The 57,671-nt window shown below is 44.1% G+C and carries 50 protein-coding genes and 1 pseudogene; 20 read left to right on the top strand and 31 right to left on the bottom strand.

Translation table 11 applies throughout. The annotated features are described in order from the left end of the window. Positions 1-91: 91 nt before the first annotated feature. The 17 genes from der to FTU42_RS02075 form a co-directional block, all read right to left on the bottom strand. Positions 92-1,501 (bottom strand): ribosome biogenesis GTPase Der, encoded by a 1,410-nt coding sequence (gene der / locus FTU42_RS02155; RefSeq protein WP_005095683.1) that lies wholly within the window; start codon positions 1,499-1,501, stop codon positions 92-94. Between the two features lie 171 nt (positions 1,502-1,672). After that, on the bottom strand, positions 1,673-2,821 hold the full coding sequence (gene bamB / locus FTU42_RS02150; protein WP_005095682.1) for an outer membrane protein assembly factor BamB: 1,149 nt from the start codon (positions 2,819-2,821) through the stop codon (positions 1,673-1,675). Further along, positions 2,818-3,513 carry a tetratricopeptide repeat protein gene (locus FTU42_RS02145; protein ID WP_005095680.1) on the bottom strand — a complete coding sequence of 232 codons (696 nt, stop codon included), beginning with the start codon at positions 3,511-3,513 and terminating at the stop codon, positions 2,818-2,820. Before FTU42_RS02145 ends, bamB begins: the two co-directional genes overlap by 4 nt. A 30-nt stretch (positions 3,514-3,543) precedes the next feature. Further along, positions 3,544-4,839, bottom strand: coding sequence for a histidine--tRNA ligase (hisS, locus tag FTU42_RS02140; RefSeq protein ID WP_005095678.1), 1,296 nt, complete (start codon positions 4,837-4,839; stop codon positions 3,544-3,546). A 3-nt stretch (positions 4,840-4,842) separates the two neighbouring features. Further along, positions 4,843-5,964 (bottom strand): flavodoxin-dependent (E)-4-hydroxy-3-methylbut-2-enyl-diphosphate synthase, encoded by a 1,122-nt coding sequence (ispG, locus tag FTU42_RS02135; RefSeq protein WP_005172685.1) that lies wholly within the window; start codon positions 5,962-5,964, stop codon positions 4,843-4,845. 23 nt (positions 5,965-5,987) lie between these two features. After that, positions 5,988-6,779: a DUF4115 domain-containing protein gene (locus tag FTU42_RS02130; protein WP_005172687.1), complete on the bottom strand. Its 792-nt coding sequence runs from the start codon at positions 6,777-6,779 to the stop codon at positions 5,988-5,990. Beyond that, positions 6,770-7,570 (bottom strand): type IV pilus biogenesis/stability protein PilW, encoded by an 801-nt coding sequence (pilW, locus tag FTU42_RS02125; RefSeq protein WP_005172689.1) that lies wholly within the window; start codon positions 7,568-7,570, stop codon positions 6,770-6,772. Before pilW ends, FTU42_RS02130 begins: the two co-directional genes overlap by 10 nt. A gap of 14 nt (positions 7,571-7,584) precedes the next feature. Continuing rightward, positions 7,585-8,820, bottom strand: a complete 1,236-nt coding sequence (rlmN, locus tag FTU42_RS02120) for a 23S rRNA (adenine(2503)-C(2))-methyltransferase RlmN (protein WP_005095669.1) — start codon at positions 8,818-8,820, stop codon at positions 7,585-7,587. A 122-nt stretch (positions 8,821-8,942) separates the two neighbouring features. After that, complete coding sequence (gene ndk, locus FTU42_RS02115) at positions 8,943-9,374, bottom strand: nucleoside-diphosphate kinase (protein WP_004647460.1); 432 nt, start codon at positions 9,372-9,374, stop codon at positions 8,943-8,945. A 110-nt stretch (positions 9,375-9,484) separates the two neighbouring features. Next, complete coding sequence (gene iscX, locus FTU42_RS02110) at positions 9,485-9,685, bottom strand: Fe-S cluster assembly protein IscX (RefSeq protein WP_005172695.1); 201 nt, start codon at positions 9,683-9,685, stop codon at positions 9,485-9,487. An 88-nt stretch (positions 9,686-9,773) separates the two neighbouring features. Beyond that, positions 9,774-10,325 (bottom strand): phosphatase PAP2 family protein, encoded by a 552-nt coding sequence (locus tag FTU42_RS02105; RefSeq protein ID WP_180082980.1) that lies wholly within the window; start codon positions 10,323-10,325, stop codon positions 9,774-9,776. Between the two features lie 30 nt (positions 10,326-10,355). After that, a complete protein-coding gene (locus FTU42_RS02100) occupies positions 10,356-11,627 on the bottom strand; it encodes a glycosyltransferase family 1 protein (protein WP_100357514.1) in 1,272 nt (423 codons plus the stop codon). 271 nt (positions 11,628-11,898) lie between these two features. Continuing rightward, positions 11,899-12,444, bottom strand: coding sequence for a hypothetical protein (locus tag FTU42_RS02095; RefSeq protein ID WP_180082964.1), 546 nt, complete (start codon positions 12,442-12,444; stop codon positions 11,899-11,901). Positions 12,445-12,466: 22 nt separating this feature from the next. After that, positions 12,467-13,369, bottom strand: a complete 903-nt coding sequence (locus FTU42_RS02090) for a hypothetical protein (protein WP_180082963.1) — start codon at positions 13,367-13,369, stop codon at positions 12,467-12,469. A gap of 130 nt (positions 13,370-13,499) precedes the next feature. Further along, positions 13,500-14,516, bottom strand: coding sequence for a ketol-acid reductoisomerase (gene ilvC / locus FTU42_RS02085; protein WP_004278368.1), 1,017 nt, complete (start codon positions 14,514-14,516; stop codon positions 13,500-13,502). A 106-nt stretch (positions 14,517-14,622) separates the two neighbouring features. Continuing rightward, positions 14,623-15,114, bottom strand: coding sequence for an acetolactate synthase small subunit (gene ilvN, locus FTU42_RS02080; RefSeq protein WP_064094785.1), 492 nt, complete (start codon positions 15,112-15,114; stop codon positions 14,623-14,625). After that, positions 15,111-16,838, bottom strand: a complete 1,728-nt coding sequence (locus FTU42_RS02075; RefSeq protein WP_005107884.1) for an acetolactate synthase 3 large subunit — start codon at positions 16,836-16,838, stop codon at positions 15,111-15,113. The genes ilvN and FTU42_RS02075 overlap by 4 nt, the downstream gene beginning before the upstream one ends. Positions 16,839-17,524: 686 nt before the next feature. Here FTU42_RS02075 and FTU42_RS02070 point away from each other — a divergent pair. The 4 genes from FTU42_RS02070 (at position 17,525) to holA (ending at position 22,355) form a co-directional block, all read left to right on the top strand. After that, the gene (locus tag FTU42_RS02070; RefSeq protein WP_180082962.1) at positions 17,525-17,875 is read left to right on the top strand and encodes a DUF4124 domain-containing protein; all 351 of its coding nucleotides are present in this window, start codon (positions 17,525-17,527) and stop codon (positions 17,873-17,875) included. 123 nt (positions 17,876-17,998) lie between these two features. After that, positions 17,999-20,620 carry a leucine--tRNA ligase gene (gene leuS, locus FTU42_RS02065; RefSeq protein WP_180082961.1) on the top strand — a complete coding sequence of 874 codons (2,622 nt, stop codon included), beginning with the start codon at positions 17,999-18,001 and terminating at the stop codon, positions 20,618-20,620. A gap of 193 nt (positions 20,621-20,813) precedes the next feature. Beyond that, a complete protein-coding gene (locus FTU42_RS02060; protein ID WP_005095647.1) occupies positions 20,814-21,347 on the top strand; it encodes a hypothetical protein in 534 nt (177 codons plus the stop codon). 9 nt (positions 21,348-21,356) lie between these two features. Next, positions 21,357-22,355 carry a DNA polymerase III subunit delta gene (holA, locus tag FTU42_RS02055; RefSeq protein ID WP_180050981.1) on the top strand — a complete coding sequence of 333 codons (999 nt, stop codon included), beginning with the start codon at positions 21,357-21,359 and terminating at the stop codon, positions 22,353-22,355. Here holA and FTU42_RS02050 read toward each other — a convergent pair. Further along, positions 22,352-22,801 (bottom strand): bacteriohemerythrin, encoded by a 450-nt coding sequence (locus FTU42_RS02050; RefSeq protein WP_005172715.1) that lies wholly within the window; start codon positions 22,799-22,801, stop codon positions 22,352-22,354. The genes holA and FTU42_RS02050 overlap by 4 nt on opposite strands. A gap of 590 nt (positions 22,802-23,391) precedes the next feature. Here FTU42_RS02050 and FTU42_RS02045 point away from each other — a divergent pair. The 3 genes from FTU42_RS02045 to FTU42_RS02035 are packed head-to-tail and all read left to right on the top strand — an operon-like array spanning position 23,392 to position 28,164. Beyond that, positions 23,392-24,756: a MacA family efflux pump subunit gene (locus FTU42_RS02045; protein ID WP_159138490.1), complete on the top strand. Its 1,365-nt coding sequence runs from the start codon at positions 23,392-23,394 to the stop codon at positions 24,754-24,756. Positions 24,757-24,758: 2 nt separating this feature from the next. Continuing rightward, positions 24,759-26,735: a MacB family efflux pump subunit gene (locus FTU42_RS02040; RefSeq protein ID WP_180082960.1), complete on the top strand. Its 1,977-nt coding sequence runs from the start codon at positions 24,759-24,761 to the stop codon at positions 26,733-26,735. A gap of 10 nt (positions 26,736-26,745) precedes the next feature. Next, positions 26,746-28,164, top strand: a complete 1,419-nt coding sequence (locus FTU42_RS02035) for an efflux transporter outer membrane subunit (RefSeq protein ID WP_180082959.1) — start codon at positions 26,746-26,748, stop codon at positions 28,162-28,164. A gap of 69 nt (positions 28,165-28,233) precedes the next feature. On the opposite strand, the gene FTU42_RS02030 is transcribed toward FTU42_RS02035, so the two are convergent. From FTU42_RS02030 to orn, 3 genes are all read right to left on the bottom strand, one after another. Then, positions 28,234-30,069, bottom strand: a complete 1,836-nt coding sequence (locus FTU42_RS02030; RefSeq protein WP_180082958.1) for a tetratricopeptide repeat protein — start codon at positions 30,067-30,069, stop codon at positions 28,234-28,236. Between the two features lie 98 nt (positions 30,070-30,167). After that, entirely contained in the window at positions 30,168-30,938 is a 771-nt protein-coding gene (locus FTU42_RS02025) for a ThiF family adenylyltransferase (protein WP_005172727.1), read from the bottom strand. A gap of 457 nt (positions 30,939-31,395) precedes the next feature. After that, positions 31,396-31,953 carry an oligoribonuclease gene (gene orn / locus FTU42_RS02020; RefSeq protein ID WP_004278381.1) on the bottom strand — a complete coding sequence of 186 codons (558 nt, stop codon included), beginning with the start codon at positions 31,951-31,953 and terminating at the stop codon, positions 31,396-31,398. Positions 31,954-32,077: 124 nt separating this feature from the next. Here orn and rsgA point away from each other — a divergent pair, with 124 nt between their 5' ends. From rsgA to secB, 4 genes are all read left to right on the top strand, one after another. After that, complete coding sequence (gene rsgA / locus FTU42_RS02015; protein ID WP_005095621.1) at positions 32,078-33,136, top strand: ribosome small subunit-dependent GTPase A; 1,059 nt, start codon at positions 32,078-32,080, stop codon at positions 33,134-33,136. A gap of 93 nt (positions 33,137-33,229) precedes the next feature. Next, on the top strand, positions 33,230-33,637 hold the full coding sequence (locus tag FTU42_RS02010) for a rhodanese-like domain-containing protein (RefSeq protein ID WP_005095619.1): 408 nt from the start codon (positions 33,230-33,232) through the stop codon (positions 33,635-33,637). 18 nt (positions 33,638-33,655) lie between these two features. Continuing rightward, entirely contained in the window at positions 33,656-33,913 is a 258-nt protein-coding gene (gene grxC, locus FTU42_RS02005) for a glutaredoxin 3 (protein ID WP_100329331.1), read from the top strand. Between the two features lie 38 nt (positions 33,914-33,951). After that, on the top strand, positions 33,952-34,410 hold the full coding sequence (gene secB / locus FTU42_RS02000; protein WP_004278389.1) for a protein-export chaperone SecB: 459 nt from the start codon (positions 33,952-33,954) through the stop codon (positions 34,408-34,410). 210 nt (positions 34,411-34,620) lie between these two features. Here secB and FTU42_RS01995 read toward each other — a convergent pair whose 3' ends face one another. From FTU42_RS01995 to FTU42_RS01970, 6 genes and pseudogenes are all read right to left on the bottom strand, one after another. After that, positions 34,621-35,427: an enoyl-ACP reductase gene (locus FTU42_RS01995; RefSeq protein WP_005095616.1), complete on the bottom strand. Its 807-nt coding sequence runs from the start codon at positions 35,425-35,427 to the stop codon at positions 34,621-34,623. 127 nt (positions 35,428-35,554) lie between these two features. Continuing rightward, entirely contained in the window at positions 35,555-36,379 is an 825-nt protein-coding gene (locus FTU42_RS01990; RefSeq protein ID WP_180082957.1) for a TatD family hydrolase, read from the bottom strand. Continuing rightward, positions 36,376-37,338: an RsiV family protein gene (locus FTU42_RS01985; protein WP_005172733.1), complete on the bottom strand. Its 963-nt coding sequence runs from the start codon at positions 37,336-37,338 to the stop codon at positions 36,376-36,378. Before FTU42_RS01985 ends, FTU42_RS01990 begins: the two co-directional genes overlap by 4 nt. A 49-nt stretch (positions 37,339-37,387) precedes the next feature. Next, positions 37,388-38,212 carry a hypothetical protein gene (locus FTU42_RS01980; RefSeq protein ID WP_180082956.1) on the bottom strand — a complete coding sequence of 275 codons (825 nt, stop codon included), beginning with the start codon at positions 38,210-38,212 and terminating at the stop codon, positions 37,388-37,390. Positions 38,213-38,319: 107 nt separating this feature from the next. Further along, positions 38,320-39,912, bottom strand: a complete 1,593-nt coding sequence (locus FTU42_RS01975) for a peptide chain release factor 3 (RefSeq protein ID WP_005095608.1) — start codon at positions 39,910-39,912, stop codon at positions 38,320-38,322. A gap of 299 nt (positions 39,913-40,211) precedes the next feature. Next, a pseudogene (locus tag FTU42_RS01970) lies at positions 40,212-41,600 on the bottom strand (putative bifunctional diguanylate cyclase/phosphodiesterase); the annotation flags it as partial. Positions 41,601-41,896: 296 nt separating this feature from the next. On the opposite strand from FTU42_RS01970, the gene FTU42_RS01965 reads away from it, so the two are divergent. From FTU42_RS01965 to FTU42_RS01955, 3 genes are read left to right on the top strand one after another with little or no spacing between them, the layout of a single operon-like run. After that, complete coding sequence (locus FTU42_RS01965) at positions 41,897-42,538, top strand: hypothetical protein (RefSeq protein ID WP_160242677.1); 642 nt, start codon at positions 41,897-41,899, stop codon at positions 42,536-42,538. Next, entirely contained in the window at positions 42,538-43,137 is a 600-nt protein-coding gene (locus FTU42_RS01960; protein ID WP_004280831.1) for an IS607 family transposase, read from the top strand. Before FTU42_RS01965 ends, FTU42_RS01960 begins: the two co-directional genes overlap by 1 nt. Positions 43,138-43,141: 4 nt before the next feature. Then, positions 43,142-44,524, top strand: a complete 1,383-nt coding sequence (locus FTU42_RS01955; protein ID WP_039902357.1) for an IS200/IS605 family element transposase accessory protein TnpB — start codon at positions 43,142-43,144, stop codon at positions 44,522-44,524. Here the strand turns inward: FTU42_RS01955 and FTU42_RS01950 are convergent. Together FTU42_RS01950 and FTU42_RS01945 are read right to left on the bottom strand one after the other, a co-directional pair. Continuing rightward, positions 44,515-44,787 (bottom strand): MHYT domain-containing protein, encoded by a 273-nt coding sequence (locus FTU42_RS01950; protein WP_257225541.1) that lies wholly within the window; start codon positions 44,785-44,787, stop codon positions 44,515-44,517. The genes FTU42_RS01955 and FTU42_RS01950 overlap by 10 nt on opposite strands. Positions 44,788-45,234: 447 nt before the next feature. After that, positions 45,235-47,421 carry a carboxy terminal-processing peptidase gene (locus FTU42_RS01945; RefSeq protein ID WP_180082955.1) on the bottom strand — a complete coding sequence of 729 codons (2,187 nt, stop codon included), beginning with the start codon at positions 47,419-47,421 and terminating at the stop codon, positions 45,235-45,237. 199 nt (positions 47,422-47,620) lie between these two features. Between FTU42_RS01945 and nagZ the strand changes: the two genes are divergently transcribed. Beyond that, on the top strand, positions 47,621-48,643 hold the full coding sequence (gene nagZ / locus FTU42_RS01940; RefSeq protein WP_180082954.1) for a beta-N-acetylhexosaminidase: 1,023 nt from the start codon (positions 47,621-47,623) through the stop codon (positions 48,641-48,643). A gap of 121 nt (positions 48,644-48,764) precedes the next feature. After that, positions 48,765-49,631, top strand: a complete 867-nt coding sequence (locus tag FTU42_RS01935) for a class I SAM-dependent methyltransferase (protein ID WP_005172745.1) — start codon at positions 48,765-48,767, stop codon at positions 49,629-49,631. Between the two features lie 24 nt (positions 49,632-49,655). Here FTU42_RS01935 and FTU42_RS01930 read toward each other — a convergent pair whose 3' ends face one another. Continuing rightward, positions 49,656-50,993, bottom strand: coding sequence for an alpha/beta fold hydrolase (locus FTU42_RS01930; RefSeq protein ID WP_005172747.1), 1,338 nt, complete (start codon positions 50,991-50,993; stop codon positions 49,656-49,658). 322 nt (positions 50,994-51,315) lie between these two features. Between FTU42_RS01930 and FTU42_RS01925 the strand changes: the two genes are divergently transcribed. The 4 genes from FTU42_RS01925 to FTU42_RS01910 all read left to right on the top strand — a co-directional run bounded on the left by FTU42_RS01925 (position 51,316) and on the right by FTU42_RS01910 (position 56,812). Beyond that, complete coding sequence (locus FTU42_RS01925; protein WP_180082953.1) at positions 51,316-52,581, top strand: glutamate-5-semialdehyde dehydrogenase; 1,266 nt, start codon at positions 51,316-51,318, stop codon at positions 52,579-52,581. Positions 52,582-53,030: 449 nt separating this feature from the next. Next, entirely contained in the window at positions 53,031-54,251 is a 1,221-nt protein-coding gene (locus FTU42_RS01920) for an acetate kinase (RefSeq protein ID WP_180082952.1), read from the top strand. A 54-nt stretch (positions 54,252-54,305) separates the two neighbouring features. Next, positions 54,306-56,444, top strand: a complete 2,139-nt coding sequence (gene pta / locus FTU42_RS01915; protein WP_100357532.1) for a phosphate acetyltransferase — start codon at positions 54,306-54,308, stop codon at positions 56,442-56,444. Positions 56,445-56,671: 227 nt separating this feature from the next. Next, complete coding sequence (locus FTU42_RS01910; protein ID WP_159138498.1) at positions 56,672-56,812, top strand: hypothetical protein; 141 nt, start codon at positions 56,672-56,674, stop codon at positions 56,810-56,812. Positions 56,813-57,238: 426 nt separating this feature from the next. On the opposite strand, the gene FTU42_RS01905 is transcribed toward FTU42_RS01910, so the two are convergent. Further along, positions 57,239-57,478 (bottom strand): DUF2171 domain-containing protein, encoded by a 240-nt coding sequence (locus FTU42_RS01905; protein WP_180082951.1) that lies wholly within the window; start codon positions 57,476-57,478, stop codon positions 57,239-57,241. Positions 57,479-57,671 lie beyond the last annotated feature (193 nt).

Below are 57,671 nucleotides of genomic sequence, written 5' to 3'. Positions count from 1 at the left end.
TAAGCTTTATCACAAATACATTTTTATATTTTTCACAAAAAACGAAAAAGCCTGCATCAGCAGGCTTTTTATCGAAAACTAAAAAAAGAAATTAACGTTTAAATTTCTTCTCGGCTTTCTTGAACTTCTGTACATAACGACGTTTACGCGCTGCAATACGCTCATCCATCACCGTCTTACGCCCTTCAAACGGGTTTTCAGAGGTTTTAAACTCGATTTTAATCGGCGTACCTTCAAGCTTGTATACTTTACGGAATACGTTTTCAAGATAACGACGGTAATCCGCAGGGGTTTTATCGACCTTGTTACCATGGATCACGATGGTTGGTGGATTCTGTCCGCCCATATGCGCATAACGCATTTTAATACGACGACCCTGAACCATAGGCGGTTGGTGGGCATCTGTTGCATCATTTAAAATCTGGGTGATTTTTGCCGGTGATACTTTCAAACGAGATGAATCATAGGCACGGTGAATCGAAGGATAAAGCTCACCTACACCCGTTCCATGCAATGCAGAAATCAAATGCACTTTTGCCCATGGAATGAAATCGAAGCGACGCTCTACATCGAGCTTACATTGCTTGCGATCATATTCAGTCATGTTATCCCATTTGTTGACAGCAATGACCATGGCACGACCGGCTTCAAGCGCATAGCCAATCAGATGCAAATCTTGCTCTACAATACCATCACGTGCATCGACCACAACCACAATCACGTTGGCATCTTTCATCGCCTGCAAAGTTTTAACAATCGAGAATTTCTCAATCATTTCATCCACTTTACCTTTACGACGCACCCCTGCAGTATCAATCAGGGTATATTGACGGCCATCACGCTCGAATGGAATATAAATCGAGTCACGTGTTGTACCCGGCTGGTCAAATGCCACCACACGCTCTTCGCCGAGCAAACGGTTCACCAGCGTAGATTTACCCACGTTTGGACGACCAATAATCGCTAAACGCAGACCAGTGTTTTTATCATGCTCTTCCGGGTTTTCATCTTCCGGTACATCGGCAAGCACGTCTTCCAGCATTTGCTGAACACCACGACCATGGCTGGCAGCAACTTGTAGCGGCTCGCCCATGCCCAGTTTGTAGAATTCAACCAAGGCAGCTTCAGCATGTACGCCATCGACTTTATTGGCCGCCAGAAAGACCTTTTTACCTAAAGTACGCAGTTCACGCGCAATCTGCTCATCGGAAGCCAGCAGTCCGGCACGCGCGTCGACCACAAAAATGATAATATCGGCTTCATGAATGGCAGTTTTAGATTGCTCTGCCATGTACGAGTCAATACCGCCTTCATTTTCACCAATACCACCGGTATCAACCACAATGAAAGATTTATTTTGATAGGTTGCATCGCCATATTTACGGTCGCGTGTCAGACCAGCAAAGTCTGCCACCAATGCGTCACGGCTCTTGGTAATCTGATTGAACAGAGTTGATTTTCCGACGTTCGGACGACCAATGAGCGCAATTACGGGTTTCATAGAGTAACCTTTATTCAATAATCAGGCAGTCAAAGTGGCCTGAACATCAGAAAGTATAGGAAGATATAAGGGGAAAAATACCCTAAATAAAAACACGGGGCATTGATTTTTCAATCACCCCGCGTTCACAAAAATACGGTTGCGGCTAGTTTAACATAAGGCTCGTTAAAATTAACGGTTCTGCCAAATGCTTAATGCGCCCTTGCGTGTAGAAACATAAAGCTGGTTGTCGATCACGCGTAAGTTACGCACTTCACCAGAGGTTTTCGAACGACCAGTAATTTGTCCGGTACGCGGATCAATCAGGTGCAACACACCATCCAGATCACCGACCACCAAATCCGTGCCTAACATCACTGGATTACTGAGCTGACGATTCAACAATTGATCATTTTCCCAAAGCGGTTGACCCGAGCTAATCTCAAAAGCTTTAATTTTGCCATCAGTTTGCGCCACGAATACGCCATTGCCGACAACTTCTGGACGCTGGATGCTGCTGGCATCTTCACTCCAGATGACTTGCTGTGAAGCCAAGTCCAGTACAGTCACCTGACCTTGATAACTGGTCGTCACCACAAACTGGCCTGCAACGACCGGCTCACCGTCAATATCGACCAGACGCTGAATATCAGAACGGCCATCCGACACGGCGACACGACGCTGTAACTTTGGTACGCCACTTAAGGCATCCAGTGCATAAATATACGCATTTGAAGATGCAATCAGCACATTACGCGCATCTAATGGCACAGGAGCCGCCATACCACGCAGGCTGAATTGTACATTAGGCAGGTTATAAGTCCAAACTTGTGCACCGCTTGCCACTTCATGCGCATAGACCATACCGTCATTGCTCACACTAATCACACGACCTGCATGAATCAGTGAAGGCGCCAGTAAAGCACCCGTCAATTGTGCAGTCCATTTTTGCTCACCGGTTTGCTGATCGAGTGCAAACAGTTGGCCCTTCTGGCTACCGACAACAACCAGACCCTCGGCCGCTTCAACACCAGAACTTAGATTATCTTTGCTGACTTTTTTCTGCCAGAGACGCTGTTTGCCCTTAAATGCAGACACCTCGCCTTTTGGATCAATCGCAAAAACCACACCATTGTCTGCATCCAGACGTAAACGCAATGGATCGGCAGCATCTGTCGCAGATACACTGGTGGAAAATACAGGAACCAGTGTTTTGGCTTGGGTCAGTTTTGGAAGTGGGTTCGGTTTTACTTCTGGAACTTTATTTGTTTTACCTGCACAGCCAGCCAGTGCAAGCGTTAAAACAGTCAAGGCACAGGTAATTTTGTATTTTCTATTCATGCAGCTTCTTCCGCTTGTGTTTCTATAATTGGGCGTTCGATTTCCGGATCATCGACCAACACGCCTACGCTTTCGAGCTTAATTTGTAAAATCTGACGTTCTTCTTTACGTTCAATCAAGGCATCCCATGCACTTTGATATACTTTTTTCGCATTTTCAATATCATTTTTGGCAACATAGATATCGCCACGTGCTTCATCGGCCGTTGCTTTAAACGCAGGTTCAGTCACTGCTTCTAAAGTTTTCAATGCAGCATCATATTTTTTCTGTGCCAGTTGCGCATAAGCCAGACGAAGTTTGACCACCTGAACCAGACCTTTATCGTCTAGTGTCGAGTTTTCAACTTTTTGTAGCGCTTTCTCAGCCGCAGCATAATCTTCTTTGTCATAGGCCAGTTTCGCCATGACCAGCTGAGTCTGAATGGCCTGAGCTGAATCTGGTGCTTCTTTGACAATTTTGTCCGCAGTTTCAGACAGCTTGGCAAAGGCATCGCCCTGCGTCGCCTGTGCATCATCCATCAACTGCTGAACCTTGGCAGTGTGCATTTGCGACTCTGCCAGGTTTTTCTTCTGCCAATATTCCCATCCAAAAAAGGCAATCAGCGCAATCAAAATCCCTGTAATGATCGAAGAACCATACTTCTTCGTAAAGGATTTTAAGCTTTCAAACTGTTCATCACCCACTGCGCTCATGAGACTACCCTTTTCCTGATGTTTTATCGATTATTTTAAAGAAATTTTAGCACTAAAAAATGCAACGAAGTCCGTAAATGGCACATTCGATTGCTCTGCGGTTGCCAGTTCTTTCACTGTAAAAGTCTGCGCTTCAAGTTCACGCTCACCTAAAATCGCAGCAAATAAAGCACCGGCCTGATCAGCCTTTTTCATTTGCGACTTCATTGAACCTTGAGAGCCCACTTTCAAACGCACCTGACTCCCCGCTGCTTCAAGCTGATCACGGATCTGTTCAGCAATGACCAAGGCTTGACCTTGAGAAGCCGGTTCAGCCACCAGGAATACTTCACAATCACGCGTTGGTGTATTGTCTTCAACCTGTTCAAGCAGAAGCAATAAACGTTCGATACCCATGGCAAAACCAACCGCAGGTACAGACTGATCAGGCTTGCCCTTCAATTGACCAACAAGACCGTCATAACGGCCACCGGCACACACGGTTCCTTGTGAACCTAAATGTGTTGTGGTCCATTCAAAGACAGTTTTGTTGTAGTAGTCTAAGCCACGTACCAGTTTTTGGTTGATCACAAAACTCACGCCGGCATCAGTCAGGTACTGTTGTAACTGGGCAAAATGCGCCAGAGTTTCTTCACCCATAAAGTCATGCAGTTTCGGTGCATTTTCTAGGATGCTTTGGGTTTTGGCATCTTTAGAATCCAGAATACGCAGTGGATTTGTGGTCAGACGGCGCTGAGAATCTTCGTCCAGATCGGCTTTATGTGACTCTAAAAATTCAACCAAGGCTGCACGATAGGCTGCACGTTCATCCGATTCGCCTAAAGTATTTAATTCAAGTTGAACCTTGTCCGCAACGCCCATACGTTTCCACAGACGTGCAGTCATCAAAATCAGCTCTGCATCCATGTCTGGAGTCGCCACACCAAAGGTTTCTACACCAAACTGGTGGAACTGACGGTAACGGCCTTTCTGTGGTTTTTCATAACGGAACATTGGCCCGATATACCAGACGCGAGGAGTCGCACCACGAAGCAGATTATGCTCCAGCATGGCACGTACACAGCCTGCAGTTCCTTCAGGGCGTAGTGTCAAAGACTCAGGCGGATTACCTTTGTCCAGAAAGGTATACATTTCTTTTTCAACGATATCGGTGGCATCACCGATCGAACGTTTGAACAGATTGGTCTGTTCAACGATAGGCAAACGGATTTGTTGATAGCCATAAGCATCCATCAAACCCGACAGATGCTGTTCAAGACGTCTCCAAGCTGGGCTTTGCGTTGGGAGAATGTCATTAAAACCTTTGATTGCGACGATTGAACTCATGATCTACTCAGAAAAACTTGTACGAATAATTTCTTTAGATTTAGCTTCTTCAAGCTCGGTAACGCGTTGACGAACCATATTTTCGATTTCATCAACCAGTTGATTGGTATCAATTAGATGGCTTTTTTCACCATTACGATACACCAGTGAACGTGGCGCTGCACCTACGACACCGATATCGGCTTCTTTAGCCTCGCCCGGCCCATTTACTTTACAGCCAATCACCGAGACATCCATCGGGGTACGGATATCTTCCAGACGCTCTTCCAGTTGTTGCATCACTGAAATCACATTAAATTCCTGACGTGAACAGCTTGGGCAGGCAATGAAGTTAATGCCGTTGGAACGCAGACCCAGCGATTTTAGAATATCAAAACCGATTTTAATTTCTTCTTCAGGCTCGGCAGCAAGCGAAATACGCATGGTATCGCCAATGCCTTCCATCAGCAAACCACCCAAGGCGATTGCAGATTTAACCGAACCTGTACGGTAAATACCGGCTTCGGTTACACCCAAATGTAGCGGATTATCAATTTGCTGAGACAGCAAACGATACGCATCCATGGTCAGGAACACATTGGATGCTTTAACTGAAATTTTAAATTCCTGAAAATCCAGACGGTCTAAAATGTCGATATGACGCATCGCAGATTCAAGCAATGCTGCGCCTGTCGGCTCGCCATATTTCTTTTGAATGTCTTTTTCGAGTGAACCGGCATTGACACCAATCCGCATTGAAATATCATTATGACGTGCTGCTGCCACCACTTCACGAATCTTTGCTTCTGAGCCGATATTGCCCGGGTTAATCCGCAAACAGTCTGCACCGAAGTCCGCAACTGCCAAAGCAATTTTATAGTCGAAGTGAATATCCGCCACCAAAGGCACATTCACCTGCTTACGAATTTCACCAAAGGCTGCCGCCGCTTCCATCGTAGGCACAGAAACCCGCATGATGTCTGCACCGGCATCGACACAGCGCTGAATCTGTGCAACCGTGGCTGCCACATCACAGGTTTCAGTATTGGTCATAGACTGGATACTGATTGGTGCATCACCACCCACATAAACTGAACCGACACGAATTTTACGTGTTGGACGACGTTTAATTGGATTTACGATCATGGTTTTGCTCTACTCTTGATCTGTTAAGGTGACAAACGGAATTCTGCTTTTCCGTTTACGGTATAAGGTGACAATGAAATATTTTCATTATTCAGGCTGAGTGATACAGCTGCCGCATCATCAAGACGAATCTGGAATGGCGCTTCACCATTGAGTTGCAAACTCGATGCCTGACGGCCAGTCGCTAAAACCTTACCGGCTGAATCGACGATATGCACAGAGGTCGGACGGTTAAAATCGAGTTTTAGCTGGTCGCCAGACAGTGCGGCGCCTGCATCCAGATTCAGAATCTCGATATTGGAAGCACCGACTCCAGAAACTTCACTGCTATTTTGCGAATTACTGCTCGACCAGTTTTGAATCATGGCAAACAGTGCGCCCAAAATTAGCAGCAAGACCAGCGTAATAAAAATGCGCTTTAACCATTTACGGTTACGGTCACGCTTGGAACCTGGCAATTTCCCCATGATTTTAATGGGAGAATTATTCAGCGCATGATTGGGCAACAAACCCGTATCATTGGTATAAATTTCATCAAAACGCTGAATAATAGTCGACGCATCTACACCCAAAAGTTTGGCATAGATCCGGTAATAGCCTTTGATAAAAGTCGCCTCAGGCAAAGACTTATATTCATCCTGCTCAAGTGCAGTCAGGGTTTTGACCGGAATATTCAGCTCTTTGGCCACATTTTCCAGATCACGTTGCTGATTGAGACGAATCTGACGCAAGTACTCGCCCGGACGTTGAATATTTCCTAACGCATTTGGAGCTACGCTCGAATGATTCGAAGGTGAATTAGGATTTACTTCCATACGGCCTCAGTACTGTACTGTAATTGCAAATAACGTTGGTATTCCTGGCTTTCAGGAAACAATGCACGTAACTGGTTCACCAATACCTGCATCCCCAACTGATCACCACTGGCACGCGCAGTGCGAATGCCAACCCAGAGCGCACGGGCACCCTGATTTTTCTGTCCCACACCACGCGCAAACTGTTGATACAGTTGTGTCGCTGCCGGGAACTGCTGGTTTAAATAAAAAATTTCTGACAACTCTAACATTGATATATATGAATCGCGATTCGCCTGAAGCGCCTGTTTGAATGATTTTTCAGCATTCACCACATCGCCCATTTTCAGGTAAATACGTCCCATATTTTCCAGTGCACGGAAACGCTGATCATAACCTAAAGTTGCACCGGCAATGTTAAACTGCTCGATCGCATCATTATAGCGTTCTAGCTGATATAAATACGTGCCATAGTTGTTGCGTGCCTGTGCATTTTTCGGATCTGCCGAAATCGCACGCTTGAAATAAGCATCTGCTTTCTCAAGATTGAGCTGACTACCTTCCTGTTGCAATAGCACGCCCATCATCATATTCGCTTGCGAATCACGCGGAGTCGTTTCGAGTGCCTGATCCAGCGCACGTTTGGCTGCATCTAGGTCACCTGTTCTTAAATATTCTGCCGCCAATTGGGTACGGACTTTGGTGGCTTTTTCAGGATCTTTCTGACCCAAATCTGGCGTTTGACATGCAACCAAAGCTAAAGACACACATACTGTTGAAATCAAAGCAATTTTAGATGTTAGATTTCTCAACTGGCGACCTCTTATTATCCTTGTGAACGCATAATCTCATTTGACTGCGCAATTTTCTTTTTCCACTGTTCCGCACGACGGGTACGATCAGCCACTTGACCTACAAGCTGTCCACACGCCGCATCAATATCATCACCGCGTGTCTGACGAATCGTACACACAAAACCGGCATCAGACAAAGTTTTTTGGAAAGAAATAATGCGGTTACGGCTTGAACGCCCATAAGGCGCGTGCGGGAAAGGGTTGAATGGAATCAAATTAATCTTGCTCGGCAAGTTCTTCAGCAGCTTAATCATTTGCTGTGCATGTTCAGGATGATCATTCACACCATCCAGCATCACATATTCAATGGTGACGTGTTTACGTGAACTTTCATTACCATCTTTGGCAATATAACGCTGACACGCCGCAATCAGTTGTTCTAAAGGATATTTCTTGTTGATTGGCACCAGTTCATTACGCAGTTCGTCATTTGGTGCGTGCAATGAAATGGCCAGTGCAACATCAATGTCTTTGACCATTTGATCAATTTTCGGCACTACACCTGATGTCGATAAGGTCACGCGACGTTTCGACATGCCATAAGCAAAGTCGTCCAGCATAATGCGCATGGAATTAAGTACGGCATCGTAGTTAAGCAGTGGTTCGCCCATGCCCATCATGACCACATTCGTGACTGAACGTTCACGATCTGCCACAGGCACATCTTCCATATAGGAATAGTTCGCCACCCACAACTGACCAATGATTTCTGACTGATCTAAATCGCGCTGAAAACCCTGTTTACCGGTTGAACAGAATGAACAGTCTAGTGCGCAGCCCACTTGAGACGAAATACACAAGGTACGACGTAGGCCACTACGATGTTCTGCTGGAATCAATACAGTTTCGACAAGAGAGCCGTCACCATCACCGACACGGAAGACCCATTTACGGGTACCGTCTTTAGAATAATTTTTATGCACCACTTCGGGCGCTTTAATTTCACAAATACGTTCCAGTTTTTCACGCAGTTTGCCCGAGATATTCGTCATCTCGGCAAAATCGGTCACGAAAAATTGGTGAATCCATTTCATTACCTGCCCGGCACGAAACTTCTTCTCCCCCATATCCTCAAAGAATTTCTCCATTTGCGGACGAGACATGCCGAGTAGGTTCACTTTTTCCACAGCATTCTGCTGTGTGGGAGTGGACGGAGATGGTTGCTGTGCAGCTGAAACTGCAGATACAGCGACGACTTCAGTACTCATGTGTATTACCTAAACCATGTCTAAAGATCAAAGGAGAAGCTCAATATGTGAGCAAAGAATTATTCAAAGAATAAAAAAACCAGATAAGTATAATAACACTTATCTGGTTTGAATACTGCGAATTAACGAGTACGTGGAGCAATCTCAGTTTGAGCGAAGAAGTAATTAACTTCACGGTCAGCTGATGCTACAGAGTCAGAACCGTGAGCAGCATTTTCGTCGATGCTTACAGCGAAATCTGCACGGATTGTACCAGGAGCAGCTTCTTTAGGATTCGTCGCGCCAAGGATGTCACGGTGAGCAAGAACAGCGTTTTCGCCTTCAAGAACTGAAACAACCACTGGACCAGAAGTCATGAAAGCAACAAGATCAGCAAAGAAACCACGTTCTTTGTGCTCAGCGTAGAAGCCTTCAGCTTCAGCTTGAGTCAAGTGTTTCATTTTAGTTGCAACAATTTGAAGACCAGCTTTCTCGAAACGAGCAAAGATGTCGCCGATGTGGTTTTTAGCAACTGCGTCTGGTTTTACGATAGATAAAGTACGTTCGATAGCCATGATAGGCTCCTTAAGTCAATTGTTGACATGAAAATTTGGCGCATTATACCGAGATAATGCGCACTTTTCTGCTTTTACACTGTAAAAATATGCTTTTTTCAATCGGGCACTTAACGCGCTTCGTCAATCCATGCCATTTGAATCGCTTCCAGCAGGCCTTCTGTGGATTTAGTCGGGTCATCTGCAAACTCAGGCAAGGCACATACCCAGGCGTGTAAATCAGTAAAACGAATCCACTGCGGGTCCACATCTGGATGCGCTTCGTAGAGTTCAATCGCGATATCGAGGGTATCAGTCCAACGTAAACCCATCTCTATTTCTCACCATATTTGCTTTAATGCTGTACTTTAGCAAATTTATAAAAATCTGCGAGCTTTCGCCCCAGTTTTCACTTATTTTTTACAACATAATATTGAGATAAGGTGCGCTCAGCACAATGACCACGGCCATCATGCCTCCGATCATTGCCCCAACCGCGACATCACTTGGATAATGCAATCCCAGAATCATGCGCGATAAAGCCACCAGCAGCGTAAAAGGGAGCATCAACAGCAATAATAGCGGTGCAACATAACCCAAGACCGTGGTTGCCATTACCGCATGCAAGGTATGTCCAGACGGAAAACTAAAATGATCCAGCGGCCGCTCACCCAGTCGAATCACCTGATGCACCTGATAAGGTCTTGGACGTACAGTTTTTGTTTTGAGAATTTTATAAATCAGCGTGCCGAACGTTCCGCCCAAAATGATATAGAGCATCTGTAGCCCATATTCCAAGCCACGAAATCCCCATGCGGCAAAACACATCACATACCAAAACACGCCATCCCCCAAACGGCTAATGATTTTAAAAAAAGCAGCGATTCGATTTGAGTGGGAGAGATGATTGAGGTAGACACAGCCTTTTAAATCTATTTCTAAAAATTTGAGTTTGGCATTGTGGATTTTCATCATGTTGCTCCCGCTCTTGTTTTAATTAGGTCATTTATTTTGCCTTGTGATTGAATACAGAACCTGTTCAAACTGCTCTACAGGATGTTGCCATCCGACCTTCTGTGCACAGTGTGAAGCATACACACCCATTCTTCTAAGTGTGTGATAATCTGGTAACTTTAAGATATTGGCTGTTAAATCTTCTTGCAGACCCAGTGAGCTGAGCCAGCCTGTTCGGTCGTGTTGTACATGTAGATGTGCACAAGCATAATCATAAGCAATAACCGGTAGTCCACTGGCCATCGCCTCCAATACCACATTGCCAAAGGTTTCAACCTGACTCGCAAAGCAAAACACATCGGCACTGGCATAGGCTTCAGCAAGCTGTTGACCACGCAAACTCCCGGTAAACACAATCGAAGCATCATGATTCAACTGCTCTAAGCGCTGTCGGTCTGGACCATCTCCGACCACCACCAGACGCACATCCTGACAATGCATATGACGCAATGTGAAATATGCCTGAATCACCACTGGTATTTCTTTTTCAGGCGATAAACGCCCGACATACAACATGACACGGGTCTCTTTGGAAGCTCCCCAGCTCTGGCGTAGGGAATCAGAACGCCATTTAGGTGAAAAGGCTTGTGTATCTACCCCTCGTCCCACCACAACCAGTGGACACGTCACTCCAAATTTGCGGAGTGCTTCGGCAGTCTCACGACTCGGTACACAGGTAATTGCGGTATGATTATGAAACCATTTGAGATAATGCTGAATAGGTTTAACCAAAAATGCCAAATCAAAGAAACGGCTAAATTCCTGAAATGGTGAATGAAAACCGCTCGATACAGGAATTTCAAGGAATCTTGCAGTTTGCTGCGCGGCAAGCCCTAATGGGCCTTCTGTGACGATATGCACTACATCGGGTGCAAAGGCTTCTACCGCATGGCGAACCTTTAGAAACTGCGGCCAACCGAACTGTAAGCCTGAATATTTGGGAATACGCTGTGCTTTAACCAAACATTCCCGATAGGGTTGAAATTCAGCACAGATGCCTTTTTGCTCGGGTCGAATCAATAAAATTTTATGCCCCTGTTTTTTCAGCCCTTTGCAGAGTTGTAACAATGAATTTGCTACCCCATTAATTTCAGGTGGCCATGTTTCGGTCACTATGGCAATTTTTAAGCGGGGGCGTACCAAATCTGCAAGCGCAGATGATTTTTGAGGACTTTTCAGACGTTGCTGTTTTAAGTCAAATTGAAAGCCATCAAGGAGTGCTTGTTGTTTTGTTAAGGCTTGGCTGTAGGGCTGATTCATGTCGCACCTATCTTACTTATTTATGTTTTAAGCAAAGCATAGGTGTTCTGTGTGACTGTTTGATGAAGTAGCAAAAACTTAATAATGGGTGCTATGCAACCCAAAATAAGCCTTCTGAATTGAATATCATTTTGGCTGTCGTTGAAGTAAAACAGGAAATTTGAGCGCAAGTGCGCCAATAAAACATGAGCGTTTACGCTATGCCTCAGTTTTGGAAGAAGAAAAGTTGAGGCGGATTTTAGCATGAGAATTTAAGTTTATTTCACAATCCTTACTTGTGCTTTTTAAACTCAGATAAACTTAAATATTCAAACCAAGTATCAAGATTTCTTTTTACTAAATATAAACTCTGCACTAAATAAATAGATGCCCACAGTGAAGTAAATATACAGACATAAACCACATAAATGTTAGGTAACAACCCAATCGTAATATTAATAATCGAGGAAATGATAGCAAGCAATACAGTAAGATAAAGTGCTTCATTTAGTTGCCTTAGAGGAAGAAAATAAGCCTTTCTACACTCATTACCTTTATTCAAATCAAGCCACTTTTTTTCATAAAAATCATTATCATAAACATTTTGCTTCATAGTAACCAAAATAAAAGCTTTTAAAGAGAATATAAACCCTCCTAAAGCCAAGAATCCTGTAAAGAGATTTCCTCTTAAATTCTGACCATAGAAAACAATAATTTTTGTATTTATGTCAGAGAAATTTTCATAAGTTATTTGCTTATGTAACTCATAATAAAAATACGTAACTAAAAAAGTCACAATAGTCAAAAGCAAGGCAATTAAAATATATTTTATTTTCACCTTTTCCCCCAATGAAGCATTTTTAAATTTCTTTACTTTTAGAAATCTTTATCATTTCATCTAAAATCTTGCTATCTGTGAAATTTCCAACCTTGATATCATTTAGCTTTTGAACCAGTTCATCAAATTCCTCCTCATGAAATAGATCAGGTGTATCTAATAACTTATAAGGCATTTCTTGATCAAATTCATCAATTACAATAACTGTTCCTTTATCTGGTTCTTGATCAGAAATTAATTGTGAAATTGACTCAGAGATATTTTGTACTAAATTAGGTTGAGAGAAAGTAACTTTTTGCCTCATTTTTTTTGCTAATGCTGCTAGTGGCACACATGCTTCTTCCATACGATCATAAGAGCAAAACTCATACTCAAAGCTTTTTATTTTTTTACATTTCAAAAGTAAATCTTTGAGTGTTTGTGTCTTAACTAACATTTCAAAAATTAACAGATCATGGTACTTTTTATTTGCTATTGACCGACTAGCTTTATCACTTTTACCTGAACTTATATTTATATGAATTTCATCGGTTTTCAGTGAATCCCTATATTCCACGAATTTCCTTTTTAGAATTTCACCAAATTTATTTAAACTGGTGGATTGATAATAGAATTGATAAAGCCCTCTACCTGTAGTTTTATTAATTATAAAAAAATTAAATTCAATTAACTGTTCTGAACCATCTAAATTTTCTACTTTGATTTGGAGATCATCTCTAGAACCTTGCAACTTACAAAATGCCTTTTGATCTTTGACAGTCAAAATTAGCCCTTTATAATATTGCTCATTGGTTTCAGCATCGATTATAAAATCACGCTCTAAAATATCCTCATCAATAAAATCTAAGTTTTTATCTATAAATTCTTTAATTTTTATTTTGTTCTTCTTAGTCCCCAATTCAAAACCTAAATATTTAACTTTCATGAATCCCCCAATTAAAATAACCACTAAGAGAGTTCTTATAGCATATTTTTTAGTCAACTCAATTTATTTCAAATAAAAAACCCACTCAAATAGAGTGGGTTTTCGCATTCAAATCAAATGATTCGAGAAATTAGTTTTTCTCTTTATCAACGATTTTGTTTGCTTGGATCCAAGGCATCATCGCACGTAACTTGTTACCAGTAACTTCGATACCGTGAGCCGCGTTTTGACGACGACGAGCAGTCATAGATGGATAGTTCAACGCACCTTCTTGAATGAACATCTTCGCGTATTCACCAGATTGAATACGTTTAAGTGCATTACGCATTGCTTCACGAGACTGTTCGTTAATTACTTCAGTACCCGTTACATATTCGCCGTATTCAGCGTTGTTTGACACTGAGTAGTTCATGTCCGCGATACCGCCTTCGAACATCAAGTCAACGATCAATTTAAGTTCGTGTAGACATTCGAAGTACGCCATTTCAGGAGCATAGCCCGCTTCAACCAGAGTTTCGAAGCCCATTTTAACCAATTCAACAGCACCACCACAAAGAACTGCTTGCTCACCGAAAAGATCAGTTTCAGTTTCTTCACGGAATGAAGTTTCGATGATACCTGTACGGCCGCCACCTACGCCTGAAGCGTAAGAAAGAGCAACGTTACGCGCATTACCAGAAGCATCTTGGTGAATCGCGATAAGGTCAGGAACACCTGAACCACGTTGGTATTCAGAACGTACTGTGTGACCAGGAGCTTTAGGCGCAACCATGATTACGTCTAAGTCAGCACGTGGAACAACTTGGTTATAAAGAATCGAGAAACCATGAGCAAATGCTAAAGTAGCGCCTTGCTTGATGTTTGGCTCAATTACGTCACGGTAAAGTTGAGATTGGAACTCATCTGGAGTCAAGATCATCACTACGTCAGCTTGTGCTACAGCAGCAGGAACTTCAGCAACTTTAAGACCTGAGTTTTCAGCTTTCTTCCAAGAAGCAGAGTTCGCACGTAAACCTACAGTTACGTCAACGCCAGAATCTTTCAGGTTAAGCGCATGCGCGTGGCCTTGTGAACCGTAACCAATGATCGCTACTTTCTTAGATTGGATGATAGATAAGTCACAGTCTTTATCGTAAAAAATTTGCATTGCTGTCTCCGCTTAAATGCTTGTTTGTCCGTTAAATCAGGCAATGACCCTTAAATTTACATTGCCTGACCCCCTCTTCTTGTTCAGATGAGGAAATACTTAAAATTTAGATGGTGAGTACTTTTTCGCCGCGTGCGATACCTGATACACCTGAACGAACCACTTCTAAAATCGTATGTTCTGCAAGTGCATCAATAAATGCATCCACTTTCTCAGTCGTACCTGCGATTTGAACGGTATAGGTCGTCGGGGTTACATCGACAATCTGACCACGGAAAATATCCGCCGTACGTTTGATTTCGTCACGCGATGAACCCAATGCTTTGACTTTGATCAGCATCAATTCACGCTCAATATGTGCACCTTCAGACAGGTCAACCACTTTTACCACTTCAACCAGCTTGTTAAGCTGTTTGGTAATTTGCTCAATCTTGTGATCATCGCCATAAGTGGTCAATGTCAAACGTGAAAGCGTTGGATCTTCAGTCGGAGCAACATTCAATGTTTCGATGTTGTAGCCACGCTGTGAGAACAAACCCACTAAACGGGAAAGCGCGCCTGATTCGTTTTCTACGAGTACAGAGATAATATGTCTCATTTCGTGCGCTCCCCTTTAGCCAACCACATATCCTGCATCGATTGACCCGCAATCAACATCGGATAAACGTGTTCGGTACGATCTACCATAACGTTAATAAATACGCACTTGTCGTTAATTGCCATCGCTTCTGCAAGCTTCGACTCTAGTTCATCGGCATGATTAATCTGAATACCGACATGACCATAGGCTTCCATCAGTTTGGCAAAATCAGGCAATGAATCTACATAAGAACTTGAATGACGTCCTTCATAGTTCATATCTTGCCACTGCTTCACCATCCCTAAAGACTGGTTATTCAGGCACAGGATTTTGACGTTCAGGCCATATTGCTTACAGGTCGACAGTTCCTGGATACACATCTGAATCGATGCTTCACCGGTGATACACACCACTTGCTGTTCCGGGTATGCAAGCTTCGCAGCCATTGCATATGGCAAGCCTACACCCATAGTGCCTAGACCACCTGAGTTGATCCATTGACGTGGACGTTTGTATTTGTAATACATCGCACCAAACATTTGATGCTGACCGACGTCAGAAGTAATGATCGCTTCGCCATTGGTCACTTTGTCCAATGCCTGAACCACTTGTTGTGGCTTCATTACACCATCAACACCTGCCTCAAAACGACCACCATGAACCTTGCGCCATTCATTGATCTGTTTCCACCATGCCGCAATCGCTTCAGGATTTGGCTTAGAAACATTAAGCTGTTTCAACTGGTTCAACATCTCATTCAGTACAGGCTCTACAGCACCGACAATTGGAATGTGCGCCATAATGGTTTTTGAAATCGTCGCTGGGTCGATATCAATATGAATGACTTTTGCATTCGGACAGAATTTCGCAGGGTTATTAGTAACACGGTCATCGAAACGCGCACCCACACACAGAATTACATCTGCATTGTGCATGGTCATGTTGGCTTCGTAAGTACCGTGCATCCCCAACATACCGATGAACTGTTCATCATTACCCGGGAATGCGCCAAGACCCATCAAGGTGTTGGTCACTGGATAACCCAATAAATGCGCCAATTCTGTTAATTGTGCTGAAGCATTGCCTTGAACCACACCACCGCCTGAGTAAATCACAGGACGTTTAGCATGGATCAGCTCTTCAATCGCTTTACGAATTTGACCTGAGTGACCACGGAACGGTGGTTGATACGAACGCATCTTCACTTTTTCTGGGTATTCGTAAGCAAATTTTTCTGCAGGATTGGTCGCATCCTTTGGAATATCGATCACTACAGGACCTGGACGACCTGAAGACGCAATATAAAAGGCTTTTTTGATAATTGCAGGAATTTCGCTGGCATGACGCACCTGGAAACTATGTTTCACGATTGGACGTGAAATACCGACCATATCGGTTTCCTGGAATGCATCTTCACCAATCAGATGACTCGCAACCTGACCTGACAAAATCACCATCGGGATTGAGTCCATATAGGCCGTTGCAATTGGCGTTACCGTGTTGGTTGCACCCGGACCTGAAGTCACTAGCACAACACCGGTCTTACCTGTGACGCGTGAGTAAGCATCGGCCATGTGACCGGCAGCCTGTTCGTGACGTACGAGATAATGATTGATTCTGTCTTGTTGAAATAGCGCATCATAAATATGAAGAACTGCGCCGCCTGGGTATCCAAAAACATGTTCAACGCCTTCGTCCGCTAATGCGCGAACAAGCATTTCACCACCAGATAGAAGTTCCAACGTGATTCACCCTAATATTATTCACTGCACAAATGGGAGGCATTTGCAGTGTTTCATTTGTTAACTGTCTGCACTGTTATAGCACACAAATTTCATAGTTTTCAAAGCAATAGGAAAAAAATCTGATCTCTTCGCTGTTCGAGCAATACGGGATCTAAAACATGTTGGGATAAACATATTTTGCTTAGCTTTGTTCAATTTCTCGGCTAGAGAAATCGCCCATTGCATGAAATGACACTTAGTCGAAGGGTGATCGATCTAAGGCATATAAAACTATTGCAGCATTCTTGTGTTTTCAGGCTTTAAAGTCAAGTTTAAAAAACAGACAATCTACGCTTATAGCGCCTAGATCTGCTGTTTTTAACAGCAATATCAGCTTATAGCCATGCATTTACTGTCTTTCCTATTCATCTAATCCAATAAAATTCATAGAGTTAATGGCTTAATTTTATAAATTTTTAATATGTCTTATATAAAAAAAATGAATGAATTTTTATTAAATGAAAGGAAATTGTTTATCAATAAATTTTGTATACGAAGATTTATCTCTGATTTCTTACACGCTAGAGTGGGTTTGTTTAAGCGATTAACATCGAATAAAGCAGATAAAAATCCATCACTTTTACTGAAAATATCACTACAATCATTGCAGTATTCCATGCCTAGCAAGCCGAGGCCCAAGAACAATGAAAATATCTTTTTTAACCGCCTTCAGTCTAAGCTGCGCAATATCTCTGGGCATCTATAGCACCAGTGCGTCAGCAATCCAGTATTATAAATGGGTCGATGCCAAAGGTATCACGCATTATACCAAGACCCCACCGCCAAAATCTGCGAAAAAAGCCACCACAGTGGATACTTATGGCTGGAAAAATTCAGCACCGGCATCTCCAAGAACAGCTGAAACTGAAGTTCAAACCGAGAACACACCTCAAGAACAACTGCAACAGCCTCAAATTCCTGCGAATCAGGACCAGCAACAACGTGAAGCCAACGAAGCCTTGCAGCAATCTAAAAATCGTGCAGTTGCTTTATAAGACACCTCTATATAGAACAGCGTGTTTTTTCTTCGGGAAATGCCGGCGCAAAATTCACTTTTAGGTGCATTTTGCGCTATGCTGTGCAACAGACTTTTTTCACCGTAATTCACTGATACGTTTATGACTACTCACATTGATTCCGAATATCAAGCCAGTGCGATCGAGCCTCAAGTCCAACAGGATTGGGAATATCGCAAAGCCTTTAAAGTTGCCGACAAAGTAGAAGGTCCACGTCGTTATATTCTCTCGATGTTCCCTTACCCAAGTGGCAAGCTACATATGGGTCATGTGCGTAACTATACGATTGGTGACGTGATCAGCCGTTTCCATCGCTTAAAAGGTGAAACGGTCCTACAACCAATGGGTTGGGATGCTTTCGGTCTACCTGCTGAAAACGCAGCGATTGCACATCAGGTTGCACCAGCAAAATGGACATTTGAAAATATTGCTTACATGCGCGACCAGTTAAAAAAACTCGGTCTTGCAGTGGATTGGGATCGTGAATTTGCCACCTGTACCCCAGAATACTATCGTTGGGAACAATGGCTATTTGTTCAGCTTTATAAAAAAGGCTTGATCTACCGTAAACTTTCAACTGTAAACTGGGATCCGGTCGATCAGACTGTGCTTGCCAACGAACAGGTTGAAAATGGTCGCGGCTGGCGTTCAGGTGCATTGGTTGAAAAACGTGACATTCCAATGTACTACTTCCGCATTACCGATTATGCGCAAGAATTATTAGATGATCTAGACACATTGAAAGACGGTTGGCCTCAACAAGTTCTGACCATGCAACGTAACTGGATTGGTCGCTCACAAGGGATGGATATTACTTTCCCTTCAGCAAATCCAGAAATCTATGCAGACGGTTTAACGGTATTCACTACTCGTGCCGATACCTTAATGGGTGTAACGTATGTTGCAGTTGCAGCAGAACACCCGATGGCGCTGAAAGCGGCTGAAACAAACCCAGAATTGGCTGCATTCATTGAAGAATGCCGTATGGGTTCTGTGGCAGAAGCGGATCTTGCGACTGCTGAAAAGAAAGGCATGGCAACCGGTCTTTCTGTGAAGCATCCTGTGACTGGCGAGGAAGTTCCGGTTTGGATCGCCAACTATGTATTGATGTCTTATGGTTCTGGTGCGGTGATGGCGGTTCCATCACACGATGAACGTGACTTCGAATTTGCCAACAAATATGGCCTGACCATCAAGCAAGTGATTGATACCAAAGGCGCAGACGATGCGGACTTTAATGCAACTCAATGGCAAGAATGGTACGGCTCTAAAGAAGGTAAACTGATTAATTCAGGCGAATTTGACGGTTTGGATTTCCAGGGTGCATACGATGCATTCCTTGCTAAATTAGAACCAACAGGCCTGGCAAGTTCTAAAGTTCAATTCCGTTTACGTGACTGGGGTGTATCTCGTCAGCGTTATTGGGGCTGTCCAATTCCAATGATCAACTGTAACACCTGTGGTCAGGTACCAGTGCCAGAAGATCAACTTCCTGTGGTTCTTCCGACTGACGTTGTTCCAGATGGTTCAGGTAACCCACTGAACAAAATGCCTGAGTTCTATGAAACGACTTGTCCATGTTGTGGTGGCGACGCACGTCGTGAAACAGATACGCTGGATACCTTCGTGGAATCATCTTGGTACTATGCACGTTATGCATCTCCAGACTTTACCGATGGTATGGTGAAACCTGAAGCGGGTCAAACCTGGTTGCCTGTGAACCAATACATCGGTGGTGTTGAACACGCGATTCTGCACTTACTTTATGCACGCTTCTTCCACAAATTGATGCGTGATGAAGGTGTAGTACAAGGTAATGAACCATTTACCAACCTGTTAACTCAAGGTATGGTTTTGGCAGATACTTATTACCGTGAAGCTGAATCAGGCAAGAAAACCTGGTTTAACCCTGCAGATATCGATCTCGAACGTGATGAAAAAGGGCGTATTCTGTCTGCGAAATACCAAGGTGATGGTCAGGACGTAATTGTTGGTGGTCAGGAAAAAATGTCGAAATCGAAAAATAACGGTATCGACCCGCAATCAATTATTGACCAGTACGGCGCAGATACGGCACGTGTGTTCATGATGTTTGCAGCTCCACCAGATCAATCACTAGAATGGTCTGACGCCGGTGTTGAGGGTGCAAACCGCTTCCTGAAACGTGTATGGCGTTTAGCAACAGGCTTCCTTGAAAAAGGTAACAGTGCATCAAACATCGACAAAGCGGCACTGTCTACGGCTGCACAAGACCTACGTCGTAAAACTCATGAAACCATCCAAAAAGTCGGTGATGACATCGAACGTCGTCATGCATTTAACACTGCAATTGCTGCATTGATGGAACTTCTAAACGCGAACAACAAGTTTGAAGCCCAAGATGACAATGACGTTGCTGTTGCACGTGAATCAATTACCACGCTGTTAACTTTACTTGCACCATTTGCACCGCATTTAAGCCAGACTTTATTGGCTGAATTTGGGATTGAATTGAATTCAACTTTGTTCCCTGCGGTAGATGAGTCTGCGCTGACACGTAATACGCAAACCATCGTGGTTCAAGTCAACGGTAAACTCCGTGGCAAGTTAGAAGTATCTGTAGATGCCTCTAAAGATGACATCTTGGCTCAAGCCAAAGCATTGCCTGAAGTTCAACAATTCTTGACTGGCCCAACCAAGAAAGAAATTGTGGTACCGAATAAATTAGTGAATTTGGTGGTTTAAGAATCCACCTCTCCCTAACCCTCTCCTAGAAGGAGAGGGAAATTTCCTTCTCCCTCTGGGAGAAGGTTAGGATGAGGGAACAAAAGGATTTCACAATTCCCAAACAAAGCCCGTTGCCAGCCAACGGGCTTTGACTTTACAATCCAGTTCAGGATTTCAAATATTCCCCTTCGGGAAGCATAGAGGGCAACACATGCATTTGGGCAAACGTTTAGCAGCAATTGTTTTAACTTGTGGTCTGAGTGCAGGCTTAGTCGGCTGTGGTTTTCATCTGAAAGGAACCAATCCGAGCTCCGCACCTGTTGCTTACTCTGTCATGAGCCTGTCTTTACCGCCCAATACTGAAGAACTGCAAGAAAAACTGGCAGTTTACCTCGGTGCTGCAGGCGTACAGCTAAGTAATGCACCTAATGCTTATGTATTGCGTGTTCTCGATTACACGCCGCGCCGCTTAGAATTAAACGGCAAGCTGGTAGAAACCTTGCTGCGTTTAAATGTAACCTTCCGCATTGAAGATGCGCAAGGCAATCCGGTGACCGAACCACGCACTGTGGTGGCAACGCGTACTTATCAATATGACATTGAAACAGTCAACACTGATGACCAGGAACAAAAGTTTTTGAATCAGGTGATTATTGATGATGTGGCACAGCAGATCGCGCGTCAGATTTCATCGAACCGCCTCCCCTTGGCCAAACAAAATACCCCAGCGCAACCTGCTCAATAAGAACGCCTTATGAAACTTGACTATCTGCAAGCCCTAAAACGTGTCGATGAAGCTCGCGGTGCCTGGGTCTTGCATGGTCAAGAGCCTTTGCTAGAACAAAACCTGATCGATGCCTTTCGCGCACATTGGCAAGCCAAAGATATCGAACGTCAACGTTATGATGTCAGTTCAGTTTCTGAGTGGAAAAATGTCTTTAATGCATTGAACAGTTTGTCATTGTTCTCAACCCAACTGGCAGTTGAAGTGCATGGCAATATCAAACCAGATGCCAGTAGCCTCAAACTGCTGAAAAGCTATTTACAACAAGACAGTGATAATCTGCTATTGGTCGTTATGCCCAAGCAAGATGCGAGCAGCCTCAAATCCAGCTTCTTCCAGACGGTTGAGGCCAATGGTGTCTGCGTTGCGCTTACTGCAAATTATCCACGCGATCGTCAGCAAATTTTGGCAGTTGAAGCAGAGAAACTGGGGATTAAACTGGCCCATGATGCCTGGCAATGGCTGGAACAGCATCATGAGCACAACTTGCTGGCAGCCAAAAACAGCCTGATGCGGGTCAGTGACACCTTTACGGAAGTTGATGTGATTCAGATTGATCATTTATATGCCTGCTTACAGGATCAATCACGCTATAGCACCTATGATTTGAGTGATGCCCTGCTGCAAGGCAATCTCTCGCAATCGATCAAGATTTTCCAGTATCTGGTCGCTTCAGGTGAACCGATGAGCCTGATCTTATGGAGCCTGAGCAAGGAAATGCGTCTGTTGATGCAACTGTTTGAACAGCCGCAAAATGCCTTGCAAATTGGAATCTGGAAAACCAAAGTCGGGCTATATCAGCAAGCTTTACGCCGTCTCAGCCCACAACGCTTTTTGAGCTGGCCCCAGCTGTTAATCCGTATTGATGCAGCCATTAAAGGGATGTCCAAAGAGAACCCTGAACATCTCATCTTACAGGCCATTGCTGAAATGTGCGGTCAACGCTTATTTTTAGCGCCGAGTGCTTAACCAAAGAAACGTGCAAACCAGCCCTTGCCTTTTTTGCTTTCCTGAGCACGTAAATAACTCAACATATTATCGCGCACTGCATCGACATAGTCCTGATCATCATGTTGAATATGATTGATCAGCCATTTGGACAATAAACGATATAAATCATTTTCAATCGATTCTCCCTTCTCGAACTTGAGACGATAATCATTGAGTCGTTTCACAAATAATTCATGTATACCGCGATGCGAAGGTAGGTATTGATAACTGACCTGTTCCAGCAGGTTTTCTTCAAAGCTGAAATGTGACTGGGTATAATCGATTAAATCCTCCAAGACCTCTTTGATTCGATCGCGATCTCCTGTGCTTTTTACCTGCTCCAAAGCATTGATATAATCTAAAATTTGACGGTGCTGATTATCGATTACGTCGATTCCAATATTATAGCTTTCATTCCATTCCATCGTTAAACCCTCATCAATGTTGCGAGCAAAGTTGTATTATTTTTGCACAATAAATGTGCGTTTTCTTGTTAAGTGGTAAAACCATAATTTTTTTATGGAATTAAATCTTACAAGCTTTATTTATTTAAATCCATATATAAAACATGGGTTTTTAATTTTTTTTTCTACTTAATTTTCAACTGGTTTTTGCTCTCTGGACTAGAGGGAGGAAAATTAAGCCAGAAACAGCCTTAAAACAAATATCACACAACAAATCTAGTATGTTTGGTCTTATGTCTTTATTGATTCACACTCGATTTTATTTGTGCAGCGCTTTGATTGAAAAAATACTGTTGGGGACAGTGATCATTTTATTCAAGAGTCACCTGATGATCTTTTAAACAGGATCGATGTTATCTATAGAGGGTCAAATCCTGTTATCAATGTCAGAACAAGCAATTCATGGAGCATTTTAAAATGGTCTGTATGGACGATATTTTCAGAAATCAGCCAATAGAAAATAATTCTCATTATAATTCAAAAAATTCACGATTTATCCCAATTTCGCTTTTATAATCAATCCCTATCTTTGATCCGAATTCGTACTCAATATGCCAAAAATAAAACCGACGAAACTAATTATGGCCGCCGTGATTGCCATTGTGTTAATCGTTGCGGGGTGGTATTTCCTCAAACCTAAAGAACAGCCGCCACAGTATATTACTGCTGAAGTGACGCAGGGTGATATTGAAAGTTCTGTACTGGCGACCGGTATTTTAGAAGCCACCAAAATGGTCAGCGTAGGTGCCCAGGTTTCTGGCCAAGTGAGACAAATGTATGTGGAACTCGGTGATCAGGTTAAACAGGGTCAGCTGATTGCACGAATTGATTCTGTTCGTCAGGAAAATGATTTAAAAACTGCTGAAGCCAGCATTAAAAACCAGATGGCACAGCTTGCGGTGAGACAGGCGAATCTGGCCAAAGTTGAAGCTGAATACAATCGTCAGAAAGCCATGTATGCACAGGATGCGACTTCCCGTTCAGAGCTGGAATCTGCATTTGCCAGTTATAAAACGGCTCAGGCCGATATCACGGCAATCAATGCACAGATCGAACAGTCGCGCCTGACCTTGGCAACTGCCAAAGAAGACTTGGGTTATACCCAGATTGTGGCACCGATGGATGGCACGATTGTGGCGATTGTGACCGAAGAAGGTCAAACCGTGAATGCCAATCAAAGTGCACCGACCATTGTGAAACTGGCCAAGCTCGACACCATGACCATCAAAGCTGAAATTTCTGAAGCAGATGTGATGAAAGTGGAAGAAGGCCAAACCGTTTATTTCACCACGCTGGGCAATAACGAGAAAAAGATTTACGCCAAACTACGTCAGGTTGAACCTGCACCCAATTCGATTAATACCGATTCAAATACATCTGGTTCATCGTCAAGTTCTGCGGTGTATTACAACGCTTTATTTGATGTGCCAAATGAAGACGGCAAACTGCGTATTGATATGACGGCGCAGGTTTATATCGTGCTGGATGAAGCTAAAAATGTGCTGACCATTCCAGCCGCTGCGATTCAGAGCTCAAATCGTCCGGCACGTGCCAATCGGGGTGAAGGTTCTCGCGGAGAAGGTTCCCGTAGCGAAGCTAATCCAGCAGCACGTCCTGAAACTGAATCAACTCAAGGCAATCGTCCTGCCGCTGAACGCCCTGCCCACCTAAATCTGTCTGACGCTGAAATTGCGCTGATTGAACAAGGCAAAGCGCAACGTGCCATGGTTCGTGTCTTGCAAGCCGATGGTACTGCAAAACCAACCCCTGTGCTGATCGGTTTGAATAACCGTGCCACTGCACAAGTGCTGAAAGGTTTAAAACGTGGTGATCAGGTGGTGATTGCCGATGGTTCTGATACTTCCAATGATGCAGCAAAACGCGGTGGTAATAGCCGTGGCCCAATGAGAATGTAAGCATGAATTCACAACAGCAGCCTCTGCTCGAGGTGAAAAATCTGGTACGTGAATTCCCTGCGGGTGAAGGCACAGTCCAGATTTTAAAAGGGGTGAATCTGGAGATTTATCCGGGTGAACTGGTGGCGATTGTCGGCCAGTCCGGTTCGGGTAAATCAACCCTGATGAATATTCTGGGTTGTCTGGACAAACCCACCACGGGTAGCTACAAGGTCAAAGGCCGTGAAACCCGGGAACTGGAAGCAGATGAACTGGCGCAGTTACGTCGTGAATATTTCGGCTTTATTTTTCAGCGTTATCACCTGCTCGGCGATTTAAACGCAGCAGGCAATGTCGAAGTCCCTGCCATTTATGCGGGTGCAGATTCATCGGAACGGCATGCGCGTGCGGTCAAGATTCTGACCGATCTGGGTCTGGGCGAAAAAACCCAGAACCGTCCGAGTCAACTGTCAGGCGGTCAGCAGCAACGTGTGTCGATTGCCCGTGCGCTGATGAATGGCGGTGATGTGATTCTGGCCGATGAGCCGACAGGTGCCTTGGATAAGAACAGCGGTATTGAGGTGATGCGTATTTTGCGCGAACTGAATGCCAAGGGTCATACCATCATTCTGGTTACGCATGATCATAATGTGGCAAAAAACGCGACACGAATCATTGAAATTTCAGACGGTAATATCATTTCCGACCAGCCCAATGTTCCTGAAGTCGAAGAGCATCTGGAAAAACAGCCGCTGATCCGCAGTGAACAAAAGAAGATTTCTTCATGGCGTTCTGCAGTTGACCGTCTGGGTGAAGCCTTCCGGATGGCCTTGCTGGCCATGAATGCACATCGCATGCGGACTTTCTTGACCATGCTCGGAATCATTATCGGTATTGCTTCGGTGGTCTCGGTGGTGGCACTCGGTAATGGCTCACAAAAGCAGATTCTGGAAAATATCAGCAGTCTGGGGACCAATACCATTACCGTATTTCAGGGTCGAGGCTTTGGGGATAATTCCAGATCTTCACAGTCCAAAACCCTGATTCCGGCCGATGCCGATGCGCTAGCTGAACAACCGTATGTCGATGGCGTCAGCCCATCGGTGAATAGCAGTGTCACCGGCCGTTATAAAGAAATCGAAGCTTCAACTACGGTCAACGGCGTCAGTGAAGATTTCTTCTATGTGCGTGGCATGACCTTCCAGTCGGGTCAGCCCTTTGACCGCAGTAGCGTCATGCAACAGGCGCAAGATGTCGTCATTGACACCAATACTAAAAACACCTTCTTTAAGGATGGCACCAATCCGGTGGGTCAGGTGATTTTACTCGGGAGCGTACCGAGCCGGATTATCGGGGTGATCGACGCGCAAAAAGGCATGATGGGCAATAATGACAGCCTGAATGTCTATCTGCCGTATTCCACCGTGATGAGCCGTATGCTGGGGCAATCCAATGTGCGTAGCATCATTGTGCGGATTAAGGATGAATACCCAAGTGCAGCGGCTGAAAATGCAATTTTGAATTTGCTGGTACAACGCCATGGCGCGCAGGATGTGTTTACCCAGAATGCCGACAGTATTCGTGAAACCATTCAGCAAACCACGGCGACCATGACTCTGCTGATTTCAGCAATTGCGGTAATCTCACTGGTGGTCGGCGGGATCGGGGTGATGAATATCATGCTGGTGTCAGTGACTGAACGTACTCAGGAAATTGGGGTGCGTATGGCGGTGGGTGCCCGTCAAAGTGACATTCTGCAGCAATTCCTGATTGAAGCCGTTCTGGTCTGTATCTTGGGTGGTATTTTGGGTGTGCTGCTTTCCCTCGGGATTGGCCAATTAATTACCCATTTTGCCGGCGGTACTTTCCAGATGGCGTATTCAACCACTTCGATTGTAGCTGCCTTTGTCTGCTCAAGCCTGATCGGGATTGTGTTTGGCTTTATCCCGGCACGTAATGCCGCTCGTCTGAATCCAGTCGATGCGCTTTCTCGCGAATAAGGAACCTGATATGCAAATGAATTTAACCAAGCTTGCCAGTGCCCTGTTGCTGGGAAGCTCGCTGACCGGTTGTGCGGCAGTGGTAAAAACACCTTATGAGCAGCCTGCGATTAATATGCCTGGCAATTTTCAAAATAATAAGGTTTTAAGTCAGCAGATCCATGCCGACATTCTGGCAGATCAATGGTGGACCTTATTTAAAGATCCGCAATTGAACAGTCTGGTCGATCAAGTGCTGGCGCAGAATACAGATCTGGCGGTGGCTGGCATCAGTTTGCAACAGGCGCGCATTCAGGCCAGACAGGCACAAAGCCAGCAAGGCGTCCGTGTCGGTGATGCACGAATTTCAACGGGCCAGCGTTTTGATCTGGAGGGTGGCAGCAATGCTTCGACGGGTCTTTCACTGGGCCATCCGGGCTTAAGCTATGAACTGGATCTGTTTGGCAAACTGGCCAATCAGACTGAAGCGGCGCGCTGGGAAGCCTTGGCATCTGCACAGGACTTACAGGCGACGGCCCAGAGCCTGATTGGCATCACGGCACAGCTTTACTGGCAATTGGCTTATTTAAACGAGCGTTATAGCGTGGTACAGCAAAATCTGGCAACGGCGCAAAAAACCTATGATCTGGTGCAGGTACAATATCGTGCCGGTGCGGTGTCCGGTCTGGATTTAACCCAGGCCGAACAGGCGATTCAAAGCCAGCAAGCCACCTTAAGCCAGATTGAGCAGCAACGGGTGGAAACGCGTACCGGCCTCGCAGTATTGCTGCATATGCCAGTACAACAGCTTTCTATTCAGGAGCCAAGCCGTTTACCGAATATTCAATTACCGAGTATTCAGGCCGACTTACCCGCGAGTTTATTGTCCCGTCGTCCCGACCTCCAAGCGACTGAACTACGTTTGCGTAAAGCGCTGGCCAATAAGGATGCCAACAAAGCCAGTTATTATCCTTCAATCAGTCTGACTGGGAATTTGACCACAGGTATTGGCAGCAGTACCTCGCTTTCAAATGCGTTGAAGAATCCGGTGGCGACTTTAGGTGCGGGTCTGACCTTGCCCTTCCTGCAATGGAATGACATGAAACGTGATCTGCAAGTCAATGAGCTGGAATATGAAAAAGCGATTATGCAATATCGCCAGACCATGTATGAAGCCTTCGCCGATGTGGAAAATGCCTTGTCGAACCGGACTGAAATCAGTAAGCAAGTCACTTTGCAGCAACGTAATGTCGAACTGGCTGAACGTACCGAACGTCTGACTGAAGTACGTTATCGTAATGGCGCGGTGGCGTTAAAGAACCTGCTAGATGCGCAGGAAACCACACGGAATGCACGGCTGTCTTTGGTACAAACCCGACAGAACCAGTACAATGCCTATGTGACTTTAATGCAGGCATTAGGTGGTAGTCCAATCCAGCAATTACCTTAAACAAAGCTTGAACCATAAAAAAACCGCTGTCTAACAGCGGTTTTTTATATTGCGTGATGTCAATAAAAATTACTTCATTTGCAAATAGGCATGCACATTTTTCAATAATTCAGTTGATCGCTCATGCCCGAGCAAACTGCCTTTTTCCAGCCAGTCCCGCGCGACTCCAATATCGCGTTCCACCCCAATTCCCTTGGTATATAAACGTCCCAGATGACTATAAGCATCGGCATTGACCTGCGCTGCCGCCTGACGGTAATACTGTACCGCCTGTTCGATATTTGCCTCAGTGCCTATGCCATTTTCAAACGCTTCCCCCAGCGCATTCAGTGCCACACTATTCTGCTGAGCAGCCGCTTTTTGCAGATAGCTCAAACCTAAGGCAATATCCTGCGCAATCTGTTTTCCTTTAAGATACTCCAAGCCCAATTCTGCCTGTGCCTGTGCATGTCCCAGTTGTGCAGCCTGATGCAGATAACGATTGGCCTGCTCTGGATTAAGGATAAAGACCGGATAAAGACCTGACAGAGCCTGATACAGGAACCAGGCTGCTTCCTTGGAGCCTTTCGCAACCGCCTGATTCAGATATTGAATGGCTTTGTCGCGTGTCGGCAATGGATATTCCGCCAGACTATAAAAACGCCCGACCACATAAATTAAATCTGCCTCAGACTGAGCCTCGATCTGCCAGTATTGCTGGGCCACTGCCTGAATCATGCGGGTGGCTTTGGCTGTGTCTTTTACAGTACCGATGCCATTTAAATAACACAGTGCCAGACCCATTTGTGCATAAGCATCATCGGAACTGAGCTGAAATGCTGCCTGATATAATTCAAATGCCTTTTGCGGCTCATAAGCCACTAGATGCTGTTCAAAATACAGCGCGGCAATCATGCATAAAGCGGGCGGATGCTGAGTATTGGCAGCTTCAGACCAGTAACGAAACGCCATGGTTTCATTTTTATCGACATACCAGCCATGAAAATAAGCTAGTCCAATTAAAGTCTTGGAATGCGCATCGGCATGTTCTTTGGACTGCTGCATCAAATGCTGGAACACGCGCTGACGCTGGTCGGTATCGATACGGCCTTGCAGTACGCCAGCATAATAATCATAGAGACCTTTTTGATCACCAAGACTGATACAGCGTTTAATAAATTGCAGGGCTTGAGTCTGGTCTTGGGGCAGCCTCTGTCCACGCGCATAATCATCGGCGATCTGCTGATTGGCAGCCAGATGATCTTGCTGCGCAGCTAAAAACAGATAATGAATTCCCTGAACCAAATCTTGAGCCGCTGAATCTGTTAAATAATACTGCGCCAGTTGATACTGCGAATTGCTATGTCCCTGCCCGGCATTTTGAATGAGTAAGGCCAAGCGCTGCTGTTCAGCGTTCTTCTCTTCTGGATTTGTTTCTGTAGTGGAAGAAAGTTCAGTGATGCGGTACTGGGCATCCAGATTGCCACGGGCTACGGCATGTCGGTACCAGTACAGCGCTTTTTCCGGGTCAGCCATTTGATAGCGTTGCTCCTCATGAATCTGCCCTAGATGATAAGCTGCGTCATCACTGCCCAGATGAAAGGCTTTATCGAGATAACTGATGGCTGTTTCCGTATTTTGCGCATGTCCCAGACCCTGCAAATGCATCAGCCCCATGCCGACATAAGCCTGTGGAATTTCCTGTTGCTGGGCAAGATTCTGGTAAATCTGATAGGCGCGTGCATAATTCGGATGTTCAGGATCTGAACTCAAGCGCGCCGCATGCTTGAGCTGTGCATCAAGCTGCTCAATCCATAGATCATGCTGCACAGCTTTGGCCTGATCACGTTTTACCGGATCCGGACGTTTCCACATCCAAATCCCCAAGGCCCCTATCCCCAAAATCAATACCAGCAAGAACCACATAACTGCTCCAAAACATTATTTTTGTTCTGCAAATGAATCCTTTCATTCTAAACGCCGTCTCAAAAAAAGCACATATCTTGTGCTTTTTATTTTGTAAATCAGGCTTTTGCTCTTTTACTATCCAGCTTCTTCAAGCCTTCTGCCACAGCGACCATGGCAAAGCTTGAAGTCACCACCACGGCAGAGCCATAACCACCACAGCGCAAGCCGGCACTGGCACAGACATCGGCACTCGAGAACGGATTATCGATAGAATAGACACAGGTAATGCCGAATTTTTCTTTAGGTTTTTTACAAATACCTTTGCCGCGTAACTGGGCACGCAATTTGGCCAGCATCGGGTCCTGTTCGGTTTTAGATAAATCGGCCACCCGAATTTTCAGGGGATCCAGTTTACCGCCTGCTCCGCCTGACACAATCAAGGGAATCTTGTTAAAGCGACAATGCAGCATCAAGGCAAATTTGGCCTTCACATCATCAATACAGTCGAGAATTAAATCAGGATTACCTGCTAAAATTTCTTTGATATTTTCCGGCGTCAGATAATCATCAATCAGATTGATCTTGATCCGTGGATTAATGGCATGACAACGCTCGGCCATCACTGCAATTTTTTCATGGCCCAAGGTCGTGCTCATGGCAGGCAATTGACGATTAATATTGGATGCCGCCACCACATCCATATCGACCAAACTCAGCTCGCCCACACCGCTACGTGCCAGCGCTTCTACTGCCCAAGAACCGACACCACCGATGCCAATCACCATCACATGACTTTTTTCATAATGACTGAAGCTGTCTTCTCCATAAATTTTGGCAACACCCGCAAAGCGGCGCTCATATTCATCGTCTTGAAGCAGTTCAGTCATAAGTCATCAATAGCTGTTAAATCACGGCTTATTTTAGCAAAGTCAGCATTTTTTTACTGCTTCTAAAATTTTGATACAAAATCTATCAGCAAAATCAGAAAGATAAATTCAGGAACATTTATAATTGGATAAAATTCATACATAAAACTTTAAATATGGGAGTCAAACACTGTGCTGATCAATGCTCTTTTGGCTCTCAATTTTATACTGATCACTCTACATTTTTATTTTTACAGTAGCCAAAAACAGAAAAACTATGCGCTGAGTATTTTTATTCGTTTGTTGATTTTAGGCCTATTCGGATATGTGATCCTAGATCGCCATGAAACCCAGACCCATCTGATTTTGGTACTGATATCCTGGGTGATATTTGAACTGATTGAGAGTTTATATCAAAAGAAAAAAGCATCAATCTCATAAAAAAAGAGGCTTTCGCCTCTTTTCAATTCATCGGAATTTAGTCTTTATTCATGATAAAGAAATATTGACGATAGTATTTCAGTTCGGCAATTGAATCACGAATGTCATCCATCGCCAGATGCGAAGCATTTTTCTTGAGACCACTCATGATTTCAGGACGCCAGCGTTTTGCCAGCTCTTTCACTGAAGATACATCCAGATTACGGTAGTGGAAATATTGTTCCAGCTCAGGCATCAGGCGGTGCAAGAAACGGCGATCCTGACAGATCGAGTTGCCACACATCGGGGATGACTTTGGATTGACCCATTTTTTCAGGAATTCAATGGTTTGCTGTTCTGCATCCTGAGCCGTCAGTTTACTGCGACGCACCCGTTCAATCAGACCCGATTGACCATGTTGACGAGTGTTCCACTCATCCATGGCATTTAACAGACGTGCAGGCTGATGCACCGCGAGCACAGGACCTTCTGCCAGAATATTCAAATTGTCATCGGTTACAATCGTCGCAATTTCAATAATTTGGTCATTGTCTGTGTCTAGACCTGTCATTTCAAGGTCAATCCAAATCAGGCGGGTATCAGCGGTGCTGCTCATAAATGTGCAATCTTATTGGGTTTAAAAACAACTATAGTAGCAAATTAATTACATCTTGGGTGTCATTCGGGGGCTGCTTCATGCTATTTTTGCCATCTGATTTACCCGGTTTTTTAGGATATGAATGGCCTTAATACGTAAGCGTCGTCTGACAGAGCAACAACAGCGCCGCATTCAGAAACAACAGAAAACACGTCAAGAAGATCTCGATACCTCCAGTGATCTGGAAGGTTTGGTAGTGCAACACTACGGCCGCCAACTTGAAGTGCAAGCTTTGTCTACTCCTGACATTCACCCTGAAAAACCTGTGGTCGCCGATGGTGAGCCTGAACCTTTCTGGAAAGAAATTGAACTAGGCAGCGTCTGGCGCTGTCATACCCGAACCAATCTGGATTTACTGGTCACGGGTGACCGGGTTAAATGGCAAGCCGATCCGAATACCGGTTTAGGAATTATTACGGCGATTCATCCACGTAAATCCTTATTGACCCGTCCTGACCGCTATCACAAGGTTAAACCGGTAGCGGCCAATATTTCACTGATTGTGATTGTGTTTGCACCATTGCCTGAGCCAGCACCGGGCCTGATCGACCGTTATCTGGTGGCCTGTGCCGATGCCGATATTCCTGCGCTTCTAGTGATGAACAAAGCCGATTTGTTAAAAGAGAACGATCCAATTCTGACTCTGCTACAAGAATATCAAGACCTCGGTTATGAAGTAATGCAAACCCAGTCCGATGGTGATCTGACTGTATTGTCCAATCGTCTGGAAAATGAAACGGTGGCTTTTGTCGGTCAATCGGGTGTCGGTAAAAGTACGCTGATCAATGCGATCGTGCCAGATGCAGCCCAGAAAACCAATATTATTTCGGAAAACTCGGCACTCGGTCAGCACACCACCACCTCAACCCGTTTGATCGGTTTTGGTGAAGGTGCTGCCCTGATCGACTCTCCGGGAATTCGTGAATTTGGCCTGTGGCATCTGCCTTTAGATAAGGTACAAATCGGTTTTCCTGAAATTGAAAACCTGCTCGGACACTGTCAGTTCCGGAACTGCACGCATAAGCATGAAAAACAATGTGCTTTACGTCAGGCCGCGAGTGCGGGTGAAATTTTACCGCGCCGACTGGACAGCTATTTGCGTTTAATCGATGAAATCACTGAAGCACAGCAAAAAAATTAATTTTCTTGTGCCTCAACCCTTGAAGCGGTGATTTTGATCACCATATTTATGAGCTATACTCTTGGCAATTTTAAAATTGTAATTAGGTGAATTGTGGAACGTTGGTTCGAGTTTATGGGGAATCACCCCTTCTTATTTGGAACACTCGCGGTATTGGTAGTTTTGTTCTTCATTATCGAAGGTCAACGTAACGGTCGTAAAATTTCTCCGCAGTCGCTGGGAATTTTAGTCAAAGCAAAAAATGCCATGCTGATTGATTTACGGGATGCCAAAGACTTCCGTGAAGGTCATATCAGCGGCAGCCGTAACATTCCATATAGCCAGATTACAAAGCATGTTGAAGAGCTGAAAGCATCTGATCGCCCTTTGGTGTTCATTTGCAACCTTGGACAGGTGGCTGGTACTGCGCTACAACAAGTGGGTCATGCCGATGCATACCGTCTTGATGGCGGCATCAGCAACTGGAAAGCCCAGGGTTTACCTTTGGTGAAAAGCAAATAATCCACGAACAGGAGATTGATCATGGCTGACGTTATTGTTTATTCAACGACTGTGTGTCCTTATTGCGTGCGTGCAAAACAGTTGCTTGAGCGCAAAGGTGTCGCATATAAAGAAATTAATCTATCTCAAGAAGCACCTGAAGTACGTCTTGAATTGATGCAGCGTACCAATCACCGCACTGTGCCACAAATTTTTATTAAGGATCAATTCATCGGTGGTTTCGACCAGCTTTATGCTTTAGAGCGTGAAGGCAAACTCGATGAATTACTGGCTTAATTCTACTAAAATCATCACTTTATATTAAGGATCAAAGAATGAGTGAAGAACAACAAGCTCAACCACAATTGGCATTAGAGCGTATTTACACCAAAGATATTTCTTTTGAGGTTCCTGGGGCACAAGTTTTTACCAAGCAATGGCAACCTGAGCTCAACATCAACCTTTCTTCTTCTGCAGAAAAAATTGATGAGACTCATTTTGAAGTGGCTTTAAAAGTCGTTGTTCAAGCGACCAATGAAGGTGATACTGCTTTTATCGTCGACGTGACTCAAGCCGGTATCTTCTTGGTAGATGGCGTTGAAGAAGAGCGTCTTCCATACATCCTGGGCGCATACTGCCCGAACATTCTGTTCCCGTTCCTGCGTGAAGCAGTGAATGATATGGTGACTAAAGGTAGTTTCCCACAGTTGCTGCTTACCCCAATCAACTTCGATGCTGAATTTGAAGCCAATATGCAACGTGCACAAACTGCCGCTGTAGATGGTCAGGCTTAATCGCTGTCCTGCAAATCTAAAAAAGACCGCATATGCGGTCTTTTTTATGGCCTTGAGTGAATTCCCCCTTTATCAAAGGGGGAATAAGGGGATTTTGCTCATTTACTCTTTTTTTAAAGAAAGGGTTTAGCAAGATTAAAGAAAAATAATTCCTCCTAACCTTCCTTTAAAAAAGGGAGGAACTCTCCCCCCACGGCAGAGAATAGATTTTTATTCCGCATCCGCCATTAAATCAGCACTCATACCCACGGTATTGAAACCGGCATCGACATACAGGATTTCACCGGTAATGCCATTGGCCCATGGCGAGCACAGGAATAATGCTGCATTGCCGACATCTTCAATCGTTACATTACGTTTTAATGGCGCAACTTTTTCATTTAAGTCGAGCATTTTACGGAATGATTTAATGCCTGAAGCAGCCAGAGTACGGATTGGACCCGCAGAGATGGCATTGACACGAATACCTTCCTGACCCAAGCTCGAAGCTAAATAACGAACACCGGCTTCTAAAGAGGCTTTGGCCATACCCATCACGTTATAGTTCGGCATTACGCGCTCAGAACCTTGATAAGTTAGCGTTAACAGGCAGCCTTGACGAACTTGTAGCAAAGGCTTTGCCGCACGTGCCATCGCGATAAAGCTATAGGCACTGATGTCATGTGCAATATTGAAACCTTCGCGGTCTGTGATTTCGGTAAAGTCACCATCCAAAGTATGCGCCGGTGCGAAACCGATAGAATGCACCACGCCGTCCAGACCATCCCAGTGTTTTGCCAGCTCAGCAAATGCATTATCAATATCAGCATCTACCGCCACATCACAAGGAAAAACCAGTTTTGAACCAAACTGTTCAGCAAAGTCATCTACCCGCTTTTTCAGCTTTTCATTTGGATAAGTAAAAGCCAATTCAGCACCTTCACGATGTAATGCCTGAGCAATACCAAAAGCAATGGATAATTTACTCGCAATACCCGCGATCAAGAAGCGCTTACCCGCCAAAAGTCCTTGTGCCATGTGAATCTCACCTAAAATAATATATATGCATGATGCCAAGTCTGAGGCATTTTAGAAATTGCATAATGCATCTTTTTTTAACAGATACCCAATTACAGCAGATACAGTCAGGCAATAAAAACCGGCATTATTCATCGGCCAAATTCAAAACCTGATGGGTATTCTGCCAGAGTTGCTGTGCCAATTTGGCTTGATCTTGCCCTAAGCTTTGTGCCAAACCTTCCAGAACATAGGGCAGATTTGCCGGGGTATTTCGGGTTCTATGCTCAGTCGAACATTGACAACATAACGGCGTCATATCCGGACAATCGGTTTCCAGTACCAGATGTTCTGCACCGACTGCCTGTACCACCTGATGCAGTTTTCTGGCATTCGGATTGGTAATCTGACCAGTAACACCAAGCTTAAACCCCAACTTGACAAAAGCCTTGGCTTCCTCGACACCTCCGCCAAAGGCATGTGCGATTCCACCCTGTTTAAACTGATGCTGTTTTAAAATTTGTAAAACTTCTGCATGTGATTTACGGATATGCAGCAAAATCGGCTTATCAAATTGTTGTGCCAGTTCAATTTGTGCAGCGAAAAAATCTTGCTGCTTTTGAAAAATTTCAGGTTGTTTATGCTGCTTTAAAAATGTGTCGAGACCGATTTCACCAATGGCAATGCATTGTTCAACTCTAAGTAGCTGCTCCAGATCATATAAATGTTCAGCCTGATGCTGTTCAATATAAAACGGATGCAAGCCGGGTGCCAAGTGGCTATGCGGTGCATTTTCCAACCCGTTGATAAAATGGTGGGTTTTTAACAAATCCTGAAAGCGGTTTTGCAAAAAGCCAATTAGAACCAGATGTTCCACACCTACCGCTTTGGCCGCATAGGCCAGATGTTCCCGATCAGGATCAAAATCGGGAACATCAAAATGGGTATGCGTATCGAACAGTTTTAATTTCATTCGGCTTTAGATGCTAACGCTGGCTGTGCCTCAGAGGCTGCTGTTTCAGCTTGCGGCAGATATTGTGGTTTTAGCACGCCTTGTAGCTGCGCATAAGGAATCATTAAGCGCGGCAAACCCACCACATAAGGTCCGATTTCATATTCGGCATATTGTAAGATCAAACCTTCTTTGGCCAGATAAAAATTATCGGTCAGTATGAACTTCCAGGCCTGTTCATATTCAGCGACATCTTTTGCCAGCTTGGACTCCATGACCCAGACTTTAAAAGCCTCATACGCCTGTGCTTCGAGTTTGGCTTTTTGCTTCTCGGCAATAATGTCATCCAGCTTGACCAGTGTTTGCTGTTCAAGATCAAAATTATAATAGCGCTGTGCAGATGCTCCGTGCGCACCTCCCAGATAATGGCTACTGTTTAGCACCACAGTCGCCAATGGATCACCCGAATTCAGAATCTTGGGCTTAATCATCAGGCTAATGCTATGACTGGCACTCAGTGCTTTGAGCTCCTTGTCCAGATTCAAGAAGGTCTGCATAGAAGGCTGAATTTGCTGCTCAAGCTGCTGTTTTGGTGTAGTGACCGTCGACAAGGCTGTTTTTGGTTCAGAAGCAGCCACTTCGGCTTCACTGGCAGCAGTGGCTTTTGCCGGCTCAATCGCATCGACAGACAGGATATTTTTTAACTGTTGCAAAATCTGCTGATCGATCCATTCATCAATAAAGCGCTGATTACTGTTCAGGCGTTCAATCGAAATTTCCGGACAGTTTTTACCCTCACACTCTGGAATCACCAGCTTGAGTTTTTCGGTATCACCACTAAGTTTCAGGACTTCTGGCTCGGTTTGTACCACTTCAGGAGAAGTCGGCTCTTTCGGCTCATTGCTCTTCGGCTGACATGCACTCAGTAAAACTGCGGATGCCAGTATCGATAGACAAAAAATATTCTTATATTTTGGCATTCATTACCCTTTTCAAAACGTGTAATTAATCCTGAGAGGATTACGACCTTTAGAACATATTCCGATAGACTTCGGCTTTCAAGACCTGTTGTGTTTGTTCTTTTGTTAAATAGATATCCAGTTGTTTGGCATCTTTGCTAATGTCATGACTACGATAATGCAGACCAATCCCTTCCTGATCGAAGAACCACTCAGCCTGCCCCCAATACAGTTTTTTCGGTGCTTGCTGCTGAACCTCGTGATTATTGTCTTTTAACCATTTTTCATAAGCGGTTTGAATGATCTGATCCATTAACAACTGTTGTTTGGGATCGATAATATCCAGTGGGGTCAGCATTTTTTGCTGTTGACGATCGACTACAAAAAAATAATAGCGCTCATACACACTGATATTTTCCTGTTTACTATCAATACCAATTTGCAGCAAGACATATTGATTACGCTGATAGGGAATGCGGGTATACAGCGATAATTCATAAGCCTGATTGAGCTGGAGTTGAGCCTGCCAGGCATCCGATTTTTTCACATAGGCATTCATTGCCTGTTGTAAACTCATATCCTGTTTTAAGCCAATTTGATCCTGAATTACCTTGGCCTGCTGTTTTTCGATCCAGTGATTCATCCAGGGATCAGCCGTATATAAAGTCTGGATATCGACATTGATACAGTTTTTGATTTCACAAAATGGCAAGGCGATCTTGGCCGGTTGTTCTTGAATATTCAGGTAAGGTAAAATACTGGCACTTTGCTTAACTGGGGTTGTTTTTCCATTCGGCTGGTCAAGTTCCGGTTCTTTTTCGCTTTTATCACAGCCACTCAGGACAAGACTTAAACCAATGACAGCACCGAGGGCGGCTTCCTTGCTGAACTTCATTTTTAAACAATCTATCAGGTTATGAATAGTTTAAATGTAACATAAAACAAAACAGCTTCCGGAGAAGCTGTTTGATATTTTTAGACGATATTTGAATACCTGAAAGTTTAGTGTTCGCGCGTATTATGGAACACGATGTCCGGATAACGTTCTTGCATGAGCTGTAAATTCACTCGGCTTGGCGCAAGATAAGTCAAGTGACCACCGCCATCGACTGACAACTGGTCGTGGGCTTTTTTCTTAAATTCGTTAAATTTTTTCTCGTCATCACAAGACACCCAACGAACAGTATTGATGTTCACGGGTTCGTAAACACAGTCAACTTTATATTCTTCTTTCAAACGATACGCCACCACTTCAAACTGAAGTACGCCCACTGCACCCACGATCAGGTCATTATTATGCTGTGGCATAAATACCTGTGTTGCACCTTCTTCAGACAACTCTTTCAGGCCCTTTTGCAACTGTTTCGATTTCAAAGGATCTTTTAAGCGTACACGACGGAACATTTCCGGTGCAAAGTGCGGAATACCTGTGAACTGTAGCTTTTCACCTGAAGTAAAGGTATCACCAATCTGAATGGTGCCGTGGTTATGCAGTCCGATAATATCGCCCGGCCACGCTTCTTCCAGATGCTGGCGGTCACCGGCCAGGAAGGTTAAGGCATCACTAATCCGCACATCTTTATCCAGACGTACATGCTTCATTTTCAGGCCTTTTTCATATTTACCTGAACAAATTCGCATGAATGCAATACGGTCACGATGTTTCGGGTCCATATTGGCCTGAATTTTAAAGACAAAACCGCTAAAGCCTTCTTCATCAGCTTCGACAACACGAGCCTGAGTAGGATGGGCCTTCGGCGGCGGTGCATATTGACTGAAGGCATCCAGCACATGGTCAACCCCAAAGTTACCTAAGGCTGTACCGAACAATACCGGCGTTTGACGGCCTGCCAGAAATTCTTCACGATCCAATGGCTCATTGGCCATTTGCACCAGTTCAAGTGATTCTTCAAATGCAGCCCACGCCAGCTCACCAACTTTCTCACGAAGATCCGGATAGTCATAACCATCACGTATTTCGATTGTAGGAATGGTTGAACCAAAACCGGTTTTGTAAATGTAGAATTTTTCTTCGATTAAATTAAATACACCGGCAAAATCACGCCCCGTACCCAATGGCCAGGTGATCGGAACACATTTAATTTTCAGAACGTTTTCGATTTCATCCAGAAGCTCGAGTGGCTCACGGATTTCACGGTCCATTTTGTTAACAAAAGAAATAATCGGTGTATCGCGCATACGACACACGTCCATCAATTTAATGGTCCGGTCTTCTACCCCTTTTGCACCATCAATCACCATTAATGCCGAGTCAACGGCGGTTAAGGTACGATAGGTATCTTCCGAGAAATCTTCATGTCCCGGGGTATCGAGCAGGTTGATCATCTTGTCTTTGAACGGGAACTGCATCACCGAGGTCGTGATCGAGATGCCACGTTCTTTTTCCATTTCCATCCAGTCTGATGTAGCGGCCCGGTCAGACTTACGGCTTTTCACCATACCTGCAACCTGAATCGCCTGCCCCCATAACAGCAGCTTTTCTGTCATGGTGGTTTTACCGGCATCGGGGTGGGAAATAATGGCGAATGTACGTCGCTGAGCGACCTGCGCCGCTAACTCATCTTTAAAACTCATGGAAAATACCTACTGCAGAACCGCAGTGCTCAAGATCAAAAACGATCAATATGAAAATTGGCGATATTGTAGCAGATTTCTAAAGCCAATAAGTATGCCCACGGCTGAAGGAAATGACAGTATTTATAAGATCTACACTTGCTGACTGCTGGATTTTTCAGCCCAGATTGAGTCGGAAACAATACGGTTATGAAGCTTAAATATGGGAGTTTGTGTCATTCAACTGGCCTGCTGAATAATGCTAAATATAGGTTCACCGTACTCTTTAGTACCGTATTAGTAGCGTATAAAAATTCAAATTAAGACAGAAAACCCTGTGTTTCCAATGACTCGACTGGCATCGGCTTTGCCAGCAAATAACCTTGTAATTGCTGACAACCGAGTCGAGTCAAAATATCTGCTTGCAGCGTGGTTTCTACGCCTTCAGCGGTCACTTTTAAACCCAGTTTAATCGCCAGCCGAATAATACTTTCCAGAATCATTTCTTCTTTAGAGCCGACGCTAAGATCCTGAATAAACTCTTTATCAATTTTCAGTTCATCCACGGGCAGATTTTTTAGATATAAGAAGCTGGAATGTCCGGTTCCAAAATCATCAATCGCCAGCTGGATGCCGATATTACGTAATTGTTCAAGGGTACGAATACTGGCATCGATATAATGCATGGCGGTCGATTCAGTAATCTCGATCATCAAGTGCTGCGGATTGATCTTATAGCGTTTAAACAGGTTTTGCAGATTAGCTAATAGATGCTTATGCTCAAACTGCACCGCAGACAAATTCACGGCAATCGGGAAAAAGTCAGTATTATTTTTTTCCCAGAGTTGGATCTGTTTGCAAGCCTGCTCCAGTGCCCAATAGCCCATCTGAATAATAAGCCCGGTTTTCTCAGCGCCATGAATAAACATATTGGGACCCAGTAACCCATGTAATGGATGCTGCCAGCGAATCAGGGCTTCTACCCCACAAATTTTTCGTTCACCGGTAAATTTAGGCTGATAAAACAGTACAAATTGCTGATCTTCAACTGCTTTATACAGATCATTAATCAGCTTGCTCTGGCTCTTGGATTCATGCTGATCAGAAGAAAAATTAAAGACTGAATAGGTATTGCGGCCCTGATATTTAGAACTGAGCATTGCAGCATCGGCATTCACCAGTAAATCTTGCAGATTCTTGCCATGCTCCGGATACATCGCGATTCCGATACTGCCCGAAATATTAATGGTTTTGCCATCAATCAGGAAGCTGTCCTGAATCAGATTTAGAATCTGCTCTGACATTTCTGAAGCTTTGCTGACGGACGTATTTTCCAGCACCATCAGGAACTCATCGCCGCCAATTCTGAGCAGCTTGGAACGGTCACCCCATAACTGATGAATACGCGCAGTCAGTTGAATCAGCAACTGGTCTCCGACCTGATGACCAAACACATCATTCACCGCCTTAAAACGATCCAGATCAATATATAAAAAGGCAATTTCCTGCTGATGTTGTTGCTTGGAAAACAAGATATCTGCGTATTCAGCCAGGTATAAACGGTTGGGTAATTTGGTGAGATTATCCTGGATATTTTGATTTTCGAGCTCTTTATTGGCCCATCGCAGTTGGCGATTCCGAGATGCCAGGCGCAATTCCGAGAGAACCAGACGAATCATGGCAATCAGTAACAGAGCACTGATTAACACAACCGCGAACAACAGATCATAAGTCGCATGTGAAGATTCTGTGATTGGCGTAATCTCTGTTCTCTCAAAGTTGGCCCTAAGACTACTTGTATAGTGCATGGCTGAGACCCCGAGACTCATCACCACGATCGCGAGAGCCACTCGGGAAAATGACCAGATGCTTTGGATCATTAACCAGAGGGTAAAAATAGAAGCCGTAAAGACACTCAAATAAGAGTGATTGATAGTAAATAATTATATTGACAAATATAGTCAAACATATACAATTTAGGTATTAAATTTTAAAAAAACTTGCAATGAAATACTTGACTGAAAGCTTAAAGAAAGTAGAGCAAGACCTTGCTTATTTTGTATCCCCTGAAAATAAAGATGGGTTTATTAAGGAATTTGCATCATGGGTCTATGGTGAGTGGTCAAAGAATGATTTCTATGAAACCGATATTGTAGATTTAGGCTATGATTGTTCTTCGTACCCTGAAAAAACGAATCAATCACTCTCCGATAAATGCCCCACCTATGCTGATTTTATTAATGCAAATACAGGCTTTTCTGAATGTACTCACGTTTCAGGACAAGGTATGCGCTGTCAAGAATATGAGGAAAAATTATTAGAGATTTTTGGTGATGCTTGCGCTAAAAAACTAGATGATTTAGTAGAGCTATATCAACTAGAAGTGCCTGAAAAATACAAAAAATTTGCAGAAAATATTAGTGAACTAATTTTCCTTGAAGTTGTTGATCATCATGAGGATTCAGAACTTTATGAGGTTTGTGACGATATTTTATTAAAATATAATCAGCTAGGAGTCGCATCATCCCCTTATACATGCCCTATCTGTGGATGGGATGAAGACAATGATCTAGCCATATATTGTGATGAATCCATATTTAAAGACTATACACTTGAGGATTTCAAGAAGTTAGCGGAGATTGATTAATGTATTCTCCTGCTAAATTCGGTGAAATGATTGGGAAGTCGGTTAAAACTCTACAAAGATGGGATGCCGAAGGTATTTTGGTTGCATGTCGAAATCCTAAAAATCGCAGATACTACACGCACGATCAATACCTTGAATATATCGGTATAAAAGCAACGGAAGCTAAATCGTCAGTAATTGTTTATTCAAGGGTATCTAGTGTTGCTCAAAAGCCCGATTTAGCTAATCAGGTGTCAGCTTTAGAAACTTTTTGTACTGTAAATGGCTATGCTGTTGATGATTGGGTGTCAGAGATTGGAAGTGGTTTGAATTATAAAAGAAAGAAATTCAATCAGCTTTTTCTTGATATTGAAATGGGTAAAGTTTCAATGCTTGTCATCGCTCACAAAGACCGTTTGGTGCGTTTTGGTTTTGAGTGGTTTGAATCTTTTGCTGAAAGACATGGTTGTAAAATTATTATTATGAATCAAGAATCTCTTTCCCCAACGGAAGAAGTAACTCAAGACCTGTTAGCGATTATTCATTGTTTTTCTTCTCGACTTTATGGATTAAGAAAATACAAAGAAAAAGTTAAAGAATTAGTGAATAGTAAGGAATAACTTTTTGAAACTAACACGCATCCATCACTGTAAAAACTTGAATGTGCAAAAGTACAAGCAACTTGAAAAACAAGCTGTTTTACTTGGTCGTGTTCGTAGCGAAGTGTGGGCTAAATATGGTGCTGTTGCAGGTTTAAATATCAGCGACAGAACCATTCGTGATGCGTGGATGAAAGAAAGTCGTGACTTTGGTGTTTCTGCAAATGCGTGGAAAGAAACGCTACGTGATTGCGTAGGTGATATTAAAGCCTATCGAGAAGCATCAAAAGACAAAGTAAAGCAGGCGATCCGAAAACGCACCTCCTGTAATAATGAACAAAAAAGACTATACACCTTGCTTAAAAAAGATGAATGGATGACTGATAATTTCCTCCATCGTCAAATGCGTAATCACTTTAAGCATGGTGTTAATCACACACATAATCAAATTATTGTTCGTGCGGATATGTGTAAAACCTTTGAGCTAAACGGTCAATGTTGGCTTAAAGTGCCAAGTCTAGTCCCTCGACAAACCATTAAAATTCCACTAAACACCACTGTTGATTTTGCGCCACAAGGCACACTTAGAATCATTCTAAAAAACGGTAATGTTGAAGTTCACTCAACTTATGATGCAGTTGAAACACAGGATTGTGGTCAGGAAACCGTAGGTGTTGATAAAGGTTATTCAGAAGCCTTTGTGGATTCTGATGGTGAAGTATATGGCAATGGTTTAGGTAAATTGATCTCAAGTGAATCAGACTACCTAAATCAAAAGTACAAACGTAGAAATAAGCTCAGAGCGATTTCTAAAGCCAAACCGCACAAGAAACAGAAAATTGAGTTAAATAATCTAGGTCGCAAGAAGCTAGATAAAAGGCAAGATGCTCAGAAAGCAAAGCTCAAGACATTGATATTTACAGCAACTCACAAGTTGGTTGATAAAGCCAAAGTGATTGTTGCGGAGGATTTAACCGCACCAATCCAAAGTAAGCGTAGCTATGGTAAAAATACCAATAGACGTTTAAACACATGGGTTAAAGGCTTATTAGCCGATGCCCTAACAGGTATATCTCACCGTAGAGGTTCTACGGTGCATCTAGTCAATTCTGCATACACTTCGCAAAGTGATTCTTTCTTACGTGGGCTTTTAATAGGCACACGCAAGGGAGATCGCTTTCATCGTTTTAATGGGGAAGTTGTGCAAGCTGATTGGAATGCTGCGAGAAACGTGCTTGCAAGATTAAACGACAATGAGATAAGTCGTTATACGCCTTACAAAACTGTAAAGCGTATATTGCAAGAACGGACTGATCGCTATAAGTCGGAACTGACCGACTCAGGCTCTAGTTACACGTTTGGCAACAAGACATTAACAGAGTGCGAATTAGTCCTTGACTATGTTTGACTACATTTTAAGGAACAGAGCAACATCCAGCTGAAATCAAAATGATAGGCATGACTTAAATGAATCGCTGTCATCCCAATGAAATGGATCGACCAGATCAACAGCCCCAGTAATGCGGCCGTTACAAATAGCATGAGTGTTGCAAATTTTCTTCGCAACTCACGCCACCATATTTTTTGAATCGGCATCAAAAAATAGCCAGCGACGAAAGCAAAGAGAGTTGACCCGATGACCAGACTGATATCATGCTGAATAGGGATCATATAAAATGTTCCGTATTGGTCATCATTGTTATTATTCCCCTCACGTGTATTTCTATTTCCACCTGTTCAAGTTTAAAGCCGTCAGAATCGTAAAGTTGACAATCAATGCACATGTGTCGCTGTGCAAAGCCTCTGGTTTTAAATAAAATTAGAATTTATATTTCTTTAATTCAGGGTCGAGAACAGATTCTGAAATCATGATGAGCATCAGCATAAAATATGACTTCTATCTTATGAGTCTTGAAAATTTTAGCAAATGTTTAAATCTATTTTTCCAGTTTATTTATTCGACCACCGTCACAATTTTTTTCTTTTTATTTAGACAGCTAGCAATTCATGTGAAAAATTTATTCTGATTTTTAAATAGCCGGATATCATAAAAAAATAGCCTGTCGAAACAGGCTATTTTTTTAGATCCTTAGATACTTAAATGGACATGCTTAAAAGTTACTGTTTGGCCTGTAACTTGGCATAATCCAGCAACACATGCGCAGCTTCGATCACAAAGGCTTCTTCTTCAGGAAGCGCCGGACGCTCTTTGGCTTTCATTTTGGCACGGGTTTCAATCAGTGCATCCATTGAAGCCTGATAACTTTCCCAGTTTGGATAAGGTTTCAGACCTGTTGCAGCACGACGAGTATTTTCTGCGTCCAGCGTTTTTTGCTCCATGGCAATCAACTCAGCTTTACGCTGTTGTAAGTCCAGTACCTGACGTTTCTCTTCTTCGGCTTTCTTCATCACGGCTTTACGCTGTTCTAAATACTTGAACTGAGAATCCAGTGTGACCCTTTGCTGAGAAAGTTTAGCCAATTCAGGAACGTATTTCTGTACTGCACCTTCACGTTTAAATGGTGCCGTTGGAATGGTATCCCACTGCAAGGCATTTTTAGCCTTACGCTCACCAAACTCTTCGTTATAAATATCGACCAGTTTAATGTCCGGAACGACCCCTTTATTCTGGGTGCTGCCACCGGTCACACGGTAGAATTTACGCTGCGTCAATGTCGCCTGGCCATGCGCCAGACTATCCAATTGTACCTGTGCTGTACCTTTACCGGTGGTGGTACTGCCAATCACAATCCCGCGCTCATAATCCTGAATCGCAGCAGAGTAAATTTCACTGGCCGATGCAGAGGCCAGATTCACCATCACTGCCAGTGGACCTGCATAAGTTTGTGCACCGCCATCATCATCTTCAAAGACGCTGACATTGCCATTGCCATCACGGATCTGCACCACTGGGCCAGACTTGATCACCTGCCCCAACATACGTGCCACTTCTTCCAATGAACCACCTGGGTTATTCCGTAAATCGACAATAATCCCGGCAACATTCTTCGCCGCGAGTTCTTTCAAGGCTTTGTTGGTATCTTCAGATACCGAGCGATAATCCGTACCGGCACGGCGTGCACGATAGTTCAGATAGAACGACGGAATTTCGATCACACCATATTGATATTTTTTACCGTCACGTTGAATGTCGACTACACGTGTACGTACACCAGCATCTTCTTCCTGAATCACGTCACGGGTAATAGTCACATTACGTGCCTGCCCCATGGCAGCACCCGCACCGAGTAAGCGTAAAGTGACTTTCGTGCCACGTTTACCACGAATCAGACCGACAATTTCATTACTTGGCCAGCCAATGACATCAACCATTTGCTCGCCGTCTTGCGCTACACCAATGATACGGTCACCGGATTTCACCTGACCGGATTTGCTGGCCGGACCACCTTCAACGATGGTTTCAATCTTGGTGTAATCTTCATTACCACGTTCCGGACGAATCGATACGCCGACGCCTTCCAGCTGTAAAGTCGTCTGGCGATTCAGCTCCATCGCATCGACAGGCGGGAAGTAATTACTGTGGGGATCATAAGTCAGCATCATCGCGTTCAGTGTCTTGTCGAGCACATCATCACTTTTGACGCGGCTGAGACGTTCCAGTTGACGGGTATAACGCTTGGTCAAGGTTTGCGCAGGCGTTAGATCTTCAGGACCAGTCAGGTCTTGTCCATTGGCCAATTCCGGATTGGCTTTCAGCGCTTTCTGCTTGGCCAATTCCTCTTCTTTACTGATGGTCAGATTGATCAGCTGAGACACCAGCATTTTTGACCAATGCGCGCGCTGTTCAGCCTCAGTTTTAAAGAATGGTGCTTTTTCACGATCCGTTTCGATATAGACATTTGGCTGATTCAGGTTCTGTGGTTTTTTCAGCTCATCCAGCATATAAGTATAGAACTGAGTCAGGCGCTGACGATATTGCGCATGGATTTCATAAGAACCCGACAAATTGCCAGCTTTCAGGTGAGCACCGAAATTGGCCCCATAACGTTTCTTGTAATTTTCAACTTCTGGTGCCAGAAATAAGCTATGTTCCGGATCCAGACTATCGATATAGAAATCGAAAATACGCTGCGAAGTCTGGGCATCCAGACGCATATTCAAATAGTGCTGACGGTCCACCAGCGTCGCCAGTTGACGTGATACCAACGCCTGTTCTTGAGATGGCTGAATGGCTTTGCTGACCACTTCTGCACTATTGGCTGCAATCGCATCATTCACGACATGGGTAAAAAAGAAGCTACCTGTCGCAATCGCAACGGCGCAAGCTATCGTTTGAAATTTCATAAATAATTCGTACTTCCTTGGCCTAGAGACCAATGTGACCGTGTTGCTTTTCGACCAGAATTTAAAGTATTCAGCATCTTAAACAACTTAATATGTTTATGTCGTGTAGTTTTATCATATTCTGTGCTAACAAAGTGTAGCAAATCATTGCAGAAATCAGGTATTGTTTCCCGGAAAAATTCTAAAACGGATTCCGCATATGATTGGCGCATTGATGCTCGACATCGCAGGCACAACCCTGACTCAAGAAGATATTGAACTATTCGGTGCGCCGCAAGTCGGTGGAGTCATTTTATTTGGACGTAACATCGAATCTGCGGCTCAAGTCCGTGCCTTAACCGATCACATGCGCCAGATTCGTCCTGATATTTTGATTGCAGTCGATCAGGAAGGTGGACGTGTGCAGCGCTTAAGACAGGGCTTTACCCTGCTCCCTGCGATGGGGAGATTTGGCGAACTGTATGCTCATGATTCGCAGCGTGCTTTAGATTTGGCCGAAAAATGCGGCTGGCTGATGGCGACTGAAGTACTGGCTGTCGGAATTGATTTCAGCTTTGCACCGGTACTGGACCTGAATGACATCAGTGATGTGATTGGTGACCGAAGCTTTGCCAGAAATATTTCAGATATTATTCCACTGGCCAGCGCATTTTTAAAAGGGATGAAACGTGCAGGAATGGCGTCAACTGGGAAACATTTCCCGGGTCATGGTTCAGTCAAAGCGGATTCACATGTTGCCGCAGCCATTGATATGCGCAGCTATGAAGACATTCAGCAAAAAGACATGCAGACCTTTATCCAGTTACAGCCGCAACTCGATGCTTTAATGCCAGCGCATGTGATTTATAGTCAGGTAGATCCCAATCCGGCCGGATTCTCGGAATTCTGGATTCAGAAAGTCTTGCGTCAGCAACTCGGTTTTGACGGCGTTCTGTTCTCGGATGATTTAAGCATGCAGGCCGCCTGTGTGGCAGGCGGTGCCGATGCCCGAATTCAGGCCGCACTGAAAGCCGGGTGTGATATGGGTCTGGTCTGTAATGATCGTGCAGCACAATGTATTGCACTGGAAGGCATTGCCGACCTGCCGTTGCCAAATCAGGAACGTTTAGAACGTATGCGCGGTCAAATTCCAGCGATTCAAATTGGCACTGAACTGGATCTGGGTGATGAATGGCGCAAGATTCGTGATGAAATACTGGTATTCAAGCAGCAGACTAGCTGAAACTTTTTAAATCCAATCAATATGATAAAGGAACACGACAAAGTGTTCCTTTTTTATTATGATGTTAAAAAGGCGCTACTTCTGTAGCACCCAACTAAAATAACAATAAGGTCAGAACCCTATGCCAAAATCACTTTCGCAGCATCGCCATATTTCTTTTACAGCACATTATACCGGCTATATCTGGTATCAAATGGGGATCTCACATCCGGTTTTTGCCACGACTAAAGGCAAGTTTCTGGCCACACTGCTACATCCACTCGAAGTATGGGCAGAACGCTCTGTGGGTGGCAGTATGCGTACCACACTCAAGCAGCGCCATCAGATGATTGATGAACATCTGTGTCAGTTGATCGAGCAACATCCACAACTTCAGATTCTTGAAATTGCCTGCGGTTTGTCTCCACGTAGCTGGAATTTCAGACAAAAATTTCCCGAGATTGATTATCGCGAACTGGATCTTCCCGACATGGCCAGAATCAAGACCCAAGCCTTGCAGCAGATTGATCAGCAGGCTCCCGAAGTGCTCACTGCAGATATTTTTAGTGAAGAGTTGGACTGTATCTTTCAGATGTTTGATCCCGACCAACCTTTGGTGGTAATTAATGAGGGGCTGATTAATTACTTTGATCAACGCATGTTGCGTATTCTGTTGCAAGGTATTGCAGAGAATGCACGACATTTTCCAGCCTTGCATTACCTTAGCGACATTTACCCGGAACCCGTCAAAAATAAATTGGCGAATTTTATTTGGAGCTGTAGCCGTCTGCTTAAATTCATGTCACGCAGTGCATTTACCTTTCATTTTAAAACCCCCCAAGAATTACAGCACTTTTTTCAAGATGCCGGTTTCAATCAGGTTGAGGTACAACAACCGCAACGTTATTTTGCCGAGCCTCGTCAGCAAAATCTGACACCGGAGCAGGATGAACATCTCGGTGATCTGGTCTGGATGATTCATGCAGTGAAAAAAAACAGCGTTAAATGACGCTGTTTTTTTATTAAGCCCCGATTAAATCACTGCATCGAAAGCGTCTTCTTGCTGAAGGATTTTCTGTTGTTGCACAAAAGCCAATAAACGTTCTGCCACTTCAAAACTGCCATGTTTAAACAGGGCCCGCACTTGAGTCTCATCCTGTTCAAAGATCAGACATTCGATCTTGAACTCGCCGTTTTCATCTTCCAGATGCAAGGCCAGATCACGCGGATAAGCTGCGGCACACTCTGTCTGTCCTGCGTCTAACTCCAGCAATACTCCAAAGAAATTCATGTCGATAATTTCTACATTCAACAGCAGATCCGAATGACGATGACTCAAATAACGTTGTGGCTGTTGCACACAAATCCGTTCTTCACCGCGCCGTTCAATCTGCTGCATCTGTTCACGGCTAAACGGAATAATTCCCGGCAACTGCTCGACTGCTTCATCACGCAAGAAGGTGGCAAACAGATGCATAGTTTCTTTCCTGCGCTGCAACTGAGGCACATGGTCAGCACCGGCAATTTGTACATACTGCATATTTGGACATTGCAGGGCAAAATTGGCATTCTCATGTGGCAAGGTAAAACTGTCATATTGACCACAGGCCACCAGAACCTTGCACTGTGGAATCGGCACGTGGGTCAGACGCAATAGACGGTTGCAGTTAATATCATAACGCTCTTGTTCGGTCACCGTGAATTCTGACATCTGCTTGAAGAATAAGCGCTTTGCTGTTGGTGACATGCGGGTTTCTTTGAGACGGGCATGATTGACCAGATATAAAATGACCGCCTGACCAAATTCATCCATGCGCTGTTCTTTCATCAGATGCAAGGATTCTTCCAATAGCATGCGCCAGCTTTTGCGGGTTTTCTGCATTACGCCCATCAGGATCATCCGATCCACCAGTTCAGGGCGCTGGTCTGCCAGACAGGAGGCGACTACTGAGCCTAAGGACATGCCTAAAATTGAAACTTGAGGAAGTTGCATCTGCTCCAGCCATTGCCCCAGCATGGCAGCAAGGTCTTCAAGCTCCAGAGTTCCAGCCGACAGACCAGTATCCACATTGCTAATCTGCTGGTTGGCTCCCATCGAAGGCAAGTCAATCAGAATGATCGGGCCGGCAGCGAAGAGCTGTTCGACACAATATTTATAGGAATTAAAATTCTGGAAGGCGCCCCCAATGATCACCATCGGCCTGAGATGCAAGGTATCCGGACGGGCAATCGCCATATATTCGATTTTCCAGCCATCCATCCAGGTGCTTCGTGCTGGCTGCTTAAAACTGTGCTTATCATAAAGATCAAAAAAACCATAATGGCTTTGCGAATCCAATACATGGGCATCCATGTGGATAATGGAATTCATTTTCCTTTTCCTCCGTCCTTGCCTTATTTTTATTGTGCAAGTCATGATTAACAGATCTTATGCTTCAGACACATTCCGATGAGCCTGAACACGCATCCTGCTCTTTAATAATTATATATGACTTCAATGTCGCTTATTTCATTCTATACAGAGCGGCTTTTCACAAGCAACCGCTTCAGCGACCACTTATCTGCTTTTAAACAGAAAACAATTTCAAAATGTTTAGAAGTCCGCGAAAACGGATGATTTTTAACAGATGGGCTTCATTGTCCGGCAGCAGACTGTTAATATCGAAGTGAAATTTCTAAGTGATCAAAGCGCTATGCAAGAGTCTATTGAACAATATATGCAAACGGTAGGACAGCAGGCACGCCAGGCTTCTCGCATTTTGGCTCGTGCGTCCACCCAAACCAAAAACAACGCACTATCGGCTATTTATACGGCTTTGGAAAATAGCCAGCCAGCTATTTTGGCTGCCAACCAGAAAGATATGACCAAAGCGCATAATAACAATCTGGACAGTGCCCTGCTTGATCGCTTAGAACTCAACCCCGCACGCTTTAAAGATATGTTAGAAGGTCTGAAAGATGTGATTGGCCTGAAAGATCCGATTGGTGAAATTAGCGATATGGCTTATCGCCCATCTGGCATTCAACTGGGCAAGATGCGTGTACCTTTGGGTGTGGTTGGCATGATTTATGAATCACGTCCCAACGTAACCCTGGAAGCGGCTTCACTGGCGCTGAAATCAGGCAATGCGATTATTTTACGTGGCGGTTCAGAAGCTCTGGAATCCAATCAGGCGATTGCCGTAGCAATTCAACATGCGCTGAAAATTTCCGGCCTGCCAGAATCAGCAGTACAAGTGATCAATACCGTTGATCGTGCTGCAGTCGGCCAGCTCATTACCATGACCGAATATGTCGATGTGATTGTACCTCGTGGCGGCAAGAGCCTGATCGAGCGCATTACTGAAGAAGCTCGTGTCCCGGTGATCAAACATTTGGATGGTAATTGCCATATCTATGTGGAAGCACAGGCGGATCTGTTAAAAGCCTTACCCATTGCTTTAAATGCCAAAACCCATCGCTATGGCGTGTGTAATGCCATGGAAACTTTGCTAGTCGATGAAAAAGTCGCTGAAGAGTTCTTGCCCCGCATCGCAGAACTTTATCAGGAGAAAAAAGTAGAGCTCCGTGGTTGCAAAGAAACCCAGCGCATTCTTGCTGATGCAGTGATTGCGGCCACTGAAGAAGACTGGTATACCGAATATCTGGGCCCAATTCTGGCCATCAAAGTGGTTTCTGGCATAGAAGAAGCGATTGAACATATTAATCAGTATGGCTCACATCATACCGATTCGATCATTACTGAAAATTACAGTCTGGCACGTGAATTTTTGGCCGGTGTCGATTCGAGTTCGGTGATGATCAATGCCTCGACCCGCTTTGCTGATGGTTTTGAATATGGCTTAGGCGCGGAAATCGGAATTTCAACCGATAAAATTCATGCCCGTGGTCCGGTTGGTCTTGAAGGCCTGACCTCACAAAAATGGATCGTATTTGGTGATGGTCAGATTCGCCAATAACTATTTCAGATGATCACTTTAAAAATCAGCTTTGTTCGCAAGGCTGATTTTTTATGGATATAAAAATTAAAACCGAAATCGATCAGAACCTTCGGGTCATTTTATTGATGAATCTCTGTATAGAATTGTATGTATAAGTCATATTTGCTGTTTTAGGCACTAAACTGAAAGCAATCTGTTCCAGTACGACATTGAAAATAGAATTTGGCAGCTTTATTGATTATATTTTCAGCATTATTTTATTTATAAATGAAAACTATGAACTGATAAATTTTAGTTATTATTGTCAGCCTGGTCGATAATGCTTAAGTCTAATCTGCTAAAGTCTATCTAGGACAGAAAAAAAACAAATGTTAAAACATCAATATTGATTCAGCTTAGTGCCTTTTTGCTGATCACTGGATCAAGTCAATGGACGAGAATTTTAATTAAAAATCGGGTAATCAATCGTGTCTAAATCAGTATTAGTTATTAATTGTGGCTCTTCTTCAATCAAGTTTGCATTACTTCTTGAGGAACAGAACTTCCGTATTCATGGTTTAGCTGAGAATTTAGGCACAGAGAATGCTCGTATCAAAGGCGTGACTGTCGGTAACGAACCGGTCGATATCCATATTCCTTTTGCCGACCATAAAAAAGCCCTTGAAGTTGGTTTGGAGCGTCTGGCTAACTATCGCCCAGATGCGATTGGTCACCGTGTGGTACATGGTGGCAGCCTGACCAAAGCAGAATTGATCAATGATGAAATTATTGAAAAGATTCGTGAAGCAACGCCGCTTGCGCCATTACACAATCCGGCTCATCTGATTGGCATCGAAGCCACCAAACGTTTATTCCCGGAATTACCACAGGTGGCGGTATTTGATACTGCTTTTCATCAAACCATGCCAGCGCATGCTTATCGTTATGCCCTACCGAAATTCCTATATACCGCCCATGGTGTGCGTCGTTATGGTTTCCACGGCACCAGCCATGCTTATGTTTCAGACCGTGGTTCTGAACTGGCAGGTAGCCTGAAACAAGGCGGCTGGTTAACAGCACATCTCGGTAATGGCAGCTCGACCTGTGCCGTGTGGAATGGGAAAAGTGTAGATACGTCAATGGGCTTAACCCCGCTTGAAGGTATTGTCATGGGAACCCGCAGTGGCGATGTCGACCCAAGCCTGCACAGCTTCCTGGCAAAAAACCTGGGTTGGGATATCTATAAAATTGACAAGATGCTGAATAGCCAGAGCGGTCTGTTAGGTCTGTCTGATTTGTCGAATGACATGCGTACCCTGATTGAAGCATCGGAACAAGGCAATGAAGATGCTGCATTGGCGATTGAAGTATTCTGCTACCGTCTAGCCAAATCTCTGGCAGCACTGAGCTGTGGTCTGCCACGTATTGATGGCTTGTTCTTCACTGGCGGTATTGGCGAAAATTCTGCCTATATCCGTGAAAAAACCATGACTTATCTGCCCCACTTCGGCTTCAACCTGGATAAAAGTGCCAATAATGACCTGAAACGTGGCACTGAAGGCCGTATCGATTCAGGTACAGGTCCACAAATCTGGGTAGTGCCAACAGACGAAGAAGGCCGTATCGCTCAAGAAGTACATAGCGTTGTAGAACTTGAAGTGGAGCAAAAAAACGCAAAAAAGTCTGAAGCTGAGGTAGCGCTTGCATAAGCAAGCAGGGCCACTTTTTAACTGATTTTTATTATTGTGTGACTGACGTAACTTATGAAAACGATTTTATTGGTTCCCACTGGGGAAGGCGTAGGCTTAACTTCTGCATGTTTAGGCCTGATTTATGCACTGGAATGCCAAGGGGTTAAAGCTGGCTTTCTCAAACCTTTTGCTCAGGAATTGAATGAAGTCGAAGACCGTACTACGGCTTTGTATCGTCATATTTCTCAAAGTGAAACTGTTGAACCAATCCGTTATAGCAAAGTCTTGCAGCAGATTAATCTGGGTGAACAGGATGAACTGCTGGAAGAAGCGGTACGTCTGCATCGTCAAATTGCCAGACAGCATGACCTGATCATTGTCGAAGGTCTATTGCCAAATACTCAGGACAGTTTTGCCGATGATCTGAATGCTTCGCTGGCGCAGGCCTTGGATGCCAAAGTGATTGTGGTCAGCAATGCCAATATCCAGCAGCCAGGTCAGACTGCCGATAAAGTTGAAAACCAGATTCGCAACTTTGGTGGCGCCAGTTCAACCCGCCTGTCTGGCATCCTGTTGATGCGAACCAAAGGTCTGCCTGAAGAATCTGCACAGATTCCTGTAACGCTTGATCCGGATCTACGTCTTGCAGAAGAAACCACACAATTTATTCGTGCCATCCAGCAAACCCATCCACATATTGGTTCAGAAAAGTTACCTGTAATTGGACTGGTGCCTTTCAGTAAAACTTTAAGTGTGCCGCGTATATCTGATCTGGCGGCACATATTCAGGCCTACTGGATTAATGAAGGCGAAGCGAAACAGCGCCGTGTCCAGCACAGCAGCCTGATTTCGGCCAATATTGAACATGAATTGCATAAGTTTGTAGCAGGTGAATTGATCATCAGTGCATCTGACCGGATTGATGTGTTATTGGCAAGCAGTCTGGCCAGCAGCAATGGTATTCCTTTGGCTGGCTTGGTGCTAACTGAACATCATCAGCCAAATGATCACGTATTGGAATTTTGCCAGACCGCCATCAAACAAGGTTTACCAATTTTACATACACCGCTTAGCACCTTTGAAACCGCACAAAAACTGACAAATCTCAGCAATGAAATTCCAGTAGATGATACGGAACGTGCAGATCAGGTCACGCGCTTTGTTTCGAGTCACATCAATCCGGAATGGCTCGGTCAGATGTTGAATGGTTCTTATAAGCCACGTCTCTCGCCTTCAGCCTTCCGGCATGAACTGGTACAAAAATCGATTGCGGCCAAAAAACGTATTGTATTACCTGAAGGTGATGAACCACGTACGATACAAGCTGCAGCAATCTGTCAGTCGCGTGGCATTGCACAATGTATTTTATTGGCCAATCCCGAATCTGTTTTAGAAGTGGCAAAAGCTCGTGGTATCGAATTGCCTGAAGATCTGGAAATTCTGGATCCGGATCTGATTCGTGATAACTATATCGACAAGATGGTCGAGCTACGTAAAGGCAAACTCAACGAACTGCAAGCGCGTGAACAGCTGCAAGACACTGTGGTGCTCGGCACCATGATGCTGGCGCTGGATCAGGTTGATGGTCTGGTCTCTGGCGCGGTACATACCACGGCCAATACCGTACGTCCTGCCTTTCAGCTGATCAAGACTGCACCGGATTATTCATTGGTTTCTTCTGTGTTCTTTATGCTGCTGCCAGATGAAGTCTATGTTTATGGCGACTGTGCGATTAATCCTGATCCAGATGCAGAGCAGCTGGCCGAGATTGCGATTCAATCAGCAGATTCTGCCAAAGCCTTTGGCATTGACCCGCGGATTGCCATGATTTCTTACTCTACCGGAACTTCAGGTATGGGTGCCGATGTCGAGAAAGTGGCTGAAGCAACACGAATTGCCAAAGAACGTCGTCCTGACCTGCTAATTGATGGGCCATTACAATATGATGCTGCCTCGGTTGAAAGTGTTGGCCGTCAAAAAGCACCAGATTCACAAGTGGCCGGACGTGCCAATGTCTTTATTTTCCCGGATTTAAATACGGGTAATACGACTTATAAAGCTGTGCAACGTGCTGCCAATGTAGTCAGTGTCGGGCCAATGTTGCAAGGTTTGAACAAACCGGTGAACGACCTGTCTCGTGGTGCTTTGGTCGATGATATTGTATTTACCATCGCCTTAACCGCGATTCAGGCAGAACAGCAGGCTCAATAAATTTAATAGCTCCGCACTCACCACCCTCTCGCAAGATGGGGTGGTTTTTTTAATCATTTTTGTTCTAAAGTCGGACATTCTATAATCTGTCGATTACTTTTCTAAAAATAAAAAATGCTCTCAAAGAGCATCACATCAACACTGATCTTAAATGGAACCGCATCTACTTACACTTACTGAAAGTTGAAAATCTACTCACATTTTTAGCGCTCACGCAAATCGATGAAATGCGTTATATGACCGGCTTGAAATGGCATTTTACACTTGAAGATATGCAGGCACATAGTCAGCGCTGTTTGGCTGATCCAACCCGTTATGACTTTGCGATTTGTTTAAACCATCATGATGAAATGATCGGTAAACTTTGAATTCTAGAAATCAATCTTGTGCTCAACATGCTGAATTTTGTATTGCAATCTCAACAATCACTTGGACAGCTCAAGGCTGTGGCAGTGAAGCGCTCAAGTTGGTCAAAGAGTTTTTCTTTAAGCCATTACAACTCAAAAGTCTTTGGACATAATTGAGGTGGAAGTCGTGCCTAGGAAAAATGTGGTTTTCAAACGCTAAAAATCATACAAAATGGTTTTGAATATGAAGGGAAATTTTCAGATAAAATCATCATACAGGCTCAAAATCCATTTCTGGCAGAATGCAAAACCAAATAAAAAAGAATCAACTACGCATAATAAATGCCAGTCTTTCGAACTGGCATTTTCAACGATTACTAATAAAGTCTGTGACATAAAAAATTAAGCTGAGACAGCCCTGCTTTTCAGTCCATTGACTTTAATTTTTTATAAGGTGATCCACTCTTTACGCACATCTTCTGCTGTTTTATTGAGCACTACACTATCGTCTTTGATTTCGCTTACCCAACTCAAGGGAATCAGATGATGCTCATTATTTTCATCATCACTTCTTGTTAATTTAATTGAATCCTGACCTTCTAAATGGTCTACCTTCCCGACTTGAGTACCACATGAAGCAATGACTGAAGCATGTTCTTTAATATCACTTGCATTAAAATTGTTCATTCTACTTGCCTGTTTCTAGAAGTTGAGAGAAACAGTCTAAGCAATAAAAAACGCCACATGTGTAAGGGTTTTCAGGCTTTGGGTTTTGAAGGGTTAAGAATGTAAACGCTTAGCACGATTTAACCCACTACATAACAAAAATGCTTTTTGAAGTTGAGTATTCAGATATTTTTATAGCTTGATGAATTGGATT

This window comes from Acinetobacter sp. YH12102 (assembly GCF_013419125.1).
GTDB lineage: Bacteria > Pseudomonadota > Gammaproteobacteria > Pseudomonadales > Moraxellaceae > Acinetobacter > Acinetobacter pseudolwoffii.
Note: the sequence above shows the minus strand (reverse complement) of the source record. Positions and strands in the feature narration are given on the sequence as shown.

Bases quoted from the DNA above. Each gene is read 5' to 3' on its own strand.
- FTU42_RS02105 (WP_180082980.1), bottom strand. From the start codon at position 10,325: ATGAAAATCCACAATGCCAAACTCAAATTTTTAGAAATAGATTTAAAA.
- ndk (WP_004647460.1), bottom strand. From the start codon at position 9,374: ATGGCTATCGAACGTACTTTATCTATCGTAAAACCAGACGCAGTTGCT.
- holA (WP_180050981.1), top strand. From the start codon at position 21,357: ATGAAACTTGACTATCTGCAAGCCCTAAAACGTGTCGATGAAGCTCGC.
- FTU42_RS01930 (WP_005172747.1), bottom strand. From the start codon at position 50,993: ATGAATTCCATTATCCACATGGATGCCCATGTATTGGATTCGCAAAGC.
- FTU42_RS01965 (WP_160242677.1), top strand. From the start codon at position 41,897: ATGAAATACTTGACTGAAAGCTTAAAGAAAGTAGAGCAAGACCTTGCT.
- FTU42_RS02060 (WP_005095647.1), top strand. From the start codon at position 20,814: ATGCATTTGGGCAAACGTTTAGCAGCAATTGTTTTAACTTGTGGTCTG.
- FTU42_RS01985 (WP_005172733.1), bottom strand. From the start codon at position 37,338: ATGCCAAAATATAAGAATATTTTTTGTCTATCGATACTGGCATCCGCA.
- FTU42_RS01925 (WP_180082953.1), top strand. From the start codon at position 51,316: ATGCAAGAGTCTATTGAACAATATATGCAAACGGTAGGACAGCAGGCA.
- ilvC (WP_004278368.1), bottom strand. From the start codon at position 14,516: ATGCAAATTTTTTACGATAAAGACTGTGACTTATCTATCATCCAATCT.
- FTU42_RS02025 (WP_005172727.1), bottom strand. From the start codon at position 30,938: ATGACTGAACTGCTTCAAGACGATGAATATGAGCGCCGCTTTGCGGGT.
- FTU42_RS01980 (WP_180082956.1), bottom strand. From the start codon at position 38,212: ATGAAGTTCAGCAAGGAAGCCGCCCTCGGTGCTGTCATTGGTTTAAGT.
- bamB (WP_005095682.1), bottom strand. From the start codon at position 2,821: ATGAATAGAAAATACAAAATTACCTGTGCCTTGACTGTTTTAACGCTT.
- FTU42_RS02035 (WP_180082959.1), top strand. From the start codon at position 26,746: ATGCAAATGAATTTAACCAAGCTTGCCAGTGCCCTGTTGCTGGGAAGC.
- ispG (WP_005172685.1), bottom strand. From the start codon at position 5,964: ATGATCGTAAATCCAATTAAACGTCGTCCAACACGTAAAATTCGTGTC.
- FTU42_RS02040 (WP_180082960.1), top strand. From the start codon at position 24,759: ATGAATTCACAACAGCAGCCTCTGCTCGAGGTGAAAAATCTGGTACGT.
- FTU42_RS01935 (WP_005172745.1), top strand. From the start codon at position 48,765: ATGCCAAAATCACTTTCGCAGCATCGCCATATTTCTTTTACAGCACAT.
- FTU42_RS01995 (WP_005095616.1), bottom strand. From the start codon at position 35,427: ATGGCACAAGGACTTTTGGCGGGTAAGCGCTTCTTGATCGCGGGTATT.
- ilvN (WP_064094785.1), bottom strand. From the start codon at position 15,114: ATGAGACATATTATCTCTGTACTCGTAGAAAACGAATCAGGCGCGCTT.
- pta (WP_100357532.1), top strand. From the start codon at position 54,306: ATGAAAACGATTTTATTGGTTCCCACTGGGGAAGGCGTAGGCTTAACT.
- leuS (WP_180082961.1), top strand. From the start codon at position 17,999: ATGACTACTCACATTGATTCCGAATATCAAGCCAGTGCGATCGAGCCT.
- orn (WP_004278381.1), bottom strand. From the start codon at position 31,953: ATGAGCAGCACCGCTGATACCCGCCTGATTTGGATTGACCTTGAAATG.
- FTU42_RS02090 (WP_180082963.1), bottom strand. From the start codon at position 13,369: ATGAAAGTTAAATATTTAGGTTTTGAATTGGGGACTAAGAAGAACAAA.
- iscX (WP_005172695.1), bottom strand. From the start codon at position 9,685: ATGGGTTTACGTTGGACTGATACCCTCGATATCGCGATTGAACTCTAC.
- rsgA (WP_005095621.1), top strand. From the start codon at position 32,078: ATGGCCTTAATACGTAAGCGTCGTCTGACAGAGCAACAACAGCGCCGC.
- FTU42_RS02100 (WP_100357514.1), bottom strand. From the start codon at position 11,627: ATGAATCAGCCCTACAGCCAAGCCTTAACAAAACAACAAGCACTCCTT.
- FTU42_RS01975 (WP_005095608.1), bottom strand. From the start codon at position 39,912: ATGAGTTTTAAAGATGAGTTAGCGGCGCAGGTCGCTCAGCGACGTACA.
- FTU42_RS02130 (WP_005172687.1), bottom strand. From the start codon at position 6,779: ATGGAAGTAAATCCTAATTCACCTTCGAATCATTCGAGCGTAGCTCCA.
- FTU42_RS02145 (WP_005095680.1), bottom strand. From the start codon at position 3,513: ATGAGCGCAGTGGGTGATGAACAGTTTGAAAGCTTAAAATCCTTTACG.
- der (WP_005095683.1), bottom strand. From the start codon at position 1,501: ATGAAACCCGTAATTGCGCTCATTGGTCGTCCGAACGTCGGAAAATCA.
- FTU42_RS01960 (WP_004280831.1), top strand. From the start codon at position 42,538: ATGTATTCTCCTGCTAAATTCGGTGAAATGATTGGGAAGTCGGTTAAA.
- FTU42_RS02070 (WP_180082962.1), top strand. From the start codon at position 17,525: ATGAAAATATCTTTTTTAACCGCCTTCAGTCTAAGCTGCGCAATATCT.
- FTU42_RS01910 (WP_159138498.1), top strand. From the start codon at position 56,672: ATGCGTTATATGACCGGCTTGAAATGGCATTTTACACTTGAAGATATG.
- nagZ (WP_180082954.1), top strand. From the start codon at position 47,621: ATGATTGGCGCATTGATGCTCGACATCGCAGGCACAACCCTGACTCAA.
- secB (WP_004278389.1), top strand. From the start codon at position 33,952: ATGAGTGAAGAACAACAAGCTCAACCACAATTGGCATTAGAGCGTATT.
- FTU42_RS01950 (WP_257225541.1), bottom strand. From the start codon at position 44,787: ATGATCCCTATTCAGCATGATATCAGTCTGGTCATCGGGTCAACTCTC.
- FTU42_RS01945 (WP_180082955.1), bottom strand. From the start codon at position 47,421: ATGAAATTTCAAACGATAGCTTGCGCCGTTGCGATTGCGACAGGTAGC.
- FTU42_RS01990 (WP_180082957.1), bottom strand. From the start codon at position 36,379: ATGAAATTAAAACTGTTCGATACGCATACCCATTTTGATGTTCCCGAT.
- rlmN (WP_005095669.1), bottom strand. From the start codon at position 8,820: ATGAGTACTGAAGTCGTCGCTGTATCTGCAGTTTCAGCTGCACAGCAA.
- FTU42_RS01905 (WP_180082951.1), bottom strand. From the start codon at position 57,478: ATGAACAATTTTAATGCAAGTGATATTAAAGAACATGCTTCAGTCATT.
- FTU42_RS02045 (WP_159138490.1), top strand. From the start codon at position 23,392: ATGCCAAAAATAAAACCGACGAAACTAATTATGGCCGCCGTGATTGCC.
- hisS (WP_005095678.1), bottom strand. From the start codon at position 4,839: ATGAGTTCAATCGTCGCAATCAAAGGTTTTAATGACATTCTCCCAACG.
- FTU42_RS02030 (WP_180082958.1), bottom strand. From the start codon at position 30,069: ATGTGGTTCTTGCTGGTATTGATTTTGGGGATAGGGGCCTTGGGGATT.
- FTU42_RS02050 (WP_005172715.1), bottom strand. From the start codon at position 22,801: ATGGAATGGAATGAAAGCTATAATATTGGAATCGACGTAATCGATAAT.